This is a genomic window from Arthrobacter sp. M2012083 (assembly GCF_000281065.1).
Classification (GTDB): Bacteria; Actinomycetota; Actinomycetes; order Actinomycetales; family Micrococcaceae; genus Arthrobacter.
In genome coordinates, this window is the sequence record NZ_AKKK01000009.1 from 115,344 (window position 1) to 171,254 (window position 55,911).

Here is a 55,911-nt window from a genome sequence, read left to right on the forward strand (position 1 = left end):
CATGCCCATTCCCCGTGACTGTTGCTCTTCGCGGAGGAGCCTCACGATCCCCGCCTGGGTAGTGACATCCAGGGCGGTGGTGGGCTCGTCGCACAGCAACAGATCCGGTGAGTTCAGGAGTGCAGCTGCGATCATGACACGTTGGAGCATGCCGCCCGAGAGCTGATGCGGGTGCTGGTCCATGAGCTCCTTGGCATGCCGCAGGCCCACCTGATCCAACTGCGTCACGGCCCGTTCTGTTGCCTCGGCCCGGGATAAACCATCAAGCCTCACCAGGGTTTCAGTGAGGAAGTCCCCCACGGTCCGGACGGGGTTGATGCCTGCCCTGGGGTCCTGGAAGATCATGGAAGCGCGCCTCCGCCGCAGCTCCATGAGGCGTTGCTTGCTCGCTGTGAGAGTGTCGAGGCCCTGAACCGATACGATGCCGGAGGACTGCGAGCCGCCAGGAAACAACCCCAGCGCGGCCCGGGTAGTCAGCGACTTGCCTGAGCCGGACTCTCCGACCAAGGCGACCGCTTCGCCGTCGTTAACGTGCAGGGAGACACTGTCCAGCAGCGGCGGCCTGCCCGGAAAACCGAGCGTAAAGTTTTCGATCTGCAAGAGCTGGCTCATGAAAGTTTTCCTCCGATGCGGTCTGAGAGTTCCTCGCCGATGACGTTGACGGCCACCACCACCAGGACCACTACCAAGGCGGGCCAGAAGGCGGGCAGGATGTAGCCGCCCAGCAGCGCGCCACGGGATTCCTCGATCATGGCGCCCCAGTCGCTGGTGGGCGGTTGCACGCCGAGCCCGATGAAGGAGAGCGCCGCGAGGTCGGCCAGCACATAGCCAAAGTTCAGTGTTGACTGCGCGCCAACAGTGGGAATCAGGTTGGGGAGAACCCGTCCCAGCACCACCCAGGGCGTCCGGAATCCAAGCACGCGGTAGGCCTGGACATAGGGCCTGCCCCGCTCAGCAACCACCAGGGACTGCGCGAGCCTGGCAACATACGGAACGTAGGCGATGGTCATGGCCAGGATGGGCGCGAAGAGCCCTTTACCGAACAACGCGATGGCGAGCATGGCCATGAGCAGTGCGGGGAAGGCAAAGAGGAGATCGAAGAGGCGGCCCAAAACCTTGCCCACCCAGCCCTCGGACCAGCCGGCGACAAGGCCAAGCAGCAGACCCAGGACAGTGGAGCCGATCACCACGATGGTGGGCCCCAGCAGGGAGGTCCGCCCGCCGTGCATGAGCCGGCTGAGCAGGTCACGGCCCAGCGCGTCGGTCCCCAGCAGGTGTTGTCCGCTTGGACCGGCAAGGACATTGTTGAGGTCCACATAGTCGGGGTCGTACGGTGCCAGGACCGAGGCGAACAGCGAGAGAAGTACGACGGCGGCGGCCACGGCGAGCGCGCCCCACGCCATGGCTGACAGGAGGCTGCCGTAACGGCGAAGGCCCACCTGCGGCAGTTGGATGGCTAACGTCATCGGGACTCCGTTCCGGCCGCGATACGCGGATCAATGAGGGGTTGGACGAGGTCCACCACGGTGTTGACCAGGACGAAAGCAGCCACCACCACCATGACGATCGCTTGGACGACGCCGAAGTCGAGCCTGTCGATGGACTGCACCAGGAGCTGCCCGATGCCGGAAAGGCCGAACGTCCGTTCGATGATGGCGCTGGAAACCAGAAGTCCGGCAACAAGTACGCCACTCACGGTCAGGATGGGACCCAGGGCGTTGCGCAGCACATGGCGTGCCACCACCGATCCGCGGGCGAGGCCGCGACTGGTGGCGACCTCCACGTGTTCGCGGAGCAGTTGCTCGTTCATGGAGGAACGGGTCACCCTGGCCACCATGGCGATGTAGGTGATGCCCAAGGCGAGCGCCGGGAGGGTGAGATGCCAGATCCGGTCCCATCCGCCGTCGCCGCTTCCAAAGGAGGGAAACCAGCCCAAGCCCACGGAGAACAGCGCCACCAACGCGATGGCGGCTACAAACGGCGGCACCGCTCCAGCGGCGGTGAGGGTGATGAGGATGAAGCGGTCGCCGAAGCCCTTGTTCAGGCTGGCAACAATGCCGGCGAACAACCCCAAGACCGTGATGAAGACCGCGGCGAGCGCCACGAGTTGAAGGGTAGTGGGCAGTCGCCCGAGCAGGACGTCGGATACATCTTGGCGGTAAGTCAGCGAACGGCCCCAATCCCCTCGGAGAATGCCACTGAGCCAGTTCAGGTATTGTTCCCAGGCCGGTTGATCCAGGCCGAACTGTCGGGTGATCTCTTCCAGTGCCTCGGGCTTGGGGCTACGTCCCCTCAGCAGGAAGCGTGCCGGGTCACCGGGGACCAGGAAGCGTGAGAAGAACACGGCCAAGGAGGCAACGAACAACGTCAGCAGCAATGCCAGCAGCTTCTTCACGATGTACACCGCCGGGCGGACTGCCCTGCGTTTTTCCCGCTTGCGGGCGGAAACGCCCGGCGTTGGTGCCTGCGCGTAATCGGTAGCGGTCATGTCAGCGACCTCCTATCTGGGCTGCCCACGGGAAGTACATGTAGTTGATGGAGGGATCCGCGCCTGTAATGCGTTTGCCCAGCCACATGGACGTGACGGTTTCATAGAGCGGCCCCCACACCACTTGGTCGCTGGCCAGCTGGGCGGCTTCGCCCGTGAGTTTGCCCCTGGCGTCGGGGTCCTGCACGCCGTACGCGGAGTTCACCAGGTCATCGAATTCCGGGTTGCTCCAACCGCCGTAGTTGCTGAAGTCTCCGGTGCGCAGCACGCTGTACATTTCCAAGGGCTCGGTGCTGGAGAGGTACCAAGAGGTGACCAGGAGGTCTACGTTCTTGCGCGACTCGGGGTCTGAGAACAGCGTGGTGTATTTGTCGTTGGACATGGTCTGGATTTCGGGCTCCAGGCCAATTTCTTTGGCCGCCGAGGCGATGGCCCGTGCCGTGATGTCGAAAGCTGCGTTCAGCGAGGCAGTGGCGAAGACGAAATTACTGCCCTCGGCGCCTGCTTCCTTCACGAGTTTCTTGGCTTCTTCCAGGTCATAGGGTGTGGACTGCAGACCGTCGAAAGCCTCGTCAGTAGTTTGCGATGCCACGTCCTTCCACACACTCTTGGTGGTCAAGGCGTCCGTCTTCTTCGCGTAGCCCTGTTCGGCCGCCTTGATCAAGGCTTCGCGGTTGATGGCCATCATCAGCGCCTTGCGGACCCGGACATCCTGGAAAGTGCCACCGAGATTGGTGAAGACCAGGCTTTGCACCGACGTGTCCTCGCCGAAGTACAGCGAGCCGGCATCCTTATTGGCTTTCAGGATGTCCATGGCATTGGAAGGGATGGCGAAGCCGCCATCGATTTCGCCCGTCTGGAACGCGTTGATGCGCGACGTGGCATCAGGAAGCATCTTGAAGGTGACCTGTTGGGACTTGGCTTTGAGTTCCGGGTCCCAGTAATCATCGAAGCGCTTGAGGGTGATGCTCTCACCGGCTTCCCATTGCTCGAATTGGAAGGGGCCGGTGCAGTTCACACCTGTGCTTGAGTTCCCGTAGTCCTTGCCGGCAGCTTCCAGCGTTTCCGCGGACTCCACCACGCCCGTTGCTCCTACCAAGGAGCTGTTGAACACGTAGTCCGGCCGGGTGGTGGTCACCGTGACCTCGAAGTCGCCGGTCTTCTCGATGGACTCCACGTTCTGGTAGGCGGAGGCCCAGAAGGATCCCACTTCGGGGTCCACGTGGCGAGTCAAAGAGGCTACGACATCGTCAGCTGTCATCTCACTGCCGTCGTGGAACTTCACGCCCTGCCGGATGGTGTAAATCCACGTCAGCGGATCAGGGTTTTCAACTCCCGTGGCCAAGCCCGGCGCCGTGGACAGGTCAGCGTTCCAGCGGAACAGCGATTCACACACATTGGACAGCACAGTGTTGTCCGGGTAGTCGAACGCGTACGCATAATCCAGGGAGAACGGCTCCGCGTACATGGCCCAGTTGAAGTTATCGATCTCCTGAGCGGGGGCCGGCGTGGAGTCTGACATGGTGAACTTGGCTCCGCTGGCGGTGTCAGTCACGCTGGCGGGCCGGACGCCGCAGCCGCCCAGGACCAACCCGGCCACGACGGCGGCGACGCCAATCGCGGTGATGCGCGACGGCGTCGTCCGCGGTTTCGAGCGCACGGCGCCCTGTGCAGGTTGGGGCGCTGGCTGCGGGCTCATGGCATCACCGGGACAGGTTGGGCTTGACTGTTCCGGGTGAGTGCGCGGTGGTAGACGCACTCGCCCCCAATCCACGTCTGCGTCACCAACGCCCGATGCAGATCCTCCGCAGGGAGGTCGAAAACATTGAGGTCCAAAACTACGAGGTCGGCGAGTTTTCCCGGTTCCAGCGTTCCCGTTTCTGTATCCAGGTGATTGATCCAAGCTGAACCCTGCGTGTAGGCATCCAGGATCTGTTTGAGGCTGAGCTTTTGTGATTCCGGGCCGAGCGGGGGCAGGTCCTCCCCCGGTGCTATGCGGTTCACTGCCACGTGAATGGCCGCCATGGGATCCGCCGTGGAGACAGGCCAGTCGCTCCCGGCCACCAAGCGGGCTCCGGCGGAAGCAAGCTCACCAAAGGGGTAGTGCCTGTCCTCGGCACCCGGCTCCAGGAACGGGAGAGTCAGGGTGTCCATCTGTTCTTCGTGGCAGGCCCAGAGAGCCTGGACGTTGGCCGCCGCATTCAGTCCGGCAAACCGGGGAACATCCTCGCTGCGGACCATCTGAAGGTGCGCCAGATGGTGCCGGTTGTCGTTGGCCCCATTGCTGTTCCGTGCCGTTTCAAGTGCATCCAAAGCGTCAGTCACGGCGCGGTCGCCGAGGGCATGGAAGTGAACCTGCATGCCGGCCGCATCTATCGCGGTGACGAGTTCCTTCAGCTCTTCGGGTTCGAAGAACTCGATGCCGCGGTTGTCCGTGTGGTGGCCATGATGATCCAGGTAGACGTGGTGCATTGCGGCTGTGTAATTCTCGGCCACACCGTCCACCATCACTTTCACTGTGTTGGCGTTGAGCTGATGGTGGTCGAAGGTGTCGGCGACCCTGTCCCGGCGTTCCGCGATTGCTTCCAGCTGGGCCATTCCGGCTGTCCTGTCCCACCATTGGCATGCGGTGACCCGGACTTTCAAGTCTCCCGCCTTCGCCGCGTCCATGTAGACGTCCAGATGGTCGGCATGTTCGCCCTCGGGAATGGGAACCCAGGCGTCCTGCCAGGCGGTGATGCCCTGCGATAGCAACCGTTGCTGGGAAGCGAGAAGGCCTTGGTATGCCAACTCATACGGGACCGCTGGCTTGACCGCATTGAACAGGTCCATGGCCCCCTCATGAACTGTGCCGGCGGGCGTTCCGTCTTCTTCGCGTTCCAGCCGGCCGCCCTCAGGATCAGGTGTTTCCGCGCCGATTCCCGCTGCTTCAAAGGCGGCCGTGTTGGCCCACGCGCCGTGGTGGTCCCTGTTGACGAGGTAGACGGGCCGGTCCGGCACCACGGCGTCCAGAAGTTTCCGTGTTGGAGTGCCGCCCGGGAAGAAATCCATGGACCATCCAGCGCCCAGGATCCAGGGTTCATCCGGGTTGTCGGCTGCGTAACGGGCCACCCTCGCCACGGCTTCCTCTGCGCTGGTGGCCTCCGTCAGGTCGCACTGAAGCAACTCGATTCCGGCGAAAATAGGGTGGATGTGGGCATCCTGAAAACCTGGCAGCACCAGTTGCCCCTGCAGGTCCACCCTGCGGGTGTCCGGCGTGACAGTTCCGTTGACGTCATCAGGCTTTCCGACGGCGATGATGCGGCCTTCGGCTACCGCCAGGTCTGCGCGGAGGGGCCCGGCGTCGTTGCCGGTATACACCCATCCGTTCTCAAACAAAATCTCTGCGAGCATGGTCGAGTCCTTTCGTGGGGAAATTCAACTCTGCGAGACACGCTATGAGCCGCATCACATTAAAGTCAACAGTGTTGACATCAATGCTGACAAAGACCTTGACTGGACCTTGAAAGGAGGGCGCCATGAATCATGTAGGTTGATAACCAACCCGGGAACACATGGAAGGCGGACAACTGATGGTGCAGCCAGCACAGTCGACGGACCGCCGCACGCGCCTTGACCCGGCCACCATCATCGACGCCGTCCTACGGATTTCCAGCCAGGAACTCGGGGAACGGCTGACCGTGCGACGACTGGGTCAGGAACTTGAGGTGGACGCCACCGCCGTCTATCGGCATTTCCGGAACCGGGACGCAATCGTCAGGGCAGCGCTGGACCAGTTGTTCATCATGTCCGTTGAGCGCACACTGGCCACGGCACGCGACAAGGATTGGCGTGCCCGGCTGGAGACCTACCTTGACGAACTCCTCAAAGCCTTCATGCAGCACCCCTCCTTGGGCAGCGAGTCCTTCGCCACGGACACCTACGGCCCCGGCGAACTGAAAGCGATCGAGTTCGTCCTGCAATGCCTCACCGACGCCGGGCTGGAAGATGACCGCGTGGTGCACTACTACGCAGCCTTGGAAAGCTACACCCTTGCGCTCGGCGCCGGCATTGCGGTCGAAATCCAGCGGCTTCCGGACTCCGAGGGCCACGATCCCTGGCTCAACCCCCGGGTTTTTACCCGTATCACCGGTCGCCCGCTCCTTGAAAAACACCACGCTGCACTGCAAAACCTTGATTCCCTCAAGGCGTTCCAAGCCGGCCTCTCGGCCATCCTGGACAGCGCCGAACGCGAAAGCACCCGCCGACCGCAGGCCTGACCACCTGCCTCACAGTCTGCTTAGCCAGCAACGAAACCCACCCTTCCCCGCACGACGCCACCATCCGGCGTCGTCCATTCAGCACTGCCCGGACAGCGACGCCCGGCAGGGAAAGCACGGTACCCTCATGCACCAGTTCATCAACGGAAAGCTGCTGTCAGGAACCTCCGGAAGCAGCCTCGATGTCATCAATCCGGCTACCTCGGAGGTGGTGGAAAGGGTGGGTCTGGCGTCACTTGCGGATCTGGAGTCGGCAGTGGCAGCGGCCCGCAGCGCCTTCCCGTCATGGTCCCGCACCGCGCCGGGTGAACGTGCCGGGATACTCCAAAAATTCGCCCGTATCGTCGAAGACCGTGCAGAGGAATTCGCCCGGGTTGAGAGTTCGCAGACAGGTAAACCGCTGCGGTTGACCCGCGAATTCGATGTCCCCGGCACCATCGACAACATCGACTTCTTCGCAGGCGCCGCACGACACCTCGAGGGCAAGGCCACCGCGGAGTACTCTCCCCAGCACACCTCCTCCATCAGACGGGAGGCGATTGGCGTAGTGGGATCCATCGCGCCATGGAACTACCCCCTGCAAATGGCCGCGTGGAAGATCCTTCCGGCCATCGCCGCAGGCAACACCATTGTTCTCAAGCCTGCCGAGATCACTCCGTTGACGTCACTGATGTTCGCGCAAGCGCTCAGTGACGCCGGCCTGCCCGACGGCGTGGTGAACGTGGTGGTGGGCGACGGTGCCACGGTTGGGGCTGCGCTCATGCGGCACCCGAATGTGGACATGGTCTCTTTCACAGGATCCACCGCAGTTGGCCGCACAGTATTGGAGGCCGCGGCCGTCAACGCGAAGCGCGTGCACCTCGAATTGGGCGGTAAGGCACCTTTTGTTGTGTTCGACGATGCCAATCTGGACGCTGCCGTCCATGGCGCCGTGGCCGGTTCGCTGATCAACACCGGGCAGGACTGCACCGCGGCCACCAGGGCTATCGTGCACCGGAGCGTGTATGAGGAGTTCGTAGCGAAGGTGGCCGCCCGCTTTGATGGGCTCGTCCTGGGCATCCCAGGGGAAACCACCGCAGATCTAGGCCCCCTCGTTTCCTTCAAGCAGCGCGACCACGTAGCCGGAATGGTGGACCGCGCCCGCACCTACAGCAAGGTGATGGCGGGCGGCTACGCCCCTACGGATGAGGGCTTGGAAAATGGCGCCTTTTACCGGCCTACGCTGATTGTTGACGCGGCGCCGGACTCGGAAATCGTGAAGGACGAGGTGTTCGGCCCGGTTCTGGTGGTCCTCCCGTTCGAAACGGACGACGAAGCGATCCATCTGGCCAACGACACCGTCTACGGACTGGCCGCCTCAGCCTGGACGAACAACCTTCAGCGGGCCTTGCGGGCAACACGCGAGATCAAGGCCGGCTGTGTGTGGGTCAACGACCATGTTCCGATCATCTCCGAGATGCCCCACGGGGGCTTCAAACAATCGGGGTTCGGCAAGGACATGTCCGCCTATTCCTTTGACGAATACACCCAGGTGAAGCACGTGATGTTCGAGTTGGACGGCGTTGCCGAGAAGGACTGGCACCGGACCATCTTCAAGCTGCGCTGAGTCTTCGCGTTGCGAGGCCTGCTATGCGCGCTTTATCGCGATTTATAGCCGCAGAGCGGGCCTCACAACGGGCGTTTCCGGACGGACTTTACGTCCGGCGCCGAGCACTGCGATGGCAACTCCGAGGAGCAGAATCAGCCCTCCCAGGATCTCCGTCAGCGTAGGAATCTCGTTGAGGACAAGCCAAGCGGCCGTCATCCCCACCACGGGGACCAAAAGCGTGAAGGGCACGACATCGGAACTCGGGTAAAGCGACAACAAGCGGTTCCAGATGCCGTACCCAATCAGGGACGCGAACACAGCCGTGTAGATCGCGCTCACGATGGTGGCGGGTTGCAGGTCCGTGAGCGTTGCCAGCACGGTGTCCGGCCCATCCACTACCAGCGATAAGCCAGCCAATGGAACCGGGACCACGGCGCCGGACCACACCACCAACCCCAACCCGGAAGCGGCCTTCGTGTGCCTGGCCACCACATTCCCGACCGCCCACGACAACGCCGCGGCCAGAACGATCATGAGCGGCAGAACCGGAGCCACGGCACTTCGCCCCAACGCCACTACGGCTAAGCCTGCGATGCCCAGAGCCACGCCGGTTAGTTGTCGCCGGCTCGGCCTCTCTCCCAGGAATCTCGCCGCAAGCAAGATGGTGAACAACACTTGTGCCTGGAGCACCAGCGATGCCAAGCCTGCCGGCATCCCAAGTGCCATGCCTAGATACAGGAGGCCGAATTGGCCGGCACTCATGAAGAGCCCGACGCCGACAATCGCCTTCCAGCCCACGTCTGGTTTGCGGATGAAGAGGATGAAGGGAAAGACCACCAGCAAGAAGCGCATGGCGACGAAGAGCAGGGGCGGGACTTCCCTGCCGTTCGTGTGCAGACCGAGGTCGATCGCAACGAAGTTGATGCCCCACAGGACAGCAACCACAACGGCAAGGGCAGAGTGGCGAAGGTTCACAACTACACTCTGGCCTTCTTTTGGTTGAAGCACCAGCGTTGAATTCGACATGGAACAGCGTAGATTTGCTTCATGATCGACATCTCAGCGCTTAGGGCCTTGGTCGCCGTGGAGCAGCATGGCTCAGTGGTGGCGGCATCGGACGTTATGGGCTTCAGCCCCTCGGCAATTTCGCAGCAGATCAAGAAACTTGAAAAACAAACCGGCGTCACTGTGCTGGAACGAAGCGGCCGTGGGGTGCTCCTCACCGAGCGTGGCTTGGCCCTTGCAGGTTATGGCCGGCGGATCATGGGTGAGCTTGAGGAACTGCAAGCAACGCTGCTCGCCGACCCCGCAAAGCCTTCGGGTCTCCTAAGGCTCGTGGCTTTTTCTACGGCATGCCGCGGTCTGGTGGGACCTCTGCTCGGGCGGATCGCCGCTACCCACTCTGCCTTGGGCATCACCGTCCTGGCTGAGGATCCGCGGGAAGCGGTGCAAAGAGTCGCCTCAGGCGAGGCCGAACTCGCGGTGGTACACAACTGGAATTCGGTGCCCTTGGTGATCCCGGAGAACCTGGTGCATGAGGACCTCTGCATCGACCAAGCCGACGTCCTCGTCAGCAGCACCCACGCACTGGCGGTGCGCACCGCCGTCGAGCCTGAAGATCTTCTGGACGAGACGTGGATCAGCACCCCGGCAGGAGCCATCTGCAATGAGGCCCTTCTACAGATCTTCGCTGGACTGGGCAAGGTCCCACACATCCGCATCTACGATCCCGACTTCTCCACCCACATCGCCATGGTGGAACAAGGGGTGGCCGTGGCACTCGTACCGAGGCTCGGAAGGCCTCCCCTTCCCTACGGAGTCGTGGCCATCCCGGTGATCCGTCCGGTCCAGCAACGGTCCGTTGGTGTTGTTTACCGCAAAACGATGACAGCCAGTCCCAACATTCGACTCGCCGTGAACATGCTGCGCGAGATAGCGGCGGAGCTACCGCTGCCGCGGAGCTGACGAGGAGCGACCAACCTCACAGGAGGGGAACAGCCGGCGCCAGGGAAGGTTGTTAGCTGCGCAATGACTATTTACGGGGCACTGTGAAATGCGTCAGCCTGGCATCCTGCCCATCGAGCTCAGCCCACGGCTTTTCTGTTTCCATTACCGTCAACGCGCTGGTTGGGTAACGGGTTGCAGCATCCATGTAAGCGTCGTGGTCAGAATCGCGGGAGGCCAGATGCATGGCAAGATCCTGAACTCCGGGCATATGCGAGATAACCATCAACGTGGTCACGGTGTCGGGGACGTGGTTGATCACCGTCAACATGCGGTTGGCTGAGGCTGAGTACAAGCCGTCCTCAAGTTTGGGCGTCGGCGCCTTGTCCCCCAATTCATCGCAGACCCAGGTACAGGTCTGACGAGTCCTCAACGCTGACGAGCACAGGATGAAGTCGGGCACCACGCCGTGCTTGAGCAACCACTTACCAGCCAACGGAGCCTCCCGGTGCCCACGCTCCTCCAAGGGGCGCTCATGATCGGGCACGCCCATAGGCCAATCAGCCTTGGCATGCCGCATGATCACCAGGCGCTTGATGTGATGGTCACTCATAGCCCAACCCTATCCGCCGCGGAGCCCAGCGGCTTCCCGACCCCATTAGTGCCGGTCCCCCGTCACCAACTTTGACGTCGCGGCACCCCCGACACGCGGGTGGAACAGGCGTGTCCAAGGAAATTTGGCAGCCAATGTGGGTGGTGGCCGCACACGGGCCCCTCGAACAAAAGCCGAAAGGCGGCACATCCCCACAACGGCGTTGCTGCTGGGCCAACCCCCAGCGGGGGGAGGAACGAGCGCAGGCGCAGAGGGATGATGCCGCCTTTCGGCGTAGTGCTCCTTAGATCGAGTATTCCGGAGCGGCCCAGACGATAACTTCGGGGTGCTCGTAGAAACGGTAGCCCTGGCCGCGGACCGTTCGGACTGTGTTCGCGAGGCGGCCGAGCTTGGAGCGGAGGCGGCGGATGTGGACGTCGATGGTGCGCTCGTTCGGCACTTCCTCGGCGTTGCGCCACAGGCCTTCGAGCAGTTCGTCGCGGCCCACGGTGCGGGTTCCGTTCTCGACGAGGTAGTTGAGGAGCTCGAATTCCTTGAACGTCAGGTTCAGCGATTCGCCGTCGAGGTGCACTTCGCGGCGGGCGAGGTCGATCAGGACGCCGGACGGACGGGCTTCCTGCTGGGGGGCCGGGCGTGCGGCTTCGGTGCGCTGGCGTGCGGCGACAGTGGGGTCGCCGAAGGTGGAACGCACGACGTCGAGTGCGGAACCGGGTGCGCCGGCGGGGGCAACTGCGACGGCGGCATAGCTCTCGGCGCCGGTCACGAGGGACTGAGCGTAAGCCCGGATTTCCTGGGCGAGCTTGGCAATGGAGGTTCCCGCGGCAGCTGCGGTTTCTTCGTCAATGCCCATGTAGAGGACGAATCCGCGGGCCACGTTGTCGTTGGCAACAGGGCGGAGTTTGTCCGACTGGGCGATCACAGGGGTGGGCGCAGTCATGGGCGCCGGCTCTGCTGTGGGTACTGCGCGCAACTGGCCATAAGAGTTGGGATTGTAGCCCTGCGGCACGTATCCGGGGGCCTGCTGACCGGCGCCTTGCGGAGCCGGAGAGTAGCCGGGACGGTTGCCAAAGCCGGGGCGAAGCCCTGCGTTTGACGCGGCCTTGTTGGCGTTACGGACGGAGATGTGGACGTATCCAGATGCAACTGACATGGAGTGCTTACCTCAAAAGTGAATAGCCGTCATCGCGGCTTCGAATGCTGGTTGTCCCCGCAATGAGTTTGGGGAGGGGCGCCCAACGCTGGGCTAGGGGGCGAATGCCTGAAACTTCTTGGGGTGGAAAGTTAGGCTTGCATTCGACAACAGCGGTCATCATGGCCAGCGGGTGCGCTGGGCCAGGTTGCTGCGGCTGCAGGTGCTGTTGAGTTCTTGTTCACATTGGAAGTGTGCAACGTAACAATGGCAACACGCAAGTAACAAAGCGCCGAACCGTCCACATTTTGAGACACAGAGGTCTATTGTGTCGCAAATCACAATTCAATAGTTGCGGTAAATGAACGCCAGTTCATTCGACCAACTCAGCAAACATTCGCCATTTACTGAATATTATTCGGCATATCGGCGATGATGTGCATGCTCGTTCCCCCTAACGCTCCCCCGACGGAATCTCACGATCTGAAACACTTGTTGTCCAATCACGGCTAGTCTTTCGGACCAATTTTCAGGACAGAATCTGCTACAAGCCGTAGAAACGTGGCTGAACTTGGTCTATGGAAACCTTGGGCACGGAAGCGTGTCCGGCAGGTCCCTCCTCGATAGTCTGATCTCACAGCGTCCACACAGGATGGCCAAAGCGTTGGCAAACCAGCAGAACGGAGAGTTATCCCATGGCCTCCTCGCACTCCATGACCAACAATCTTCCCCAGCTCTCCCATCCGGACGGCTCCCCCATCCGTGCCTTGGTGGTGGATGACGAACCCAGCCTTGCCGAGCTGATGAGCATGGGCCTGCGCATGGCAGGCTGGTCCGTTGCGGTGGCGGGCGACGGTCCTGGGGCAGTGAGGTTGGCCAAGGACTTCCGCCCTGACGTGCTGGTCCTGGATGTCATGCTTCCCGGTTTCGACGGCGTCGAGGTCCTGAACCGCATCCGCACCTTCGCCCCGGAAGTTCCCGCCCTGTTCCTCACGGCCAAGGACGCCGTGCAGGATCGCATTGTCGGACTCGCAGCAGGCGGGGACGACTACGTCACTAAACCGTTCAGCATGGAGGAAGTCCTCCTGCGCCTCCACCGCCTGGTCCAGCGCTCCGGCGTAGCCGCCATGGACACCGCCGAGCTGGTGGTAGGCGACCTCACGCTCAATGTAGATACCCGGGAAGTAACCCGCGCAGGCCAGGACATCCCGCTGACCGCCACCCAGTTCGAGCTGCTGCGCTACCTCATGGAGAACCCCAAACGAGTTGTCAGCAAGGCCCAGATCCTGGACCGCGTGTGGGACTACGACTTCGGCGGCCAGGCCAATATTGTGGAGCTCTACATCTCTTATCTGCGCAAGAAGATCGAAGCCAACCATCCCCCGATGATCCACACAATCCGGGGTGCCGGATACGTCATCAAGCCCGCGGACTAGGCATTGAGCACCCTCTCAGGAGTGCCCGGGAAGTCCGGAGCGGCCGGAGAGCCGGGCGGAGAGTCTCAGCGCAGTTGGCTCAATCCCTCCACTTGGCACTTGCGCACACGCTTGGTCCTGGTGGCCATGGCCCTGCTGGTCACCATTTGCGCTGCGGTGGGAGTTGTCAGCTACGCGTCCATGGACATGGTCTTCAACAGGCAGCTCGACAGGCAGCTGGAGCAGGCGTCCAGCCGCGCGAATGACTTCGGCAGGCCGCCGTCGAACTTTCCGGCATCCCCCGGCAGGCCGGATCCTTTGGAGGCGCGAGGGCAGGCGGCGGGTACGCTCAACGCGAGGATCGACGGCTCCACCGTGCGTAGCTCGGGTTTGATCGACGCCCAAGGTAACCGCGTCTCGCTCTCAGCAGACGACGAGCAGGTCCTGGTGTCGCTCCCCACGGACAACCCACCCGTGGACCGATCACTGTCCAACGGCGATTACCGGCTGGTGGCGGTCAAAACCACTTATGGCGACGTGATCGTGACGGGCCTGCCGCTCGCGGACAAACAGAGCGCCGAAGCCTCGCTGGTGTGGACCATGGTGCTGGTTTCGCTGGGTGGCCTGGTGGTGATCGGCCTCGTGGGAACGGTCATCATCCGCCGAACCATGCGTCCGCTTGAGCAGCTCTCCGAGGTGGCCACGAAGGTTTCGCGCCTGCCTCTCGACGCCGGTGAAGTGGCACTTTCGGTGCGCGTACCGCCGTCGGCATCCCACCTTGGAACGGAAGTGGGCAGCGTCGGCCATGCCTTGAACCAGATGCTGAACAACGTTTCGAGCGCGCTGGAAGCACGTCAGGAAAGCGAAACCAAGGTGCGGCAGTTCGTGGCTGATGCCTCGCATGAGCTGCGTACTCCCCTGACAGCCATCCGGGGCTACGCCGAACTGCTGAGGATGACGGAGAATTTCACCGAGGACGGCCGGAAGTCGCTGGCACGTGTCCAAAGCCAGTCCCTACGCATGACCGCCTTGGTGGAGGACCTACTTCTGTTGGCGCGGTTGGACGAGGGGCAACCCATCAAAGTTGAGGACGTGGACCTGACACAGCTGGTAATCGAAACGGTCAGCGACGAGAAAGTCATGGCACCGGACCACCTCTGGCAGCTCCAGCTCCCTGAAGAGCCCATCACCGTCCGCGGCGATGCCACCCAACTTCACCAGGTGCTGGCCAATTTGTTGTCCAATGCCCGCAAACACACGGAACCCGGTACCACCGTGATCACAGGCGTCATGCTCTCTGCCGATGGCAGCGCCATGGTCACAGTGACGGATAACGGTCCCGGAATTCCAGAAGACTTCCAAGGCCGGATCTTCTCCCGGTTTGCCCGCGCTGACGCCGCTAGATCAGGCGCTGAGGGCACCTCCGGACTCGGCTTGTCCATTGTGGAATCCATCGTTTCCGCGCATGGCGGTAGCGTGGAAGTGACCTCACGGCCGGGACGTACCCAATTCGCCCTCCGACTACCGGCAGTCAGCACCGAAGGCATATAACGAATCGGGCAAGGCGACTCACCGGCGTCGTGATCTCTGTTACCTAAATGTGACTTCTGCGGAATCCTCCTGTACCGTCGAAAGGGTGGGTCGTCCCTAGCAGGCCCACATCCGGGATGCGCCGAGCTCTGCCACTTCCCGGAGTCCGTTCTTTCTCCGAGGCAGAGACGGGGGACCCAGAGTCTCCGGGCAAGGCCTTTTGGCCGGCCCTTGGGGTGAAGCCGCAGCGTGATGCGCGGCCGGATGACCTCATCCGAACCCGACAGCTAACTCCGCAGGCGCTGAGAGGTAATCACATGTCTGAATTTAACGATCAGACGCGCCCTTCCGCGCGTCACCGCGACGAACACAACGCACCGCTCACCAAGTCGCAGTCCGTCCTCAAGAACGCAGCCCGCCAGGGTAAGTCCGGCCACCGCATGTCCGTAGTAGCCGGTGTTGTGGCAGCTGCACTGGGCGTTGCATCGCTCGGAACCGCCGCAAACGCCGCACTGACCCTCCCTGAGGCCAGCCGCGTAGCCGGAACCCAGGCCAGTGCGCAGGTCAACACCAACAAGTCGGCTGAGATCTCTGCTTCCCTGAATGCTGCCGCCGAAAAGGGCGCAGCCGACAGGGCCGCCGCGGATAAGGCAGCTGCTGACAAGGCCGCCGCCGATAAGGCTGCCGCTGACCAGGCCGCCGCCGCGCAGGCCGCCGCCGAAAAGGCTGCCGCTGACCAGGCTGCTGCCCAAGCCGCAGCTGAAAAGGCTGCTGCTGACGCTGCTGCCAAGCAGGCCGCCGACGCCGCTGCTGCCGCTGCCGCCGCGGAAGCCGCAGCAGCTGCTGCCGCCCCCAAGGCTGTGGATGACCCCGCTGCTGCCAAGGCATACGCACTCAGCATCCTTGGCAACTACGGTTGGGGCCCGGGCGAAATGACTGCCCTGAACACGCTGTGGGAGAAGGAATCGAACTGGAAGACCACGGCGATGAACGCTTCCAGCGGCGCCTACGGCATCGTCCAGTCCCTGCCTGCTTCCAAAATGGCTACCGTTGGTCCTGACTGGGAAACCAACTACCAGACCCAGATCAAGTGGGGCCTGAATTACATCAAGGAGCGTTACGGATCCCCGTCCGCCGCTCTGGGCTTCCACTTGGCGAACAACTGGTACTAAACCAGACTGCTTGATTGCCGCGCCCGTTGCCGCCGTTCGCACCAGTACCCACTGGAGCGGATCGCGGGAACGGGCGCGGTTTTGCCGTTTCACGGCTCCCCGCCGAAGAACGTTATGCCTCCGGTTCGGCCTCCACCGCACGCCGCACGGCTGCGATGGAGGCCGCGACATCCCCGGCGTCCGTAGTCCAGTTGCTGACCGAGATCCGTAGAATCTCGCGACCACGCCACGACGAACCGGACATCCAGACCGCGCCTTCCGCCATAAGCCGCTGGGTGATCCGGTGGGTACGGTCATCGCTTCCGAAACTCACCGAGACCTGCGTGAACGCGACGTCGTTGAGTACCTCCACGCCCGGGATCGAGGACAGGCCTTCAGCCAAGGCGCGGGCATTTGCTGCCAATCGGTCCACCATGGAAATCACGCCGTCCCGGCCCAGTTGCCTGAGTGCGGCCCACACCGGTATGCCCCGGGCCCGGCGGGACATCTCCGGAACCTTCTCGAAAGGATCCCCAGGTCCGGCATCCGTGGCAATGAGGTAACTCGTGTGAACGCTGAAGGCACGCCTCAGGGCTTCCGGGCGGGCAACGATTGCCAGGCCACAGTCGTAGGGGACGTTCAGGGTCTTATGAGCGTCGGTTGCCCACGAATCTGCGTCCTCCACACCCGCCAGCCGACCTCGCAGCTTCGGGCTCACGGCGGCCCACAAACCAAAGGCACCATCCACGTGCACCCACGCGCCGCGATCGTGTGCCACGGCTATGGCTTCCTCCATGGGATCAAATGCCCCCGAGTGGAGGTTGCCGGCTTGCAGACAAACCAACGATGGGCCGGGTTGCTGATCCATGGCGTCAGCCAGGGCGTCGGGAAATATCCGGCCTTCGTCGTCGGCGTCTACCGGAATACAGGCGCCCAAACCGAGGTATCGCAACGCCAGATCCACTGCGGCATGCCGTTCCCGGCCGGCAAAGGTTGTGATGCGCGGTGCGCCGCTGAGACCGAGCGCTTCGAGGTCCCATCCGGCCTCGTCCATCAGGTATTGGCGGCCCGCGGCCAACCCCACGAAGTTGGCAGTTGTGGCACCCGTAGTGAATCCGACGTCGGCAGTGGCTGGCAGGTGCAGGAGGTCCAAAAGCCAGGCGGCGGCAGATTCCTCGATGGCAGCGGCGGCGGGGGTGGCGAACCGGAGCCCGGTGTTTTGGTCCCAGGCAGAGACGAGCCAATCGGCGGCCATGGCGGCGGGCAAGGTTCCGCCCATGACCCACCCAAAAAACCTTCCGGACTGGATCGCCATCAAGCCGGGCTCAGCCAGCGCGGCGAGCTCGTCCACTACTTCCGCGGCATCGGTTGCTCCGTCCGGGAGGCGCGGCAGGATGCTCTTGGCTACTTGGTCGGCATCGGATGAAGGGCGGACAGAACGGGTGGGAACCGACGCAAGCCACTCACCGGCGTGGACCATGGCCCGCTCCAATGCAGCACCGTACGCCTCCGGCATCGCAGACATGCGCACAGCCTACGCCCGGTTCACCGCTTGGAACAGCCCTTATCCCGGCGGTACTAGAGGGTGAGCGTCAGGAGGTGACCGCCGTCGTCGTCCTTCACTGCGGTGACGGTGACCGCCGAGTAGTCCGGGATGCGCCACATGCCCGGCTCCAGCCCGCCGCCGGCGTCGCCCACCACAACGGTCCGCATCCCCGCAGCTCGCGCAGCAGCGATTCCGGCAGGCGCATCCTCGAAAACCACGACGTCGGCCGGGTCGGCTCCCAGCAGCGCCGCCGCCTTCAGGTACCCCTCAGGATGCGGTTTACCGCGGGTAACCGACTCAGCAGTGACTGTTGTTGATGGCATGGTTAGCCCGGCCGCCTGCATACGGATACCGGCCAGGATGCGATCCGCGGACGTGACCAACGCGATGGCGTCATCCGGCAGTCCCGCCAGCAGGGCTTCTGCCCCGGGAAGCGCTATGACGCCGTCGGTCCGGGAGCGTTCCATCTCACCCAGCTCGGCGGTCAGGGCTTCAAAGTCAGCGCCGGCGGGCGCATACCGGCGAACGGTATCGCCGGCCTGGACGCCATGTGAGGTGCGCAGGATCTCGTTGTAATCCAAGCCATAGCGCTCGGCGAACTCCAGCCACACTTGCTCCACGATCGCCGTTGAGTCCACCAGTGTGCCGTCCATGTCGAAAAGGACGGCACGGACGGTCAGCACTGATGATGCGGAGAAGGGTGCGGCAGGATGGCTCATGGATCCATCCTGCCGCACACTCATGCGGTGGCGCTGAAATGTGACTTAGCCGTTTGGTCGCTGCGGTAAGTACTGCACGGCCCACTTGTTGCCGTCGGGGTCAGCGAAGTAGACGAAGTGGCCCCAATCCTGAACGTCAATATCGCTGACATCCACGCCGTTGGCCTTGAGTTGCTCATGCGCCTTGTTGATGTCCGCTACCACCACTTGGAGGCTGGGCGCTGTTCCCGGAGGGGCATCGCTGAGGCCCTCCCCGATGGCGATGGAACACGCAGAACCCGGCGGCGTCAGTTGCACGAAGCGGATGCCGTCCATGGGACGCTCATCGAAATCGGCGTTGAAACCAACCTTGTTGACGTAGAAATCCTTCGCCCGGTCGACATCGGACACAGGGACAAACACCAGTTCAAGTTTCCAGTCCATGCGCCACAGGCTAACCGGGCGCATCGGAAAGCGGTAGAGGGCTTTCTTAACCCGCTACGCCGTAGAGGCGGTCACCGGCGTCGCCCAAGCCCGGCACGATGTACGACTTTTCGTTGAGCTTCTCGTCAATCGAGGCCAGGACGATTTTCACGTTGGCATCGGAGAGTTCCTCTTCCAGCTTGGACAATCCCTCCGGAGCGGCCAGCAGGCAGATGCACGTCACATCCGACGCACCACGCTTGAAGAGGAACTTGATGGCCTCGCGAAGGGTGCCGCCAGTGGCAAGCATGGGGTCCAGGACGAAGATCTGGCGGCCGGTGAGGTCTTCTGGAAGGCGCTCGGCGTAGGTGATGATGTCCAAGGTTTCTTCGTCGCGCGCCATGCCCAGGAAGCCCACCTCAGCGGTGGGGACCAGCTTGGTCATGCCCTCGAGCATGCCAAGGCCGGCGCGCAAAATCGGGACCACCAGCGGAGTGGGCTTGGTGAAAGCCGTGCCAATGGTAGTGGTGACGGGGGTTTCAATCTCGACTGGCTGCGTCTTGACCTCACGCGTGGCTTCATAAGCCAGGAGGGTGACGAGTTCTTCAGTGAGCTGCCGGAAGACCGGTGAAGGGGTGTTCTTATCCCGCAGAACGGTGAGCTTGTGAGCGACCAGCGGGTGGTCCACGACGAGTGTGCGCATCCCCCAAAACTATCATTGAGACATGAGCGCCACCGAGCCGTATCACGCAGAACACATGGCCTGGATGGGCCTTGCCCTGGACGAAGCCCGGTTGGCGTTGAAAACTGACGACGTACCGATCGGCGCCGTCGTGTTGGGGCCCGACGGCGGAGTGCTGGGTTCCGGACGCAATGAACGGGAAGCGCACGGAGACCCGACCGCCCACGCGGAGGTGGTGGCCATTCGTCAGGCCGCTGCTTCGCTTCGTCAGCGCGCTCACGATGCAGGCGCCGACGATGATGGCTGGCGTTTGGAAGACTGCACTTTGGTGGTCACCCTCGAACCCTGTGCCATGTGTGCCGGGGCGATTGTCCTGGCCCGTATTCCCCGCGTCGTTTTTGGCGCGTGGGACGAGAAGGCAGGAGCGGTGGGTTCTGTGTTCGATATCCTCCGCGAGCGCCGCCTCAATCACTGGGTGGAGGTGTACGCGGGCGTACGCGAGGACGAATGCGCAGCCTTGCTCAGGGACTTCTTTGCCTCGCACCGCGTGCCCTGATTTCCCGGCTTCCCAGGTTCCCGGCTTCCCCGCGAGATGGCTTTTAATGCCAATTCAGAACCCTGGGATGGCCATTAGGTGTCACCTCGGTGGGCATCCAGGGCCTTCAGAACGATGGCAGCGGTAGAGCCCCAGCCTTTGAGATGCCCCCTGGCTGTCATTGCTGCGTTCCGCCAGGTTTGTTGCTGGGCGTGATCGGTGAGCCAGCTCCGGAGGGTGCTGGCGAGTTTGCCAGGGTCACTGAGATCCAGGGCCGTGCCAGCCCTCGTGTCGCCCAATGCTTCCACTGCTCCTGTCCCCCGCCGAACGAGCACGGGGACGCCGTGGGCCAACGACTCCGTGACGGACATCCCGAAGCTTTCGGAACGCGAAATCAGAACACTCAGGTCTGCGGTGTGCCATTGCTCTTCGAGGGCATCGCCGGTCAGCTCGCCAGTGATGCTGATTCGGCTTTCGAGACCGTAATGCTCGACGGCGGCCCTCACCCTGGCTGCGTAGCCCGGGTCAGCGTCTTGGGAGCCTATGAGGGCCGCGGTCCACGCGAGATCTTGAACCCGGCTGAGCGCCTGTACCAAGAGTGTTTGGCACTTGTTGGGCAGCAACGCGGCAACGGCCACGATGTGCTTGGGCTCTGAGCCTGCGGATGCGTCTGCATTGTCCGTGCCAGGCTTGGCGATGACGATGTTTTGTGTCCCGTGCTTTGCCTCCAACTCTGCCGCTGCGTGAGAGCTCGGACAAATGATCCCGGTCGCTGCAGCCAGCGCCTTGGCTTCAAGGTCGCTGTGGCCAGCCAACGCCATGTGGGAGAGTATCCAGACCTTGGTCCCGGCGCTGACCGCGCCAGCGATCTCCTCCGGCGCCCCGCTGGCCACCAAGCCGTCGGCAATCACTGTTGTACCGCCGTCGAGCATGTCAGCGAACCGCTGCCGGTCCGCCGGGCTCCCAACGGGCCAATCGCCGTCGACCGTTAGTGTGTCAACGGTGGCGCCGAGGGTAGTCAGGTGCTCGGCGAGCTTGGCGTTGTACTTGTTGCCGCCGGAGCCGTGCCGGACGTTCCCAGGGACCAGGAAGCGGATGTGCACTTACTTGCCCGGGAGCTCCAGCGAGTAGCCCGCCCAGGCATCAGGGTTCTCGCGGAGGACGACGTCAATGCCAGTGAGTGCCGGACCGTCCGCCGTGTCCTGGATTTGGGCGGCAATGGCATCGGCGATGTGCTTCGCGAGGGCCTCCGTTGTGGAGAGCTTGCCCTTGAATGCGGGGTGTTCGTCGAGGTTCTTGTAGTTCAGGTCGGCGAGCACTTCTTCAAGGATGCCGCCGGCGGCACCTATGTCCAGGACGATTGCGTCGTCGTTGAGGTTGGGCCGGCGGAAGGTGACTTCAGCTACGAACGTGGCACCGTGGAGGCCCTGGGCTGGGCCGAACGCTTCCCGGGGAAGGCTGTGGGCGACCATGAAGTGGCGTCGGACGGTCAGGCTGAACATGTATTAATCCTCCGGGTTGGGGTAGGCGACCACATGGCAGAAACCGCCTGGCCGTTCGAACAATTTTGTGAGTGTGGTGGGTAGGTTCCGGAACAGGCATTCGCTGGTCAGGAACGTGTCGAACAGCGGTTCCCTTAATTCGAGTGCCGCCTGTTCCAAGCGCTGGGCGTTGGTTCGCCGGTGCCGTCTGGGCAGGGCGACAGCACCCACTTGGCTGGAACGAATGTTCAGCCTGCGGGCGTGGAAGTCCTCGCCGAGTGGCAGGGTGACTTCCTTGTCGGCAAACCAGGAAAGTTCAATGACATCGGAGTCGTCGCCGGCCAGCTGGAGGCTCAACTTGAGGCCCTCATTGGAGGCGGAGCAGTGGAAGACGATGTCGTTGTCGTCCTTCGCTTCCTCGGGAAGTGCGAAGTCCACGTTGATGGTTTCCGCCAGCTTTCGCTTCTCGGGATCGGCGTCCACCAGTTGCAGGCGGCCCAGCGGATACTTCCGCAGGAGAGTCGCCAAGACGCCACCCACCAAACCACCACCGACGACGGCGACGCGGTCGCCCAGCCTTGGCCCGGCTTCCCAAAGGGCATTGATGGCCACCTCAACGATGCCGGTGAGCACAGCCCGACGTGCTGGCACGTCCTCCGGGATTGCGGTGAGTTGGCTGGTGGGGATCACATAAAAATCCTGGTGCGGGTGCAGGCTGAAGACCGTTTTTCCCCGCCACTCGTCCGGGCCTTCTTCAACAATGCCGACGTTCAGGTAGCCGTATTTGACGGGCCCCGGGAAGTCGCCCTCTTGGTGCGGGGCCTGCATCAGGCCAGCCACTCGCTCTGGTACGCGGCCCTCGTGGACAACGCGCTCAGTGCCGCGGCTGACCCCCGAATACAGGGTCCTGACCAGAGCCTCTGATTCTTGCCTTGCTGGCAGGACCTCCGGGCGCAGCTCGCCATCGCCCGTCTCCGTGACCCAATAGGCCTGGGCTTCGTGTTCTTGTTCATGCGAGATAGTCATGGTGCTTACGAATCTATCGGTGGGGGGCTGCTGACGGAAGTTGGCTGTGTCTTGCTTGTTCCTCGCGCGGCTCCACGCGGCCTCGTTTTGGGGAACAGGGCTCAACTCCGGTACCCTATTTCAGTTGGTGACGTGTCCGAGCGGCCGAAGGTGCAACACTCGAAATGTTGTTTGGTGTAAAAGCCAACGTGGGTTCAAATCCCACCGTCACCGCCACGTGAGAAGGCCCCGGTTCCCTTTATATACAAGGGAACCGGGGCCTTTCCTTATGTGCGGGCCAGGTTCAGCGGTAAAGCCGGAATCGCCACCGTCTACCCATGGACAAGCCGCGCGCCGAAGCAGATCTCAGTGGCTCGTGACCGTAGCCCCGCATCCAAGCCTCGCTGCCACTCCCTAAGGGGCGCTTTACTCGCTCCCACCCTGCCCGATGGGTGATCAGCGAGCCGAACTGTACATGACTTTACAGAAATGAAAGTGTCATATCGAAAGTTAGTCAATTCCATTGACTAAACAAATAATGCTCTCCTAGCCTTCGTGAGAAAGGTTTCAGGCTTCCACACCCAATAGGAGCGGACATGGCAGGAGTAGAGCACTACACCGTCGGTGGGCGCCAGATAGGTGCAGCAGACGCCATACCCGTCTATGTGGTTATTCATGCTGGGGCCGCGCAGTGCATGGGGACTCACTGATGATTCCTGAATCCGCGGTCCAGAGCGCATATGAGAACCGCTACGGTGATCAAGTCGAGGTACCCGTTGAGGTGCAGCACACCGTAAGCCAATTGCTCAATGATGCCTGTGATGACATCACGCCCTTTGACTTGGGGCCCAAAGCTGACAACCCGCCATTGGCGCGACGTCGACGATGGGGTGTGCACCTGCAGTTGGCTCCCCTCGTTGACGATTCCACGTGGGGAATCGGCGACTACGGATCTCTCGTTCGTCTGGGACAGGAGGTGGTCACGCATGGCGCCGACTTCGTGGCCATCGGCCCTACCAACTGGGAGTCGATACTTCCTGATGGTGGACTTGATTCTTCTCCCTACTCACCGGTCAGTCGCCTGCTGCATAGCCTGCTGCATGTTGAAGTGACTACCGTGGCCGGATGGTCCTCAATCCCGCCAGCTGACCGCAAGGAACTATGCCGCCGCGGTGCCCAACTAAATGCAGCCTCCGCGGCAAGGCGCGATGACTTGGATGTATTGAAACTCAAAGCCGAGGCATTGCGATCCATCTTTGCGCATAACGAGCCCCAGGTATCCGGGATTGATCCACGCTCATCGGAGGGCTTGCTGGCGTCCGCACTCGTTCAGTACCTACAGGAGAGACGGGTCGCTGCGCACTACTTCGGCACGCTTGACGAAAAGCAACACGTCGAATTCCTGGTTTGGCTACAGCACGTTGTCAAAGGTCAACTCGCTGTTGCTCACGAGGAGCTCCGCGCGGCCGGCATGGATATCGGAATTGTTGCAGATCTTCAAGTTGGCGCCTCTCAAGACGGGATCGACCAAGAAGTCTTCTCTGGGTGCTATTCCCGTACATTGAGCATCGGTACCCCACCGGACGACTACGTTCCAGATGGTCAGAATTGGCGACTCGCCTTCCCCGTGCCGCATCGTGATCAACACCGTCCCTGCGCTCAGAGGTTGGCACTAGCCACCGTCGTCGTACCGGTCGGGGGCGTCCGCATAGACCACGTGTTGGGAATACAACGACTATGGGCGCGCCTCCCGGATGGGGCCGGGACCTACGTCCACTTCGATGTTGAGGCCCAAATGGAATCCATCCGCGAGCTTGTTGACCGGGGAAAGTTGGTGGTCGGGGAGGATCTCGGCAATGTTCCAGACGGTTTGCGCGAAGTGCTTGCTGAGAGTGGCGTGTACGGCACCGATGTAGTTTGGTGGACCCGCGGCACTGATGGATCGCTACGGACGGGTCTCACCACCGAAGGCCGTGAGCAATCGATGTTGCTGATTGCCTTCCACGACACGAGTTCCACGGCCTGTTTCATCACCGGCGAGGATTTACGCCTCCTGGACAGCATGGGTCGGTTGGGAAGGGACCTCACGCAGGCGGAGAAGCAGCGATTCAGCGACCTCGCCGAGTTTGGGGTTGGACCAAACAGTGATGCCGAGGACGCGCTGCTCTCGATCTATACTTTTGCGTTCTCCTCACGACCAGAGCTCGTCAGCATCTACTACCCAGACCTTCTTGGTCTTGAGTGCACTGAGAACGTACCTGGTACCGGTCCCGAGGACCATCCAAACTGGGTGCTTACCTACGGCGATCCAGATCTGAGCATTGAAGAGCAACTAGGCGGAAAGTTGGCCCGTCAGCTGCTCGCCCTCAAACGATGAAGATTCGCGACCGCGGCTTTGTGCCCTTGGTGATCACGCAGGCTGCATCGAACGTCTGCACCAGCACGAACACGTTTATTGCCATCTGGCTCTTAAGCACGCCCTCGCTACCCACTCTCCTCCTCGGAGTGAATCAAGGCGTATTCCTGGCCACACTCATGCTCGGCACCCGTCTCAATCCGTTGGTCGTCAACTGGCTCGGACTGCGGCGCAGCACTCTCTTGCTGCTCCTGCTCGAGGGGCTCGGATTGGCTGGCCTTGGAGTTTGGATCGCCGGGCAGGCAACGCCCGAACCCAACTTTCATGATGCTGTCGGCATTGTGGTGCTCGCTGGGATCACCACGTTTGCGGGCGGCCTGAACGGGCCATCTTGGGTCACAGTTGTGGCCCGGTGGGGAGGCGACCCGGCAGGACGATCACGCCGTCTGATGGCCGACAGCGCGGCTTTTCAGTTCGCGGCGGCCGTCGGCCCTCTGGTCGGCTCGATCTTCGTCAGCAGCGGTTCACTCCTCTGGTTGCTGCCATCGCTGAACATGGCAACGAATGCGGCGGCGGCCGCCGTCGTCGGGTGGGGTACACGACGGTACCCCCTTGGCTCGGCCAAGCTGCCCGAGGAATCAGAGTGCACCGAGGCCAGCCCCATGCGAGCCAACGCAGACGACACGCGGAAACCGAACCAAGGAGGTTTGCTGATAAGCGTTCGGTCGCTGCCGCTGCTCACTTTGCTCGTACTTGCCGCATTTGCCGATCCACTACGAACCGTCTTACCTCTCATAGTGCGGGAGGCGGGGGGCGCGGCGGGGACACTGGCTTCGACGTCGGCTGCGCTGGCGGTGGCCGCCGCTCTGGCAACGGCGCTGGCCTCTGATAGCGCCTGGGCAATCCGGATCAGCGATTGGATGCGGGCTGGCGGAACCTTCTTAGTACTCAGTCTCGGTGCGTTGGCATGGCTGCTCGGGGGCAGCACCGTCGCTTTCGTCGCGGGAGCCCTTCTGCTTGGGCTAGGGTCTGCCACGCTCTACGGTCAGCTTATGGCCGCCGCTTCCGAGGCCGATCAAGCCGAGGGCCGGGAGACGCGCTATGTTGCCGACGCCATCTTGCTCCGAGCCCTGATCTCATCTCTTTTCACATTCATACTTACCAGCGGTTGGGGGGACACGGCACGCGTGGCCACCATCGTGGGAGCCTCAGCGCTGTCTGTTATGGGCGTCTACGCCGTTGGTCGGAGCATTCAACGGAGGCCCACCTCATGATTCTCACCGCCAACGAGATCCGCGCCCAAGTAGAGGGAGGCAATATCACTATCTCCCCTTTCGAATCTACGATGCTCAACCCGAACAGCTACAACTACCATCTGGGCCCGACATTGCGGGTCTACCCGCCGGGTATTCACGACTCCTTGCGTCCGCCGTCGCCCGAGGAAGTCGTCATACCTGCAGAGGGTCTGGTTCTACAGCCGCGGCAGCTTTACATTGGCAACACCGTAGAACGCATCGGGAGTTCTTGTTACGTCCCTTCACTGATCGGTCGATCCAGCCTTGGCCGACTTGGGATGTATCTGCAACTGTCTGCAGACCTGGGCAACCTGGGCGCGTCACACCAGTGGACTCTCGAGATCACCGTCGTTCAACCTCTGCGTGTGTATCCAGGGATGGCGTGTGGGCAGGTCTCGTTCTGGGTTCCCCTCGGAGAAGTGTCCCTGTACGAGGGACTTCTAGGGACGTTGTCCCCGCCCACTGTGCCCTCGGCCACCACGATGAGGAAGGCGTTCGACCGATGATTCTCACAGGACCTGCGATCGAGCAGGAAGTACGCGACGGGACGATTCGAATTGCGCCCTTTGCGGCGAACCAAGTCAATCCCAACAGCTACGACTTGCGATTGGCACCTCAGCTCCTCGTGTATCGCGACCGACTGCTCGATGTGGCGCAGGATAACCCGGTGGACAAGATCACAATCGGCCCTGACGGGGTGGTCCTGCAGCCGGACCGCATCTACTTGGGTGGCAGCGTCGAGCACGTCGGTAGCGACCATTACGTGCCGATAGTACGGGCAAAATCAAGCATCGCTCGCCTTGGCCTGTTCGTCCACGTGACAGCTGATCTGATCGACCTGGGATCGCACGGTCCTACCACCTTCCAGCTGCACTCGGTTCTGCCGCTGCGCGTCTACCCGCACATGCGGATTGCACAAGTCACTTATTGGGTCCCGCGAGGAAGGATCGAACTTTACGACGGCAAATACAGCCTTGCCAAGGCGCCAATGGCCTCACAGGCCTACCGCGATTTCACCACAACAGGAACCGAGGAGAACACCGTTGATGACAAATCAAACCGTTGACAATGAGGAACGTGCCCGTTATTGGATGTCTGTGCTGGGAGATGACTACCTCCGCAGCCATTTCAGCACCGATCAACCACTGGCGATCCAGCAGTTGACGCATAATCGCTACCGAACCAACCCCCGTACCCTGGTGGACCATACCTTGGCCTGTCTTGATCTCGACGGTACTGAGGCGGTCCTCGACGTCGGGTGCGGCAACGGATTTGTCTTGCGGGATGTCGCGTCGCGAATGCGCTATCCCGGGAGCATCACAGCAATAGACCAGTCGGCGGAGATCCTCAACGTCGCGAAGGAGAATGTGAACTTCACTTGGGTTCCGGTGGATTACATCAACGGCGACGCCCGGCAATTGGACACCCTGATCGAGACGCAGTTCGACTGCGTCATGGCCAATTTCCTCTTTCACTACATCGATAACCCGGGTCAGATGGTGAGCCAGTTGCGAAGGGCCACCGCCGAAGACGGGCTGGCCGTAGTGACTGTTGAGGGTCTGGACTCGATGCCCGAAATGTACCAGCTGCATGAAGAGGCGATGCACGCAGTCGGCATTCCCGCAGACGTTATCGAGCGTGCACCGAAAGGCCGACGCGGCACTCTCTCACCGCATAACGGCCGGGCCATACTGGAGCAGGAGTTTCCCCACGTTACTGAGCACCCCTATGAGGACTGGTTACGTTTCGACGAAGCACGGCCCTTCATGGAGTTCTATGCCTCGGGTCACCGGTACGCAGGGTTGGAGAAGGTCGCGGGTGATAACGTCAGCGAGGAGCAGTTCACAGCACTCTTCCTCGACGTGCAACGGCGGGTTGAGGAGATTATCGACCAGCAGGGATTCTTCCGGTTGTCCAAGGTGAACGTCGTATTCGTGGCCCGGGCCTCATGACCGCAAGAGTTGCTCTGGTAGGGCGGCCGGGAGCAGGAAAAACCTCTTTAGCCGCCGCTTTGAAGGCGAGGGATGGTCACTGGTTGCAGCTCACTATGGCGAGACCGCTCTATGCCGCACAGGCTGCGCTTTTCGATCGGATGGGTGTACCTCATCACGAGCTTGGACAGGACGGTGAGTTGCTGTCCTTCCTGGGCGGGCACATCCGACAGCGCGACCCACAGGCGCTGACGCGGCGGGTGATTGAACGAGCGGACTGGTTACAGGCACTCTCGAGCGAGCGATCGATTGTCATAAGCGATGCTCGACCTGTGGACTTGGATGAGTTGCGTTACGCCGGCTTCACCGTAGTGCTGGTGCGGGCACCGGAAGAACTGAGGCTGGCCCGCTTGCAGGCCCGTGATGATCTAACGGAGAATCCGGACTCGGCGGGCGTCGAGCTCAAAGCTCAGGAACCTACCGCCGATATCTATGTGGACACTGCCGGATCGCTCGCAGATCTCGAGGCCAGCGCCGAGGCTCTGCTGAGAGACTTGCCCGCTGCTCCGTATCCGACTCAGGCCGGGGCGGTAGCGCTGAAAGAGCTCGGACGAACTCTCTACAGGGAGGCGAGCGCGGCAATCACGGGTGTTTACCGGCCATCGCGGCATCAACTCGGATGCGCGATGCTCGGCGATGACGGAGAGTTGGCCACCGGCGTTCACGTAGAGGCTGAGGTGGGTCGTGCATCGACTTGTGCCGAGAACGGTGCACTGGCACAAACCATTGCCCGTGGGGCCAAACCCGTCGCCATGATGACGGTACGTCATCCTCGTCCGGAGGAGATCCGCGATGTGGAGATCATGCCGCCCTGCGGCCTGTGTCGCGAGCTGCTTTGTGGTTATGGGCCTGACGCCATGGTCTGGTTGCCCTCTGGACAGGTCCGTCTGAAAGATCTACTTCTGCACAGGTACATCGGAACGAAATGGAGAAATCATGGTTGAGCAGCTAGTACTCACCAACGTCTATGCGCTGGTTCGCGACCGCCACAACCCAAGTCGCATCCTGTTGCAGCAACGGTGGAAGCCCGAATCAGATCCGGTAAACAGCGGACGTTGGGAGTTGCCGGGCGGTAAATGGCGCGCCTTTGAGCCTTTGGCCGCATGCGCCGAGCGTGAGGTGGAGGAAGAAACCGGCCTCAGCGAAGTGGAGGTGCAGGTCAGCCAGACCGACCACGAGCTGCTGGGGGACAGAGTACAGGTCAGCGAAGCGATTCAGCTGGTACAGATGCTCCAGGGGCCGTATCCCTCACTTCTGGCGATTGTGGACGTCCTTGCCTCCGGGTTGCCCCACTCCACTGGAGACGGATCTCGTGAAGTGCAATGGATCGATCAGGAAGTGCTGATGGAGATGATGCAGAATGAGCCACACACGTTTACAGCGCTCAGCTTCGCAGCACTTCGGCACCGGCTCTTGGCGCAATGACGGTTGGCTCTGCCTGGGTGGGGCGTGTTTCTGCAGCAGACGTGGCCGACTTGGCGTATGTGCAGGCTTGGTCACCCAAGCAGCGAGGTGTCACCGCAGAGATTGCCGGGGAGCTTGCGTTCTTCGGTCGACAGGCACCTCAGCGTCGTAGTGTTTTGGGGTGGACCAGCACGCGGGACACTGCCCTGGTTGAAATCGACCATTCGACTTGGATTGCTCCCCAGGTCCGTCTGCGACAACAACTGCTTTCGGCTGCCGCCGGAGGTGATCTCCTGGAGGAAAGCGGGGTACCAACAAGCAACATTCCCAGTATTGCTGCTACGACTTCAGAGCTGGTCGCCCAGCGCCGCTGGGCGCTTGTACCATCGGGGCGCCATGATTTTCGGAGTCCGGACAGGAGGGATCCGGAGGTCTCCTGCGCGGTGCCTGTCAGTAGTCGGCTGGGGCGGATTTCGGAGTTCGGCGCCAGCTACAGCCTGTGCTTCAACAGCGGCTACTACATCTGGCTGGAGGAAGAGTTCGCCGACGGATTTGCCAGTAGCGGCGACCCGATCGGACTAGAGGTGGTTGACGGCGTGATTACGTCGCCGCCCACGGCCTCACGCTCGGCGCTGCTGAGGGTGCTGGATGCCTCCGGCAAGGACAAAATGATCATAAGGCAGGTGGATGTGTGTGACCTCACCATCACCCTCCCCGGGGGACTCGTCATCCATGGCGAAAGGGCTGTCTGCCGGTGTTCTCGTTCAGTTGACTGTTTCGCCGCCGCAGGCGAGGTTCACATACTCACACGGGCCCGGGGTGCAGACGCCGCGGTCCCAGTGCCCCAGGGTTTCATCGGGCTGACGCTGTACGGCCGCCAAGTGGTCCAGATTGGTCGCCAGAGCACATCCTGCCCGGCCAACGGGCTCGTCCTCCTCATTCCAATATCATCTGCCAAGCGTCTGTTGGAGGAGGTTGGAAACAGTGCTTGGGTGATTTATGACCTCGAACTGGCTGGTTCCCGCGCCTTGTCAGGTACTCAAGTGGGGCCTACCGTGCTTCGCAGATCTGAACCCATCGACGTCGCCAATGAGGTTGCCGAAGGGCACGAGGTGTATCGCCCGACAGAGGAGTTCGGCCAAGAGGCTGTACCGCCAGTGTCGCTGACAGTTGAGAAGATCGTGGACGAGCCGCGAGGCAGGGCCGCCGTCGGAATTACTCCTGCAGGAGACGTCTGCGTGCTCGTCGCCGAGGGTTGTGAGCCTCGATCCATCGAGCTGGGTTATGACAGCTTGGGCGTGACCTCGGCGGAAATGACGTCCGCGCTCCTTGAGGCAGGGTGTCGCGACGCTGTGTTGCTCGATAGCGGCGGAGCGGCCAATATTTCACAGTTCGGACGCCTTGCCCTCCCGCCAGCTGACCGTAACGATGTGGTCGGAGTGCCCTTCGAGCGCTACGTCCCCGGGGCATGGCGACTTGCGACGTCGTCCGAATCCGGCTTGTCGCGTGCTTGGTAGTTGGCTGCCTTTGGATGCTGGGGCGTAGCGGCATCTGCCGTCTACCGCATGGTCCGCTGGTGGAACATATCAGAGCGGGCTTAATCTGATTTGTTCCACCAGCGGACCTGTTCCGGTGTATCTCTTACAACGCTACCGAGCGGTCCCTTCCGACTTCCACGGCGGCGTCCGCCCCTCAGGGCACGAGATTAGAACTTGTATTCAAAACCACCCTCGAGGCCGGACTCGAAGACCAGAATCCCGGTGGCCGCCGGCACGTCAAGCACAACCTTTCCAGTGACTTTCTCGCCTGGCCCCATGCCCGCGCTGGGGAACTGCTCAGCGTCAGGAATGCATGAATACGTCGCGATACTGGCGAGGGAGCCGTTGAAGGTGGTGCCGTTGGCTGCAATGTACTTAAAGTCGAAACCGCTCAAGGTGAACTTTGGGTACGCAGACTCTGCCAACTCGGGCGTGGTCTCAACCGTGATATCAACTGCCACCACGTTGCCATTCTCGGAGGGACGGGCATACGGTTCGGTGCACGTGACCGGCGCGATGCTGTTGACGGTGAACTTGGTGTGGACGTCGCCGCTCCTGCCGTCACTAATGGTGCCTATGTCGCCAAAGGCCATCACGAGGTTTCCGCGACTGTTGGTTTCCACATCGTCCGCAGGTGCGGGCGTCGGGGTTGACTTGGTGACAGGCTCAACAGACGGAGCTGTTACCGGGGCGGACAGGGCTGCGGTAGTGGCTATGCCCTGGCTTACGTTGAACGCGATGCTGGCAAGGATCACTACAGCGGAGACGATCAGGGCGACCAACTTGTGGCGGTCGTAGCCCTCAAGCGGGCGACGATACTTATCCGTCTGCTTGTTGGCCAGAACCAGGATGAGGTCCACCAACGCCCAAATTCCGAGGCCGCCAAAGGTAAGAAGCTTGGCAATACCGGTGCCGATCTTGCCAAGGTAGAAGCGGTCAACGCCGAGTACTCCCACCAGCAGCGCCAGAAGCCACGTCACAAGGAAGGACTTGGGCGGCGTGGATGGCGCTTCGAATTGCTGAGGGAATCCCTGCGGCGGCTGGAAAGGCTGGCCGTACGGCTGCTGGAAACCCTCCTGCGGCTGCTGTCCGAACGCCGGCGGCGCCTGGTAACCCTGGGGTGCAGGCGGCTGGTAGCCCTGGGGCACGGGCGGTGGTGTGTAGCCAGGCTGATCTTGACTCATGAGGGTCCTTTCAAACGCCGCGTTTTTAGGCGCGGCTAAACACAAGTGGGTTCGATGCGAGTGGATTGCCTTTGTGCTCTGGCAATGAGTGCGTGCTAAAACAGCGGCGCTAGCCTGTCTAATGCCCCCAAAGTTGCTTCCCCAAAGCACCGGCATATGCACGGTAATTCGGATTTTACAGGGTGGGGGAAGATTAGTTTGAACACGACCGGGCTCATGAAACCCGGCTGACAAGGGGGACTTATGCGTTGCCGCATCACAAGGATTGCCATCGCTGCCGTTTCAGTCGGACTGACCGTGGGCTGCTCCGCCCCCAACCCGCTTGAAGTGGACCCGGCGAGAACGTCAGTCGAATACACGTTTCGAGACAGTTCCGTCCCGCCCGAATACCACCGCAGCTACGTGATCAAGGCCTCCAGCACAGAGGCCACCATCACCGTGGATTCTTACGGCGATGTCCTTCGTCAGGAAACTTCCGCAGTACCGGCGGAGACGTGGACCAAGGTAACGGATCTGGTTCGCAGCCTGCCGGAACGGACCAAAAACATCAAAACCCAGAAACCTGGCTGCGCAGGTGGAACTGCCTCGAAAATTGTGGTGCGGGAAGGCGATGTGGATCGCTACTCCCAGCACATCGAAGACTGCGGTGGTGGCCCTGTTGCACCCCTAACGGATACAGCCGCCCCGTTGGAAGCACTCTTCGACATGAAAGACCTCCTGAAAACCAATGGCTGAAGTTTTGAGGAACCGGATCTCAGCGCCTTGGAAGATCCAAACCCGCGAGACCTAACCCTTAGGCGAAGGCAGGCGTAGATTGAGGCCGGATGCCGAAAGACACCCTCGGAACCCAGACGGGCCGCGGAGGCAGCAATGGCCAAGCGCACACAGAAAAGCACCGACTACGCGTTCGTCACAGTGTGGCAGGTGGCGGGTACACGCGAGGAAGTAGTGGACGTCCTGGGTGACGCCGCGGCTCTCAAAAAGTGGTGGCCCTCCGTCTACCTCACGGTCACGCCCGTAGCCCAAGGCGAACCGGATGGAGTGGGTGCATGCTTTGACCTTCATACCAAGGGCTGGCTCCCCTACACCCTGCGTTGGCGACTCACTATCACCGAACCGGTGACACTCGAAGGCTTCGCGCTCACAGCCGAAGGTGACCTCAACGGCACGGGCCGATGGACATTCGAGACCGACGGTCCGGAGGTGGTCGTCACCTACGACTGGCGGGTCAGTGCCGCCAAGCCATTGCTTCGCCGTCTGAGTTGGCTCTTCAAACCGGCTTTCTCTGCCAATCATCACTGGGCCATGGCCCGCGGTGAGGAAAGCCTGAAACTTGAGCTTCGCCGTCGACGGTCCCGATCGGCAGCGAATGTTCCGGAGCCGCCGAAACCGACTTTCGTCCGTTCTCCGAGGGGTTAAGCCGAGCTATCCACAGAGGCACCCATCCGAGTCCTGCCCGGCGCCGAACTCCCGATAGAATCAAGACGCCGACAATCAAGCAGCAACAGATGAGGGAGGGCCCGTGCGCACATCGCAGTCCCGGGCGCCCTTTCATGCGTTGCGGTCGGGAGCCATCTCGATTGTGGTGGTTCTCCTCGCTGCAGGGGCCCACGTCATGGGTGGCGGAGAACTTCCCACAGCGCCGGTCCTGCTTGCGCTCGTCGCCCTGACGGCTCTGGCTGCCACACTCGCCACCCGGTCCAGGCTGAACTTGTTCACCCTGGCGGGACTCTTGGGCGCAGGGCAGTTTGCACTTCACGAAGCTTTCACAGCCTTGAGCCCGATAACGGCCAGCGCGCCGGGAACGAATCACCACCTCGGCGGCGAAGCCTTGAGCCCCGGGCTGGATATCGCGGCGACGCACACCCATGAGCTCGGCACATCCTTTGGCACCATGATGTTTGTGGGCCACGTCCTGGCCACCATTGCTTCTGCCGTCGTCCTGGCAAAGGGCGAAGCTGCACTGTGGCAGCTCGCCGCCTGGCTGCGGCCGCTGCTCGCCCTGCCCACGTTGGTGTTCAGGCCCGACGCCGGTGCCTCGACTGCCGCTGTAGGCGCACCCGACATCTTCATCCCCCGCCCGTGGCGGAACCTGAGGCAAGACAGCCGCCGCGGCCCGCCCGCCGACGTCGTACTTACCTAGTTCCACCCGGCACCTGCGCGCCACAATCTGCGCGCCGCAACAGCAAACCCTTTGCAAGGTGACGGGTCCCAAACCCGTACCCCGCGCCGCATAATCCGGCGCCCCCGAAAGGCACTTCCCATGAAATCCTCGATTCGCCGCACCCTGTCCGCTACCGCCGTCGCTGGTGGAACCGCCGTCCTGATGATGGCCGGCATGGCCGGAGCATCCGCGCACGTTTCTGCAGATCCAAACAAAACCGCGGCCAATTCTTACGCGCTGGTGACCTTCGGAATCCCCCACGGTTGCGACACCTTCGGCACCACTAAAGTTGCCATTTCGCTCCCCGAGGAACTGAACGACGCCCAGCCGACGGTCAACCCCAATTGGACCGTGGAGAAGGTCACGGAGACCCTCGCGGAGCCCAAGAAGCTGGATGACGGCACCTCCATCACCAAGCGCACAAGCCAGATTGTGTACACGGCCAAAGCGCCTCTGGATCCGCACCTGCGTGACGCCCTGGTTTTGTCGGTCAAGCTGCCCGACGCGGCAGGCAAGACCATCTACTTCCCCACGCTGCAGACTTGCGAACAGGGTCAGACCGACTGGTCCGAAATCGCCAAGGAAGGCCAGGACCCGCATGATCTGAAGGCTCCCGCACCGTCGGTCACCATTACCCCTGCCGATGCAGCAGGCGACCACCACGCTGCAACGACGGAATCCACCGAGCCGGCCTCCGCGGTAACTGACGACGGTTCGCAGGCCCGCAGCTGGGCCGGCCTGATCGCCGGCATTGCGGGCTTGGGCTTGGGCGGTGCTGCCTTCTTCCGTAGCCGCGCTGCCAAGCCGGCAGTGGCCAAAGCCGACACGAAGTAGTTGACGTCGGGTTGGTGCCCGGAAGATCACAATCCGGGCGCCAATCCGCACTTCCAGCCGTGGCTGAATTGACTCGATCCATGGCCGGAACCAAGCTGGTGCCCATGTGGACTCAGCGCATCAAAACCGGTCTTGTGACGACGACGGCAGCCGCTGCGCTGTTGCTTCTTGCTGCTTGCGGGCCAAGCCCCAGCCCGTCGGGGACCAGCAGTGCCCCGCCACCTTCCTCGACGCCGTCGGCCTCGGCGCCGGCGACGTCAAGCCCTCCTTCTGCCACGGCCACGGCCACGCCATCACCCTCAGCTACATCCGCGGCACCCGCAGCACCCGCGCTGTGCAAGGCGGCGTCCCTCAGCGCCGCAACAGACGCGACAGGCGGCGGTGCGGCCGGCAGCATCTACGAGAAGCTGATACTGACAAACACCGGCACGGCTCCCTGCATCCTGGAAGGCTTCGCCGGCGTCTCCCTGACTGCCGACGCAAACGGTGAACCGATCGGCGAGCCCGCAACCCGCGAAACCACAACTCCGGTGACCCGGATTGAACTGGCTCCGGGAAAGTCGGCGTGGGCCGAAATCCGCTACACCCAAGCCGGCAACTACGGCGACTGCACCAAGGTGCCCGCCGCCGGTGTCCGGATCTACCCGCCGAACGACACCGCGTCACTTTTCGTCCCTGAGCCCCACGATGCGTGCAGCAACGCCGGGATAAAGCTCCTGACCATCACGGCATTCCAGGCAGTCTGACCGTCTTCCCACGGCTCCGGCTTATTCTGTCGGAGCCGTGGGGCATGATGGAGGAATGCAGGAGCCGCAGGCGCCGGATGGCGCCATCAGCCGATTCAGCCAGGCAACCAGGGAATGGTTCCTAGGCGCTTTTTCCGAGCCCACACCCGCGCAGGATGGGGCGTGGAACGCGATTTCCTCCGGCTCTCATGCCTTGGTCGTGGCTCCTACTGGCTCCGGCAAGACACTTGCAGCTTTTCTCTGGGCCCTCGATCGCCTGCATTCCAAGCCCAGTGACACGCTGCCGGGACTGGAGACCGTCCCGGCCAACGGCAAGGGGCGGGCGAAGCGCCCCAAGACCAAGACGCGCGTCCTCTATATCTCGCCGTTGAAGGCACTGGGTGTGGATGTGGAGCGAAACCTCCGCGCACCCCTGATCGGAATCACCCAAACCGCCAAACGTTTAGGGCTTCCGGCACCGCTGGTCACAGTCGGCGTGCGTTCAGGAGATACGACGGCGGCCGATCGCCGCACGCTGTTGACCAACCCGCCGGACATCCTCATCACCACCCCGGAATCCCTGTTCCTCATGCTGACGTCCCGTGCACGGGAAACGCTCAGCGAAGTGGACACCATCATCATCGATGAAGTGCATGCCGTAGCCGGAACCAAGCGCGGCGCGCACTTGGCCGTTTCCCTGGAGCGACTGGACGCCCTGCTCCCGAAGCCTGCCCAGCGTATCGGGCTCTCCGCCACAGTCCAGCCTCGCGAGTTGGTGGCCCAGTTCCTGGCGGGGCAAGCTCCGGTGGAAATTGTCGCTCCGCCATCCAAGAAGAACTGGAACCTCACGGTCACGGTTCCTGTGGAGGACATGTCGGATCTGCAGGGCGCTGCGGGAGCATTCGACTCCGGGCCAGCATCGGGCCTGCAACCCCAGGCTTCCATCTGGCCGCATGTGGAGGAGCAGATCGTGGATCTGGTCCTGTCCAAGCAGTCCACCATTGTCTTCGCCAATTCCCGTCGGCTGGCGGAACGTCTCACGGCCCGGCTCAACGAGATCTACGCTGAACGCCAGTTGATGGCGGTGGGCGGTAGCGAGTGGGCGGCTCCTGGGGCGGCCGACGCCAACCCCGGAATCCCGGCTTCCACGGCCACTCCTGCGCACATGATGGCGCAGGCTGGAAGCACCACCGGCGCCGATCCTGTACTGGCCCGCGCGCACCATGGTTCGGTTTCCAAGGACCAGCGGGCCATGATCGAGGACGACCTCAAGTCCGGCAGGCTCCGCTGCGTTGTGGCAACCTCGTCGCTGGAGCTCGGCATCGATATGGGTGCCGTGGACCTGGTGGTCCAAGTGGAGTCACCCCCGTCGGTGGCCAGTGGGTTGCAGCGCGTCGGGCGTGCCGGGCACCAGGTCGGCGAGATCTCCGAAGGCGTGCTCTTCCCCAAGCACCGCGCGGATCTCCTGCACACCAGCGTCACCGTTGAACGCATGCTGAGTGGGCAGATTGAACGCCTGAGTATTCCCGCCAACCCGCTCGATATCCTGGCCCAGCAAACAGTGGCGGCTACCGCCTTGGGCAGCATCGACGTCGAGGAGTGGTTCAGCACTGTCCGTCGCTCGGCGCCGTTCGCGAGCCTGCCACGCTCGGCTTTCGAAGCCACCCTGGACCTCCTGGCCGGAAGGTATCCTTCGGACGAATTTGCAGAACTACGGCCCCGCATCGTCTGGGACCGGCATGCCGGGACCATTGAGGGCAGGCCCGGTGCCCAGCGCTTGGCAGTGACTTCCGGTGGCACGATCCCGGACCGAGGACTGTTCGGCGTGTACATCATCGGCACGGAAGTCGAGGGCTCAGCTTCTCCAAGCAGCGCTGACGGAAATGAACCGACTGCCTCGGCCCGTGCTGCCAAGGGAGGACGCCGCGTTGGTGAGCTCGATGAAGAAATGGTCTACGAATCCCGGGTGGGAGACGTCTTCGCCCTCGGTGCCACCAGTTGGAAGATCGAGGACATCACCCACGATCGCGTGCTGGTGTCCCCCGCTTTTGGCCAACCCGGCAAACTTCCCTTCTGGAAGGGTGATTCCCTCGGCAGGCCCGTAGATCTGGGCCGCGCGCTGGGTGCCTTCATCCGGGAGCTGTCGGCCGCAGACGAAGCCCCGGCCATGGAACGTTGCCAGGCCAGCGGATTGGATGCCTTCGCCGCAAGCAACCTGATCCAGTACCTCAGGGAGCAAAAGGAAGCCACGGAGATTGTGCCCAGCGACCGAACCCTGGTGGTGGAACGCTTCCACGATGAACTCGGCGATTGGCGGGTAGTGCTCCATAGCCCGTTCGGCATGCCCGTTCACGCCCCGTGGGCACTCGCTGTAGGGCAACGACTTCAGCAGCGATATGGCTTGGATGGGTCGGCGATGGCGGCCGATGACGGCATCGTGCTGCGGGTACCCATGATGGAAGACGAACCACCCGGTGCTGAGCTTTTTCTCTTCGACCCGGAGGAACTCGAACAAATCGTCACCGCCGAAGTAGGGGGCAGCGCCCTGTTCGCATCCCGGTTCCGCGAATGTGCCGCCCGTGCCCTGCTTCTCCCCCGCCAGAATCCGGCCAAGCGCCAGCCCCTGTGGCAACAACGCCAGCGCTCTGCCCAGTTGCTGGATGTCGCCCGGAAATATCCTTCATTCCCCATCGTTCTCGAGACAGTGCGGGAGTGCTTGCAGGATGTTTATGATCTGCCAGCCCTGAAAGACATTGCGGCATCCGTGGAGCGCAGGGAACTGAGGATCGTGGAAACCACCACGCAGCAGCCCTCCCCTTTCGCGAAGTCCCTGCTGTTCGGTTACGTGGCCCAGTTCCTCTACGAGGGCGACTCCCCCTTGGCGGAACGGCGGGCTGCCGCCCTCGCCCTCGACTCCACACTCCTCAACGAACTCCTTGGCCGCGTGGAACTGCGCGAACTCCTGGACGCCGCCGTCATCGATTCAACGGAGTTGGAACTGCAGCGCCTTGCCCCGGACCGACGGGTTCGTGGCATGGAAGGCGTCGCGGACCTACTGCGGCTGCTCGGTCCGCTCAGCGTTGAAGAAGTAGCTGAGCGGCTCCAAGGGCTGGAGCAAACTGAGCTCCAGGGGGTAGATGGCCTCGGGGAAACCCCGGCGGCGGCGCCACATGGCAGCGTCGTGGACGCCGGATCCCACCTTGCGGCATTGCAAAAAACCAACCGCGCGCTCAAGGTAACCATCGGCGGCGTCGAGCGTTTTGCGGCAATTGAGGACGCTGCGCGACTCCGTGACGCCATTGGTGTTCCGCTGCCTATGGGCGTGCCGCTAGCGTTCATCGAGCCGGTCAGCGATCCCCTGGGGGACCTCGTTTCGCGCTACGCCCGCACCCACGGACCGTTCACCGCGGCGGAGGCTGCAGCAAGGCTGGGACTGGGCGTGGCGGTGGTCAATACTGCCCTTAAGCGCCTGGCTGGTGACGGCCGGGTGGTGGAAGGCGAATTCCGCCCACACGCCGTCGCGGAGCAGCCCTCCGAGGCAGCCGACTCAGAGCTCATGAGCGTGGACGCCCCGCCGTCCAGCGAATGGTGCGATGCCGAGGTCCTGCGAAGACTGCGGCGTCGCTCGCTCGCCGCGCTGCGGGCCGAAGTGGAACCCGTGGACACCGCCGCCTACGGCCGGTTCCTGCCGGCATGGCAGAACGTGACCTCGCCAGGTAAGTCCCGAAGCCAGGCACTTAGGGGGTTGGACGGCATCATCACTGCAGTGGACCAACTGTCCGGAGTGCCCATACCGGCATCCGCTTGGGAACCCTTGGTACTTGCGAGCAGGGTAGCGGACTACAAACCGGCAATGCTGGACGAACTCATGGCCGCCGGCGAACTCCTATGGTCCGGCGCAGGATCCCTCCCCGGTAACGACGGCTGGATCAGCCTCCACATAGCCGATTCCGCTGAGTTGACGCTCAACCCAGACCCCGAATTCGAACCCGGCGATGCCCAGCAGCGGCTCTTGGAGCATTTCAGCGCAGGCGGCGGCTACTTCTTCCGGCAACTCACGGATGTAGCCGGTGGCATGGACGCAGTGTTGAGCGACGACGCCGTGGTGTCTGCCCTCTGGGACCTCGTCTGGGCCGGCCGCGTCACAGGCGATACCTTCGCTCCCGTGAGGGCCATGATCGCCGGAGGGAAAACCGCGCACCGGCAAGTCGCCAAAGCGCCGAGGGCCCGCGCCCCGCGCATGAGCAGGCTTGGCCGTTCCCATGGGACGGGCCTGCTGGGCTCTCCCGGGCTAACGGGTGGTCGCTACGGCTCGGCCACAGGCGGTGTTGCGCCTGCACCGCCGTCGGCAGTGGGTCGCTGGTCAGCGCTTCCCGCGCCGGAGCTGGACCCCACTATCCACGCCCGCGGCACGGCTGAGCTTCTGTTGGACCGCTACGGCGTGGTGACGCGTGGGTCGGTCATGGCGGAGAACATCATCGGCGGATTCGGGCTCATGTATAAAGTGCTGGCCCGTTTGGAGGAAGCCGGGCGTTGCCGCCGCGGCTACTTCATCGAGCATCTGGGGGCCGCCCAGTTTGCCGTCCCTGCCACAGTTGACCGATTAAGGTCGTTCACGGAGGACGCCCGTATCTCCAAAGCCGAGCCATCCGCGCTTGCACTTGCCGCTACTGACCCCGCCAATCCTTACGGTGCTGCCCTTCCTTGGCCGGCGCTCTCCGTTGACGCCGGTTCCGGGCACCGGCCGGGGCGCAAGGCCGGAGCGCTGGTGGTGATGGTCGACGGCGCGTTGGTCCTTTACGTCGAACGTGGCGGCAAGACGCTGCTCACCTTCAGCCAGGACGACGCCGTGCTGACGGTTGCCGCACAGGCGCTGGTTGATGTGGTGCGACGCGGGGCCGTGGACAAACTCTTCATGGAGAAAGTCAACGGCCACGATCTCCTGGAAACACCGATCGCCGTTGCCCTGGCGGCCGCGGGCGCCTACTCCACTCCGAAGGGACTCCGTATCCGTGCCTGAAGGCGATTCCATTTGGCGTGCCGCGTCACGGCTGAACGAGGCGTTGGCCGGGAAGACCATCAACGCCTCCGATTTCCGCGTGCCACGATTTGCCACCCTGAACCTGGCGGGCTGGACCATGGCCGAGGTTGTTCCCAGGGGAAAGCACCTGCTCATGCGCTTGACGGGCCCTGCTGACGAGGAACCCGGTGCCAGCAGGAAACCCCGTGCCCTGACCATCCATTCCCATCTCAAAATGGAGGGAAACTGGATGATCTATCCACCGGGTGGTCGCTGGACCAAACCCGGCCACACGGCCCGGTGCGTGCTCCGCACGGACTCCGTAGACGCCGTCGGATTCTCGCTGGGCATCCTGGAAGTGGTGCCCACAGCTGAGGAAGACAAGATCGTCGGACACCTGGGGCCGGACCTGCTCGGCCCCGACTGGGACGAGGAAGAAGCGCTGCGCAGGCTTCGCGCCGAACCGGACGTCACTGTGGGATTCGCGTTGCTGGACCAGCGGAAGCTTGCGGGCATTGGCAATATCTATCGATGCGAGGCGTGCTTCTTGTCCGGCATTCACCCTGCCCTGCCCGTACGAGACGTCCCTGACCTTGCCAAGACAGTCAACGACGCCAAACGGCTCCTCGGCGAAAACCTGGGTCCCGGGCGGAGGACCACCCTGGGGCCGCGCGCCATGCGTCCCGGGTATTGGGTGTACGGCCGGGAACGCCAACCGTGCAGGCGCTGCGGCACTGCTGTACGTCGCGGCCTCCTTTCCGGACCGGACGGAACGGAAGAACGGGACATCTACTTCTGTCCGCGCTGCCAGCCGGCTCCATAGACCAGCACAAAGCTCAACAAGGTGCCGGACCACAACAAGAGGCCGGGCCTGGCCACTTAAAGCCGGCCAGGCCCGGCCAACAACCGCCGCGACGGCCGCGCGCACCTGCCAGCCCGGCCCGCTACTCCAGGAAGCTCCCCAGCCGCCCCAGCAATAGCCGCCGGACACCGCAAGCTGCGCGCCGCCGTCGGACGTTTTCTACGCCATCCGCCACCACTTTTGGTTGGTGGAACCGGCGCAATCCCACAGCTGCAACCTTGCACCGTTGGATGAATTCCAGTCAGTCGCGTCCACGCACTTGTCCGCCTGCGGGTTCACCAGATCCCCAGCGTTGTTCAGGACGAATTGCTGTGCCGGACTGCCATTGCAACTGGTGAGTTGGACCCGTGCACCGTTGGCCGTTGATCCCCACGCCACGTCCATGCACATTCCCAGTGACCGAATAGTGCCGTTGTCAGCGAAAGTCCACTGCTCCGACGCTGCCGTATCGCAGTCCCATAGTTGCAAGGGGACCCCATCAGTAGCCTGCCGACCGGCCACATCAATGCACTTGCCGGCATAGCCCTGGATGCGCGTGCCGGCCGCAGAGGAAGGCGCCGCCGGAACGGAAGCAAGCTCATACACGCGGACGTAATCAATCAGCAGCGACTGCGGAAACGCCGTATCCGAGGCTGGTGCGCCGGGCCAGTAGCCGCCCACGGCGAGGTTCAGGAGGAGGAAGAAGTTGTGGTCAAACACCCACGGTCCGGGAGTTGCTGCCTTGGTCTTTCGTGAGAAGGCCGTTCCGTCGATGTACCAGGTGATGGACTCAGGCCCCCAGTCCACCGTGAACGTGTGGAAAGCATCGCCCAAGGCTTTACCATCGGGCAGGGTGTAGCTGGCGTTGGAGGCGTTGGCCCCGGAGTAGCCCGGGCCGTGGATGCTTCCCCAGACCGTTCCGGGTTCCTTGCCAACGTTCTCCACGATGTCGAGCTCGCCGCTGGTGGGCCAACCGTCGGAGAAGACGTTGTCGCCGAGCATCCAGAAGGCGGGCCACATGCCGTGCCCCTTGGGCAGTTTGAGTCGGGCTTCAAACCGACCTTGTGTTCGGCTGAACTTGCCGGCGGTCAGGAGCCGCGAGGACGTGTACTGGCACGTCCCGTAGTGGCACTCATATCCGGCAGGATTCTCCCTCCGGGCAGTGATGGCCATGTTTCCCTGCCCATCCGCTGCAGCATTATTCGTGCTGTTGGTGTAGTACTGCAGTTCGCCGTTGCCCCAGCCGGATCCTCCGGTGTCGTGAGTCCATTTTCCGGGGTCCGGGGCCGTGCCGGCGGGGCCATTGAATTCGTCGCTCCACACCAGTGATCCAGGTGCGGGCATACCAGCGGCTGCCAGCGCGGACGGTTCCGGGGCTATGAGGGTAGCTGCGATGGTCAGGCCGGCGACGAGCATCGTCAGGGGCATGAGTCTTCGCTTCATGGTGCCACTCTGAGGGCGCCTCCCCATGGCACGCAAGCCTTTTCGAGGCGACACGCAAAACGTCACGGCGTGGAAATAATCAACGCAGGTTTACTTTTCAATGCCGTAACGAGGATGAAATATCGGCGGGAGATGGTGGAACCAGGAACCAATTGGCTTGATGGGAATTTCATCGGGTTTATTGGAAAAAGGACATTCCGTTCGCAGCCGAATTCCTTCCCTTGAGCATCGATGATGCAGCTCCAGGCGCGTCAGCCGTGTCCTCCCAAACTTCGCTCTGAGGAGCGTTTGGACATACTGGCGCGCCTTGGCCTTTTCCCCAGCAGTTACCGGAGGCTAAAGATGGGCATTTACAGACAAATACTGGTAAGGATCCTTGCAGTTCTTGTGGTTTCCTTTGGATTGATTTACATCAGCTGGCGCTGGTCGAGCACTGTCGCGTGGGATGCCTGGTGGATCTCGCTGCCCCTCGTGGCCGCTGAAACTTACAGTCTCGGCGAATCGGCACTTTACGCGGTGGCCATGTGGAACGCACGACGACGTCCACCTCCCCCACCTGCCCTGCCGGGCAGATCGGTGGACGTTTTCATTGCCACCTACAACGAGCCGCTGGACTTGGTGCTCAAAACGGCCATCGCGGCCAGAGACATGGAGTACCCGCACGAGACCTGGATCCTTGACGACGGCGACCGGGCGGAATTTGCCACCGCAGCCCGCCGGATCGGCGTCGGGTATATCACCCGAGGTCCTGAGTGGGATGGCCGGCAGCGCTTCGCGAAGGCAGGGAACGTCAACAACGCCCTGTCCATGACGACGGGCGAGTTCGTAGCCATCTTTGACGCAGACCAAGTCCCTGAACCGCGTTTCCTGGACCGCGTCCTGGGCTATTTCGATGCCGAGGAAGTGGCTTTCGTCCAGACCCCGCAGCACTTTTGGAATGTTCCGGAACGGGACCCGCTGGGAAGCCAGGCGGAACTCTTCTACGGCCCCATCCAACAAGGCAAGGACGGCTGGGACGCAGCGTTCTTCTGCGGTTCCAATGCTGTCCTACGCCGTGAAGCCCTCATGGCCCTGGGCTTGACGCGATACACGCGGACAGCCACTGAGCAGACCTGGCGCGCTCTGCGTCGGGGCCGATCACGTTTGCAGGACCTTCACGGCGAGCTGGGCAGGCGTCATCCCGCGGCCATGATCGTGGCAGAGCAGGCGTTGGAGGCAGTGGCACGCGCGGAACACCAAGTGCGCAGGGGCGATGTCCTCGCCGAGATCACTTTCGAACTCCGCATCGCCTTCCATACGGCAGCTCTGGCAGTTCCTGACGCCATGGAGGACGTGGTACCGGAACTTGACGCTGTCTTGGAGGCAGTGGATGTGGCTCACACGGACCAAGCACTGGCCATTCACCCCATGGACACCACCACCATCACCGAGGACATGGCAACGGCCATGCACCTTCACGCGATGGGGTGGGGCAGCGTCTACCACCACGAGGTCCTGGTCCACGGGTTGGCCCCTGAAGACGTGTCCACCATGCTCTCGCAGCGGCATCGATGGGCCGCTGGCACCATGCAGGTGTTCTTCAGTGACAATCCGTTGTTTCTTCGGGGCCTCACCGTGGCTCAGCGCCTTATGTATCTGGGCACCATGACGAGCTACCTGAACGGCTTCGCCGCCCTGAGCTATATCGCGGCACCTGTGGTGTTCCTGGTGGCCGGTACTTACCCGCTGACTGCCAGCCCCGTGGTGTTCTTCTGCCTCTTCCTGCCTTTCTTCATTTCGTGCCAGCTGCTCTTCCAAGTAGCGGGCAACGGGTCGAAAGGATTGTGGCGCGGCCAGCAGTGGTCCTTTGCCCTGTTTCCCACCTGGATCGCGGCCACGTGTTCAGGTGCGGCAGCGGTCTTCCTTGGCAAGCATCTCGCATTCTCGGTGACGGCCAAGAGCAAGCAGGACACGGGCCGTGGATTCCACCATGTCAGGCTACAAGTAGCTGCCATGGCGTTGCTCGTTGTGTCCTCGTTCATCGGCATTGCCCGAGTCTCATCCGGGGAAGCGCCGCTCTATCCCACCCTCATCACGTTGGCCTGGGTTGTCTTGGACCTGGCGCTTTTGAGCGTGGTGATCGGTGCCGCAAGGTATCGGGGGCCCGGCGATAACCTCGTTGAACCGATGCCCACTCCTCAGGAGCTCACCAGCGTCCTTGGTGCCCCCATCAAACCCACACCCTGACCGCACCCATCAATTAACGCCGTTCCAACCCCCAGCAAGGAGCGACCCCATGTCCATGCTCTCCCATGCCCCGAACACCACCTCCGCCGCCTTGAAATCGGTGGATTTGACCATCACCGGCGCCTTGGACGCCGCTACAGTTCCCGCCATTCGCCAAGCAACCGCCAAGGCCGCCGCGGACGGCCCCGTCCTGGTCCTGCTGGATGTCGCGGCGGTGACATCGGTGGGAGCATCAGGCGTAGTAGGAGTGTTTGAGGTGCTGCACCTGCTCCGATCGCGCGGTGGCGATCTCCGCCTTTTCGGCGATTCCAGCGAGCTCCAGGAAACCCGCCTCCAAGCCCATCTGGGTCACGTCGCGCGTATCTACGCAACGCGCCAAGATGCCGTCGACGGCGGTGCAGCACTCGTGCGGCCACGCGGGCTTGCGCCCCGCTTCAGTTGGCGGACTCTCTTCAGGCGTCGTCATCGTTCCATCGGATGGGGCTGACAGTGGAACAGACTCCTCCCACTTTCACGGGACACCCGAACAGAAAACGCCGGCGGGCCAGCCTTCTCATCCCCTTGGTGGTGACGGCCCTCGCTGCCACGGGATTGGGTTTTGCTTCCAAGGAGGTGGTGCCGGTAGTCCAGGCCCTGTCACTCTGCCGGGCCGGCGATGCTTCCACTATGATCCCCAAGGACGGTGTGCTTCTGGGCGTGAACCTCGATTGGGACTCGGAGACATTGGCCGAGCACCGGGAAAACCTCGGCCATGATCCGGCGGTGGTAGTGCAGTTTTCGGATATCCCCTACGACGACGAAACGTGGGCTCACACCACCAACGCCGTCACCCAGGTCCGCCCAACAGGGGGCGTGTTGCTCCTGACCTTGGAACCGCACGGCGGCCTGGAGACCATGAGCGACGAAGTGATCGCCAAACTGGCTACCGACTTACGGGCCATCAACGATCAGGGGACGCCCGTCGTCGTACGTTTTGCGCATGAAATGAACGGGTCCTGGTATTCCTGGGGCCAGCAACCGCTGCGTTATGTGGAAGTATTCCGCAAAGTGGCCGCTGCAATTCATGCCGGGGCGCCGGGCTCGTCCATGATGTGGGCCCCGAACTATGGTGGCGGCTACCCGTTTACAGGGGGCCAATTCGCGGCCCGTCCGGGAACTGCCGATTTCGCCGCGCTCGACACGGACCGTGACGGCGCGCTGACCATGTCTGACGACACCTATGCGCCCTACTACCCCGGGGACGACGCCGTGGATTGGGTGGGAGTTTCGCTGTATCACTGGGGCAACCAGCGGCCGTGGGGAAACAACGACATTTCGGAGCCAGGCAAGTTCCTCGCCATGCTGACCGGCACCTATAGCGGCACCGCCGGCGACGACAGTTCCGTCCCGGATTTCTACCAGGTGTACGGGGTGGACCATAACAAGCCGGTAGCCATTCCGGAGACCGCGGCTATCTTCACCCCGGCTCGCGGCGGGGCGTCCGAGCTGGACGTCAAGCAGGCATGGTGGCGTCAGGTCTTCTCCGCTGGTACCCACCAGAAGTACCCGCAGTTGAAGATGATCAACTGGTTTGAGTGGAAGAAGTACGAGATCGAGATTAACGACGACGTCGACTGGCGGAGCGCTGGATCGCCCGCCATCCGAGATGCCTTCAGTGAGGACCTGCCGGACTGGTTGCAGTATGGCGAGGACCTGGAGGCATGCCGCTAGGCGTCAGGTGCGGCTTGTCAGGCAGCCGGCGCGGCCTCCACGGCTTCCGTGGGGGCCGTTGCCTTTACCCGTTCCGGGACCATGAACTTGGGCAGCAACACCTGCACGATCGGGCCGATCGCCAGAGCATAGACCACCGTACCAACACCAACGGAACCGCCCAGCAGGAAGCCAACAGCCAGGACAACCACCTCGATTCCGGTGCGGACCAAGCGCACGGACCAACCAGTTCGGCGGACAAGCCCAGTCATCAGGCCATCACGGGCACCGGGTCCAAGGCGGGCACCGATGTAGCAAGCGGACGCGATGCCGTTGAGGATCACGGCACCGGCGAGCATGGCGATCTGTCCGCCCAGGTGTGAGAACTCCGGGATGAGCCACAGTCCCAGATCGGCGAAGAGACCCACAAGAATTGCGTTGGCGATGGTTCCGATCCCTGGCATCTGCCGGAGCGGGATCCACAGGAGGAGAACCAGAAAGCTGACCGCGATCACCACAACACCCATGCTGAAGCCGGTCTTTTCGGATACGCCTTGGTGAAACACATCCCAAGGGTCCAAGCCCAGGCCGGCGCGGATAAAGATGGCCAAGGAGATGCCGTACATCGCGAGGCCGATCAGGAGTTGAGTGATTCTTCGGGTCATCATGAAGTACATCATCCAAGAGAACTGGCCTTGTAATCCATAGCCAGTTTGGAATACTGGTCTTATGTCCACCTCCCTGAATCCCACCGCGCTTGTTCGCCTCCTCGGCTCTTGGAACTCCGGCGCCCTGCCCGCCTACCGCGAGTTGGCCGACGTCGTGCGTTTGCTGGTGATGGACGGGCGCATCCCGTTGGATGTCGCACTGCCCAGCGAGCGGGCACTCGCCCAGACACTCGGACTCAGCCGGACCACGGTCACTGCCGCATATGCGAGCCTGCGCGAACAGGGGTTCCTCACTGCAGGCCAGGGCAGCCGTGGGCGGACGCGCATCCCCCACCGCACCGCACCAGTAAGCGCTCCCGGACTCGCGGTTCCCGAGGGGCTTCTGGATCTCGCATACGCGTCACTACCTGCGGCCGGCGAAGTAGTGCACCGGGCATTCGCCGATGCGCTGACCGAACTGCCGGCCCGCTTGCCGGGGTTCGGGTACGACGCCGTGGGAGAGCCGGCCCTCCGCGAAGCCATCGCAGAGAAGTACACGGCGGAAGGGGTGCCAACGTCGCCGGGCCAGATACTCGTCACGTCCGGCGCACAGCACGCCCTCAACATTGTGCTGCGCGCCCTGGCCGGAAAGCAGGACCGGGTCATGGTGGAACACCCCACATACCCCAACGCCCTGGACGCCATCCGCGCCGCCGGCTGCAAGCCGCTGCCAGTGGCGCTGCCCTCGGGCACCTCGCCAGCCTGGGACATCGATGCGATGGTGGCCACCATGAACCAGCAGCGCCCCGCCATGGCCTACTTGGTACCGGACTTCCACAATCCGACCGGGCGCATCATGTCCGATCTGCAACGCCGACGCCTCACGCGGGCGGCCGCTGCTTCCGGAACCGTGTTGGTGGTGGATGAAACCCTGCGTGAGTTGAATCTCGACGGCGTCCGCACCGCGCCGATGTCGTCGTTCAGTCCTGCAGTGGTTTCCATCGGGTCGCTGAGCAAATCGCATTGGGCGGGCCTAAGGACCGGGTGGATCCGGGCAGACGAGTCCCTGATTGTCCGCTTTGTCGCCGCGAGGACAGTCATGGATCTGGGCGGGCCAGTGGTTGAACAACTGGCGGCGGCGCGCCTTGTCCGGTCGTTCGCGGAACCGCTTGATGCCCGCCTCGAAGAGCTCAGGCACAACCGGGAATCACTGCTGGGGTTGATCGCTGAGCGTTTACCGTCGTGGGAGGTGGAGCGACCGCGGGGTGGACTCACTGTGTGGTGCCGCCTGCCGCTTGCATCCAGCACGGCCCTGACCGTGCTCGCGCCCGACTTTGGCGTTCGTTTGGCGGCCGGACCCCGTTTCGGTGTGGGTGGCGCGTTCGAGCACTACCTGCGCGTCCCCTACACCTTGCCCGCCGCGCAGTTGGAGTTCGCCGTCGGTGCGCTTCGCGCCGCCCAGGACAAGCTCGACGCCTCGCCCCACCTCCGCCGGACGCTCAAGACAGAGCGGCCACCCGCCGTCGCGGTCGCCTAGGCCGCCGCCCGCTTGGTCCCGCCCATCCGCTGTTTCGCCGTATTACTGCCTGGCCCTACCGGTGTATGCGATGTTGCCTTTGCCAAGCCGAACAGAGGCATGCCGTTGTACACAACTTCGATACCAGACGCCGGGACTTGGTACGTCTCGTGCCACACGCCTACGTCGCCGCTGCCCGCGAACTCCTTCATGAATTTCCGCCACGGTCCCAGATGCGGCGAATCCCTGTCGGCGGCAAAGCGCCTCAGATGCTCTGGACTTTCCCAGTAGCTGAGCAGGATAGTGGTCCGCCCGAACCATTGTTCGCTGCCCAGGAGACCGGCGTCCGGGTTGCTCGCGAGGTGCTGCATCATGGTTGGCATGGCCGACGCCACTTTGGCGACACGGCCGAGCTTCCACCACCGGTTTGCCCGCATTCCGATGAGGAAGACGGTCACTGTATCGCGCCCGATGTCCGCTGTGAAGCGGCCGGGGAAGATCTCCTGTGCCATGTGAATCCTTCAATTGGGAAACCCCGGATTTTCCGAAGCCGGGTTTCATAACGCTGTTATGAAACAATGTTATGAAACACTTGATGGCATGGCAAGACCTGTAGTGCATGATCAACACGTCCAGGATCGGCTGCTGGCGGTTACCGCCGAACTGGTGGACCGCGAGGGTCCGGCCCGCGTCACCCTTCGCGACGTAGCAGCAGCGGCAGAAACGTCCACCACGGCGATCTACTCCCTCTTCGGCGGGAAGGCGCAACTGCTGACCGCCGCCGTCGACGAAGGTTTCCGCTCCTTTGGCGAGTCCCAACGCGGTGCGGCCAAGGACGGACTGCTTGGACTGGGCCGGGCCTACCGAGTCTGGGCGCTGGAGCACCCCGCCCTTTACCGCCTGATGTTCGGCGGTGCGCTGGCCGCCTATGTTGATTGCAGCCCGACGCCGGAAGTCGCCTCCGAATCAATGCTCCCCCTCGTGGAGGCGGTAGTCGCCGCCCAGTCAGTGGGCGCTCTGCGCAAGGACGACCCCGCACTCATGGCAATGGCCATCTGGGGACAGGTCCATGGGCTCGTCAGCCTGGAGCTTGCGCAGATGAATGATCCCGCCACCGATTGGGCCTCGATCTACGAGGCCGCCCTGGAATCCGTGGCGCGGGCTTGGGCGGAGTAACCGGAACTACTACGCGTACACCTTCTCCAGGAACGCACCCCAGGCCTTGGCCGTAAGTTCTGCATCGCCGGAGCCGCTGAACTCGTGTACCGTCATCCCGACCGGGGCGCCGAATGCGTTCCGACCGAAGAAGCGGTACATCGTGTCCGCTGTCCGGAGGCCCAGAAAGTTCTCGTTGGAGAAGTCCACTACCCCGGCCAGCCGCCCAACGCCGTCGACGTCCACATCCACTGCGGTACCGGCGGCCACACCGTCCACGCCCAAAGCCTTCTTCAGCTGCACAAAACCATCCACTGCCTGCGAAGAAGCAGGCGCCTGAATGTCCGTGAAAACCGCGGGCTTGCCGTCGAAATACTGCAGGTACTGGCCCAACGTGTGCAGGTAGAACTCGGTGTGCTTACTGGCGCCGTCGTATTGCTCGTCCCAGTTCTCGGCAAAGATCCCGCTGTGAACGTAGTGCAGCTTGGCGCGGCCACCCTCCACCGGCTCCAGGACATGTTCCAGTTGGTTGAACCAGCCGTCAGGGCCGTCCATCCGCGACACCAGATGCGTGGGGTATTCCTGGACGGTTTTCACATCCGGCCACTGATCCGTGGGGAACATCCAGGCCGGCGTGCCCTTGGTGACCGCCTCCCACACGCGCTCCGGGGTTCCGGGCAGTTCAGTGTCCGCCACGATTTCGAATTTCCGATTGTCAGTCATTGCTTTGGTCCTTTTCTGCTGTTTGTTCCGTTGAAGAACGTTGTGCCGTTGAAGAAAGTTGTGCCGTTGAAGGCGTCTTGAGTGCGGGGTGAAGTACGACCACGAGCCGGTGCTTGCGTGCGCCACTCGCCACTGCGGTAGCACCGCCGTCGTGGTACTTATCGACGAGCCGCGTCACCGCCACGCCAAGCTCTTCCGCGAAAGCCGCGCGTTCGGCAGCCGAGCGGAAGGTGATCTCGCCGTCGATCGCGAAGCTTGCCAGCTTCTTCTTTGCCACGGCAGCGCCGGCGATGAGCTTGCCCATCTCCTGCACGGTGCGGGAGGCCAGTGAAAGCAACCAGAAAGCGGAGAACCGGTCAGAGAAGCGCCGCGGATCCGGCGCCACAGACGCCAGGGCGATAGGCGAGATCAGATACGAGGCCGCCGTTGCACGCAGGACGCGCTCAGTGACGTTGCCCTTCCGGCGCTCTTCCACCAGCTCTACCAAACCGTGCCGTTCGAGGGCTTTGAGGTGGTAGTTCACCTTTTGCCTGGGCAACCCGACCTTCGCGGCCAGCTGCGTGGCGGACGCCGGTTCGACGAGCTCCTGCAGGATTCGGGTGCGGATCGGATCCAGCGACGCTTCCGCTGCGGCCGGGTCCTCGATCACTTCGATGTCCAACATAGTTCAAGTATGCTCACCGACAACTTTTATTGTCAAGAACTTTTTTATCGTCGGAGGATCCTCCCGTTGCGCGGCCCGCTCTGCAGGCTCTGAGCGCGATTTGGGGTGCAGAGCGGGCCTCGCAACGCGACGCCGGTAGAATTGTTCGGTGATGCAATCCCCTCTCCCCGTGCGCGACGGCGTTAACGCGACCCGCCTTCGCCTGCCGGACGAGGGACCGTGGACCACCGCGATGGACTACATGATGCACCGCTGGGGCCACATCGATCCGCAAGGCATCGAGGACCGTTTCGATGCCGGCGAGATCGTGGGCGAAGGTGGCGTCCCGCTGAACCGCAGCACCAAGCTGGAGGACCACACCTTCATCTGGTACTACCGGACACTCCCGCCCGAAACCCGCCTGCCCGTGGAAATCAACATCCTCCACCAAGACGAACACATCCTGGTGGTGGACAAGCCGCATTTCCTCCCCACGACCCCCGGCGGCACCTACATCCAGGAATCCGCGCTGGTCCGGCTCCGGAACCTGCTCAACCTCCCGGACCTCATCCCCATGCACCGCTTGGACCGCATGACGGCCGGCCTTCTGCTGCTCTCCACCAACCCGGAGACACGCGGCAAGTATCAGGTCCTCTTCGAGAAGCGCCAGGTCCAGAAGGAATACGAGTGCGTGTCCGCCGCGACACCGGCCGCAGGCTATCCCGCCGTCGAATTCCCGGTGGTTGTCCGCAACCGCATGACAAAGTCCCGCAACTACCTGCTTGCCGAAGTCATTGACGGAGAACCGAACGCGGAGACCCGCATTGAACAAACAAAAACGTTCGACGCCGGAACTCACCAGCGCGCGTTATACCGGTTGGAACCGCACACCGGAAAGACGCACCAACTGCGCGTGCACATGGCCTCGCTTGGGTTGGGAATCGTCAACGACGCCTTCTACCCTGACCTGCTGGACAAAGCCCCGGACGACTACTCGAAACCCCTTCAGTTGCTGGCCCGCGGCATCACTTTCGTGGACCCCATCAGCAAGCAACGCGTGGAATATCGCAGCAAACTGGAGCTCAGCGAAGCCCACGGCTAGGCGCCTCCCACACCCGTTCCACGTGGCTCTGAGCAGGACTACCATGAGGCTTCCAAGGTAGTTTCCAGGAGCGGGAGATGAACAGTTCAGTTGAGCTTGCAGGCGATAGGACCGCATCAGTCTTCGCCTTCTCTGCTGCTGCGGCGGGTGCCATTGGCGTCGCAACCCTCGCCGCAATGTATGCCGTGGAAGTGCCCAAGGGTGGTCCGTTCGTTTTCGGTGCCATCAACGATGCCACCGGGGCCGTCTTCAATGTTCTCGCCATCCCGGTAATCCTCCAGGTTCACCAGCGTCTCCCGAAGGCACCGTGGACCAAACCGCTGAAGTGGGTCACTGTGGCAGCCTGCGCAGCCGGGGCCACGAGTTCGGCGTTGCTGGTATTCAAGGTCCTGGACTTTGGACCATCGACAGCAGTTTCCGTGGTAGCGATCGTCATCCAAGGAGCTTGGTTCCTCGCGGCAAACAACAAGCTTCTCCACGTCGAGGACTACCCGCAAGGGCTCGCAAAGCTTGGCCGGTTCATCGGCGGAGCCCTCCTGATCGGCCTTCCCGTGGCTGGCCTCGGCTTCCTTATACCCGGGCCCGAGTGGCTCCGTTATGGGATCATGGGCGCGGGCGTCATCGCCGGGGCATCGTCCTGGACCGTCTGGCCCTACTGGTACTTCAAGGCCGGCAGGTTCCTCGGCCACAAACACGCAGTGGACGTGCCCGGTGGAGCACCCTCAGCGGCATGAGGTCAGCCAACCCGTGCGAGTCGCTAGAACCCGACTAGGAGTCAACCCCCGGGGAGGAATCAAACACAGCCTGGAAGACCGCCGTCGTCTCCTCCGAAAACAGCACGAACTCCACCAGCTCAAGCGGGCTGTCCTCAGCTCCGGAAGCTGAAGACGACGACGAAAACCACCTTGCGGCGTCGAGTGCTACCTTCGCGACCTGACCGGCGTCCCAGCCATAAATTCCGGCGCTGATCGCAGGGAAAGCGATGGATCGTGCACCAAGCCCGGCCGCCACCTTAAGGCTCTCGCGGAAGCACGACGCGAGCAGCGCCGGATCGGTTTGACCCGCGTGCCGGTTGGGTCCCACTGTGTGGACGACCCAGCGTGCGGGGAGCCGGAAGGCGGGTGTAGCGACGGCGGCACCCACCGGAAGTCCGTCCTGGAACTGCGTCCGGCGCAGCCCGCGGCATGCCTCGAGAAGTTCCGTGCCCGCTGCCCTGTGGATGGCGCCGTCCACTCCCCCTCCGCCCAGCAGTGACGAATTGGCGGCGTTGACGATCGCGTCCACCGAACGCGTGGTGATGTCACCTCGCAGAATCTCGATTCGCATGGCCCAGTCTCACCCGCGAGCGGGGGACCCGGCAAGTGCGGTACCTTTTGCCCATGGACATCATCGCTCCAGAGACATGGGGATCCGCGATTTACCTGTGGATTGTTCCCATTGTGTTGGGCGACGCCATCTTCCCGCCCATCCCCTCCGAGATGGTGGTGATCACTGGCGGGGCACTGGCAGCCGACGGCCACGCAAACTTCTGGCTCATCCTGTTCCTGGCTGCCTTCGCTTCCTGGCTGGGCGACATGGCCGTGTTCATGCTGTTCAAGCGGCGTATCAGCCACGTTCTGGACCGGTGGTCGTGGGGCCGCCGCGTCCACCGCGGAATCCACGAGGCCATCGCTAAAGCCGGCCGCTCGTCAACCTACGGCGCCATCATCGGCGCTCGATTTATCCCCGGCGGCAGGCTCGCCACTTCATCCGCGGCAGGCATCGCCAACGTTTCGGTCCGGGGGTTCAGCCTGTGCGCCGGGCTGGGAGCGGTGCTGTGGGCCGTGTGGCAGGTCGGCTTGGGATACTTCACGGGATCCACCACCAAACTTCCCTTTTGGGCCAGCTCACTCATTGGGGTGGGGCTGGGATTGGTCATCGGCGTGGTGGTCGGTTTGATCGTCACCCGTCGCCGCGGCAGCCGATCCCCAGTAGACGAACCGTTCGACGCCGACAAACCCGGCGACGTGCCGCAGCCCGAGTAGGGCTGGCTAACTGTTCTAAACCGGCGACCAACGGCCGCGGCTGCGGCGCAACACGTAAAGGCTTCCGGTGACCGCTACGCGTTCGACGGCGTCACGCATCATGGCTGCCGACGTCCGTGCTTCGTCGTTCTCGCCGGAGTAATCCCGGTCGCCCACTGCGAAGCGCAGGCTGATCTGGGGTACGCCTCCCACGATGTCGAGCTGGTTCGATTCGACATGGTGGCGCGTTTCCAGCGCTTCCACTGCTGCGGCCATCACCGATTCGGGTGCGTTGCCCGGCTTAAGGCCAGTGATCTTCAACTTGGTCTGGAACGACGGCATCCCACCACCCTAACGCTCTCGCACCTCCCACGTCCTTGGACGGATGCCTCTCTCACATGGTGAGAGAGGCATCCGGAAAATCCCGAGGGATGTGAGAGAAGGTTTGCTAGCCGGTGTTGCGCAGGCCTGCAGCTACACCGTTGACGGTGATAAGCATGGCCCTCTGGAGCCGCTCGTCGATCTCGCCTCCAGAGAGCTGCTCCTCACGCACACGGCGGAGCAGCTCCACCTGCAGGTAGCTGATCGGATCCAGGTACTGATCGCGGATTTCGAGTGAACGCTTCAGTGTCGGTTGGGCATCCAGGAGTTCGATCTCTCCGGTAAGCCGTTCGATTTCGGCCACAGTGAGCTCGTACTCGTCGCGGATCATGTGAAACAGCCGGTGCAGTTCCTCCGGGACCAGCGACGAAACGTAGTGTCCCGCAATTTCCATGTCCGTCTTGGCCAAGGTCATTTCCACATTGGAGATCACAGAGCGGAAGAAGTGCCAGCGGTCCATCATTTCCAGCAGCTGATCGGTGTCGCCAGCTTCGCGTGCGGCTTTCAGGCCTGAACCCACGCCGAACCAGCCCGGAACGATCTG

54 protein-coding genes, 1 tRNA gene and 1 riboswitch (2 of these 56 running past the window's edge) are annotated in these 55,911 nt (G+C 62.6%); of the genes, 31 read left to right on the top strand and 24 right to left on the bottom strand.

From position 1 onward, the window contains the following. The 5 genes in view from A477_RS0106110 to A477_RS0106130 are tightly spaced (at most 1 nt apart) and all read right to left on the bottom strand, a layout consistent with a single transcriptional unit that may run on beyond the window. On the bottom strand, positions 1-612 hold the beginning of the coding sequence (locus tag A477_RS0106110; RefSeq protein ID WP_017198134.1) for a dipeptide ABC transporter ATP-binding protein. 993 nt of this gene lie to the left of the window's left edge; the window shows 612 of its 1,605 coding nt (coding positions 1-612); its start codon is at positions 610-612; its stop codon lies off the left edge, out of view. After that, positions 609-1,466 (bottom strand): ABC transporter permease, encoded by an 858-nt coding sequence (locus A477_RS0106115; protein ID WP_017198135.1) that lies wholly within the window; start codon positions 1,464-1,466, stop codon positions 609-611. The genes A477_RS0106110 and A477_RS0106115 overlap by 4 nt, the downstream gene beginning before the upstream one ends. Continuing rightward, on the bottom strand, positions 1,463-2,488 hold the full coding sequence (locus tag A477_RS0106120) for an ABC transporter permease (RefSeq protein WP_017198136.1): 1,026 nt from the start codon (positions 2,486-2,488) through the stop codon (positions 1,463-1,465). Before A477_RS0106120 ends, A477_RS0106115 begins: the two co-directional genes overlap by 4 nt. Position 2,489: 1 nt before the next feature. Then, entirely contained in the window at positions 2,490-4,187 is a 1,698-nt protein-coding gene (locus A477_RS0106125) for an ABC transporter substrate-binding protein (RefSeq protein ID WP_017198137.1), read from the bottom strand. After that, complete coding sequence (locus A477_RS0106130; protein ID WP_017198138.1) at positions 4,184-5,881, bottom strand: amidohydrolase; 1,698 nt, start codon at positions 5,879-5,881, stop codon at positions 4,184-4,186. Before A477_RS0106130 ends, A477_RS0106125 begins: the two co-directional genes overlap by 4 nt. Positions 5,882-6,060: 179 nt before the next feature. On the opposite strand from A477_RS0106130, the gene A477_RS0106135 reads away from it, so the two are divergent. Beyond that, positions 6,061-6,747, top strand: coding sequence for a TetR/AcrR family transcriptional regulator (locus A477_RS0106135; protein WP_237715737.1), 687 nt, complete (start codon positions 6,061-6,063; stop codon positions 6,745-6,747). A 127-nt stretch (positions 6,748-6,874) separates the two neighbouring features. Then, entirely contained in the window at positions 6,875-8,353 is a 1,479-nt protein-coding gene (locus tag A477_RS0106140) for a gamma-aminobutyraldehyde dehydrogenase (protein ID WP_017198140.1), read from the top strand. Positions 8,354-8,395: 42 nt separating this feature from the next. Here A477_RS0106140 and A477_RS0106145 read toward each other — a convergent pair whose 3' ends face one another. Beyond that, positions 8,396-9,310, bottom strand: coding sequence for an EamA family transporter (locus tag A477_RS0106145; RefSeq protein WP_502685499.1), 915 nt, complete (start codon positions 9,308-9,310; stop codon positions 8,396-8,398). A 72-nt stretch (positions 9,311-9,382) separates the two neighbouring features. Between A477_RS0106145 and A477_RS0106150 the strand changes: the two genes are divergently transcribed. Then, positions 9,383-10,300 (top strand): LysR family transcriptional regulator, encoded by a 918-nt coding sequence (locus tag A477_RS0106150; RefSeq protein ID WP_017198142.1) that lies wholly within the window; start codon positions 9,383-9,385, stop codon positions 10,298-10,300. 67 nt (positions 10,301-10,367) lie between these two features. Here the strand turns inward: A477_RS0106150 and A477_RS0106155 are convergent, their stop codons facing one another. Continuing rightward, positions 10,368-10,892 (bottom strand): SixA phosphatase family protein, encoded by a 525-nt coding sequence (locus tag A477_RS0106155; protein WP_017198143.1) that lies wholly within the window; start codon positions 10,890-10,892, stop codon positions 10,368-10,370. A 283-nt stretch (positions 10,893-11,175) separates the two neighbouring features. Continuing rightward, positions 11,176-12,042 (bottom strand): winged helix-turn-helix domain-containing protein, encoded by an 867-nt coding sequence (locus tag A477_RS0106160; protein WP_017198144.1) that lies wholly within the window; start codon positions 12,040-12,042, stop codon positions 11,176-11,178. Positions 12,043-12,716: 674 nt separating this feature from the next. Here A477_RS0106160 and A477_RS0106165 point away from each other — a divergent pair. The 3 genes from A477_RS0106165 (at position 12,717) to A477_RS0106175 (ending at position 16,138) form a co-directional block, all read left to right on the top strand. Beyond that, complete coding sequence (locus A477_RS0106165) at positions 12,717-13,457, top strand: response regulator transcription factor (protein WP_017198145.1); 741 nt, start codon at positions 12,717-12,719, stop codon at positions 13,455-13,457. Positions 13,458-13,478: 21 nt separating this feature from the next. After that, positions 13,479-14,987 carry a sensor histidine kinase gene (locus A477_RS0106170; RefSeq protein WP_017198146.1) on the top strand — a complete coding sequence of 503 codons (1,509 nt, stop codon included), beginning with the start codon at positions 13,479-13,481 and terminating at the stop codon, positions 14,985-14,987. A gap of 133 nt (positions 14,988-15,120) precedes the next feature. Beyond that, a riboswitch (cyclic di-AMP (ydaO/yuaA leader) is annotated at positions 15,121-15,280 on the top strand. A gap of 3 nt (positions 15,281-15,283) precedes the next feature. Then, entirely contained in the window at positions 15,284-16,138 is an 855-nt protein-coding gene (locus A477_RS0106175; protein ID WP_017198147.1) for an aggregation-promoting factor C-terminal-like domain-containing protein, read from the top strand. A 112-nt stretch (positions 16,139-16,250) separates the two neighbouring features. On the opposite strand, the gene A477_RS0106180 is transcribed toward A477_RS0106175, so the two are convergent. Genes A477_RS0106180 through upp form a run of 4 tightly spaced genes read right to left on the bottom strand, consistent with a single transcriptional unit; the run spans position 16,251 to position 19,487 of the window. Next, entirely contained in the window at positions 16,251-17,642 is a 1,392-nt protein-coding gene (locus A477_RS0106180) for a pyridoxal phosphate-dependent decarboxylase family protein (protein ID WP_017198148.1), read from the bottom strand. A 53-nt stretch (positions 17,643-17,695) separates the two neighbouring features. Beyond that, entirely contained in the window at positions 17,696-18,382 is a 687-nt protein-coding gene (locus A477_RS0106185) for an HAD-IA family hydrolase (protein ID WP_026005391.1), read from the bottom strand. A gap of 45 nt (positions 18,383-18,427) precedes the next feature. Next, positions 18,428-18,805: a VOC family protein gene (locus tag A477_RS0106190; RefSeq protein ID WP_026005392.1), complete on the bottom strand. Its 378-nt coding sequence runs from the start codon at positions 18,803-18,805 to the stop codon at positions 18,428-18,430. Between the two features lie 46 nt (positions 18,806-18,851). Continuing rightward, positions 18,852-19,487 carry a uracil phosphoribosyltransferase gene (gene upp, locus A477_RS0106195; RefSeq protein ID WP_017198151.1) on the bottom strand — a complete coding sequence of 212 codons (636 nt, stop codon included), beginning with the start codon at positions 19,485-19,487 and terminating at the stop codon, positions 18,852-18,854. Between the two features lie 22 nt (positions 19,488-19,509). Here upp and A477_RS0106200 point away from each other — a divergent pair, with 22 nt between their 5' ends. Then, positions 19,510-20,022: a nucleoside deaminase gene (locus A477_RS0106200; RefSeq protein WP_017198152.1), complete on the top strand. Its 513-nt coding sequence runs from the start codon at positions 19,510-19,512 to the stop codon at positions 20,020-20,022. A gap of 74 nt (positions 20,023-20,096) precedes the next feature. On the opposite strand, the gene A477_RS0106205 is transcribed toward A477_RS0106200, so the two are convergent. From A477_RS0106205 to A477_RS0106215, 3 genes are read right to left on the bottom strand one after another with little or no spacing between them, the layout of a single operon-like run. Continuing rightward, a complete protein-coding gene (locus A477_RS0106205) occupies positions 20,097-21,104 on the bottom strand; it encodes a glycosyltransferase (protein WP_017198153.1) in 1,008 nt (335 codons plus the stop codon). Continuing rightward, positions 21,105-21,503: a 6-pyruvoyl trahydropterin synthase family protein gene (locus tag A477_RS0106210; protein WP_017198154.1), complete on the bottom strand. Its 399-nt coding sequence runs from the start codon at positions 21,501-21,503 to the stop codon at positions 21,105-21,107. A 3-nt stretch (positions 21,504-21,506) separates the two neighbouring features. Further along, positions 21,507-22,508, bottom strand: coding sequence for a zinc-dependent alcohol dehydrogenase (locus A477_RS0106215; protein WP_017198155.1), 1,002 nt, complete (start codon positions 22,506-22,508; stop codon positions 21,507-21,509). A 126-nt stretch (positions 22,509-22,634) separates the two neighbouring features. Between A477_RS0106215 and A477_RS0106220 the strand changes: the two genes are divergently transcribed. From A477_RS0106220 to A477_RS22075, 9 genes are all read left to right on the top strand, one after another. Further along, positions 22,635-22,724 (top strand) — tRNA-Ser (locus A477_RS0106220). 472 nt (positions 22,725-23,196) lie between these two features. Next, a complete protein-coding gene (locus A477_RS0106225; RefSeq protein WP_017198157.1) occupies positions 23,197-24,864 on the top strand; it encodes a 4-alpha-glucanotransferase in 1,668 nt (555 codons plus the stop codon). Further along, on the top strand, positions 24,861-26,117 hold the full coding sequence (locus A477_RS0106230) for a hypothetical protein (protein ID WP_017198158.1): 1,257 nt from the start codon (positions 24,861-24,863) through the stop codon (positions 26,115-26,117). Before A477_RS0106225 ends, A477_RS0106230 begins: the two co-directional genes overlap by 4 nt. Further along, complete coding sequence (locus A477_RS0106235; RefSeq protein ID WP_017198159.1) at positions 26,114-26,644, top strand: dCTP deaminase; 531 nt, start codon at positions 26,114-26,116, stop codon at positions 26,642-26,644. The genes A477_RS0106230 and A477_RS0106235 overlap by 4 nt, the downstream gene beginning before the upstream one ends. After that, positions 26,641-27,204 (top strand): dCTP deaminase, encoded by a 564-nt coding sequence (locus A477_RS0106240; RefSeq protein WP_017198160.1) that lies wholly within the window; start codon positions 26,641-26,643, stop codon positions 27,202-27,204. The genes A477_RS0106235 and A477_RS0106240 overlap by 4 nt, the downstream gene beginning before the upstream one ends. Further along, entirely contained in the window at positions 27,185-28,090 is a 906-nt protein-coding gene (locus tag A477_RS0106245) for a class I SAM-dependent methyltransferase (protein ID WP_083848019.1), read from the top strand. The genes A477_RS0106240 and A477_RS0106245 overlap by 20 nt, the downstream gene beginning before the upstream one ends. Further along, positions 28,087-29,073: a hypothetical protein gene (locus tag A477_RS22725; protein WP_083848020.1), complete on the top strand. Its 987-nt coding sequence runs from the start codon at positions 28,087-28,089 to the stop codon at positions 29,071-29,073. Before A477_RS0106245 ends, A477_RS22725 begins: the two co-directional genes overlap by 4 nt. Continuing rightward, a complete protein-coding gene (locus A477_RS22730) occupies positions 29,066-29,554 on the top strand; it encodes an NUDIX hydrolase (RefSeq protein ID WP_017198163.1) in 489 nt (162 codons plus the stop codon). Before A477_RS22725 ends, A477_RS22730 begins: the two co-directional genes overlap by 8 nt. Further along, positions 29,551-31,050: a phosphodiester glycosidase family protein gene (locus A477_RS22075; protein WP_017198164.1), complete on the top strand. Its 1,500-nt coding sequence runs from the start codon at positions 29,551-29,553 to the stop codon at positions 31,048-31,050. The genes A477_RS22730 and A477_RS22075 overlap by 4 nt, the downstream gene beginning before the upstream one ends. 188 nt (positions 31,051-31,238) lie before the next feature. Here A477_RS22075 and A477_RS22915 read toward each other — a convergent pair whose 3' ends face one another. Further along, positions 31,239-32,255 carry a TM2 domain-containing protein gene (locus A477_RS22915; RefSeq protein WP_017198165.1) on the bottom strand — a complete coding sequence of 339 codons (1,017 nt, stop codon included), beginning with the start codon at positions 32,253-32,255 and terminating at the stop codon, positions 31,239-31,241. Positions 32,256-32,498: 243 nt separating this feature from the next. On the opposite strand from A477_RS22915, the gene A477_RS0106270 reads away from it, so the two are divergent. The 7 genes from A477_RS0106270 to A477_RS0106300 all read left to right on the top strand — a co-directional run bounded on the left by A477_RS0106270 (position 32,499) and on the right by A477_RS0106300 (position 41,821). Beyond that, on the top strand, positions 32,499-32,990 hold the full coding sequence (locus A477_RS0106270) for a hypothetical protein (RefSeq protein WP_017198166.1): 492 nt from the start codon (positions 32,499-32,501) through the stop codon (positions 32,988-32,990). Between the two features lie 135 nt (positions 32,991-33,125). Beyond that, positions 33,126-33,674 (top strand): SRPBCC family protein, encoded by a 549-nt coding sequence (locus A477_RS0106275; RefSeq protein ID WP_017198167.1) that lies wholly within the window; start codon positions 33,126-33,128, stop codon positions 33,672-33,674. Between the two features lie 103 nt (positions 33,675-33,777). Next, positions 33,778-34,398 carry a hypothetical protein gene (locus tag A477_RS0106280; RefSeq protein WP_017198168.1) on the top strand — a complete coding sequence of 207 codons (621 nt, stop codon included), beginning with the start codon at positions 33,778-33,780 and terminating at the stop codon, positions 34,396-34,398. 120 nt (positions 34,399-34,518) lie between these two features. Further along, on the top strand, positions 34,519-35,253 hold the full coding sequence (locus A477_RS0106285) for a YcnI family copper-binding membrane protein (protein ID WP_017198169.1): 735 nt from the start codon (positions 34,519-34,521) through the stop codon (positions 35,251-35,253). Positions 35,254-35,333: 80 nt separating this feature from the next. Next, complete coding sequence (locus tag A477_RS23470) at positions 35,334-35,999, top strand: DUF4232 domain-containing protein (protein ID WP_017198170.1); 666 nt, start codon at positions 35,334-35,336, stop codon at positions 35,997-35,999. Between the two features lie 55 nt (positions 36,000-36,054). Then, a complete protein-coding gene (locus tag A477_RS0106295; protein ID WP_017198171.1) occupies positions 36,055-40,998 on the top strand; it encodes an ATP-dependent helicase in 4,944 nt (1,647 codons plus the stop codon). After that, positions 40,991-41,821 carry a DNA-formamidopyrimidine glycosylase family protein gene (locus A477_RS0106300; RefSeq protein ID WP_017198172.1) on the top strand — a complete coding sequence of 277 codons (831 nt, stop codon included), beginning with the start codon at positions 40,991-40,993 and terminating at the stop codon, positions 41,819-41,821. The genes A477_RS0106295 and A477_RS0106300 overlap by 8 nt, the downstream gene beginning before the upstream one ends. 198 nt (positions 41,822-42,019) lie before the next feature. On the opposite strand, the gene A477_RS0106305 is transcribed toward A477_RS0106300, so the two are convergent. Beyond that, positions 42,020-43,282, bottom strand: coding sequence for a ricin-type beta-trefoil lectin domain protein (locus tag A477_RS0106305; protein WP_026005395.1), 1,263 nt, complete (start codon positions 43,280-43,282; stop codon positions 42,020-42,022). 342 nt (positions 43,283-43,624) lie between these two features. On the opposite strand from A477_RS0106305, the gene A477_RS0106310 reads away from it, so the two are divergent. The 3 genes from A477_RS0106310 to A477_RS0106320 are packed head-to-tail and all read left to right on the top strand — an operon-like array spanning position 43,625 to position 47,218. Continuing rightward, positions 43,625-45,508, top strand: a complete 1,884-nt coding sequence (locus A477_RS0106310; protein ID WP_017198174.1) for a glycosyltransferase — start codon at positions 43,625-43,627, stop codon at positions 45,506-45,508. A gap of 49 nt (positions 45,509-45,557) precedes the next feature. Further along, a complete protein-coding gene (locus A477_RS0106315; protein WP_017198175.1) occupies positions 45,558-45,995 on the top strand; it encodes an STAS domain-containing protein in 438 nt (145 codons plus the stop codon). After that, positions 45,986-47,218 carry a glycoside hydrolase family 26 protein gene (locus A477_RS0106320; protein WP_017198176.1) on the top strand — a complete coding sequence of 411 codons (1,233 nt, stop codon included), beginning with the start codon at positions 45,986-45,988 and terminating at the stop codon, positions 47,216-47,218. The genes A477_RS0106315 and A477_RS0106320 overlap by 10 nt, the downstream gene beginning before the upstream one ends. A 17-nt stretch (positions 47,219-47,235) precedes the next feature. Here A477_RS0106320 and yczE read toward each other — a convergent pair whose 3' ends face one another. Then, positions 47,236-47,865: a membrane protein YczE gene (gene yczE / locus A477_RS0106325; RefSeq protein WP_026005397.1), complete on the bottom strand. Its 630-nt coding sequence runs from the start codon at positions 47,863-47,865 to the stop codon at positions 47,236-47,238. Between the two features lie 61 nt (positions 47,866-47,926). Between yczE and yczR the strand changes: the two genes are divergently transcribed. Beyond that, the gene (yczR, locus tag A477_RS0106330) at positions 47,927-49,381 is read left to right on the top strand and encodes a MocR-like transcription factor YczR (protein ID WP_017198178.1); all 1,455 of its coding nucleotides are present in this window, start codon (positions 47,927-47,929) and stop codon (positions 49,379-49,381) included. Here yczR and A477_RS0106335 read toward each other — a convergent pair. Then, positions 49,378-49,872 (bottom strand): DUF4188 domain-containing protein, encoded by a 495-nt coding sequence (locus A477_RS0106335; RefSeq protein ID WP_017198179.1) that lies wholly within the window; start codon positions 49,870-49,872, stop codon positions 49,378-49,380. The two genes, yczR and A477_RS0106335, sit on opposite strands and share 4 nt — an antisense overlap. 88 nt (positions 49,873-49,960) lie before the next feature. Here A477_RS0106335 and A477_RS0106340 point away from each other — a divergent pair, with 88 nt between their 5' ends. Beyond that, entirely contained in the window at positions 49,961-50,536 is a 576-nt protein-coding gene (locus A477_RS0106340) for a TetR-like C-terminal domain-containing protein (protein WP_026005398.1), read from the top strand. 9 nt (positions 50,537-50,545) lie between these two features. On the opposite strand, the gene A477_RS0106345 is transcribed toward A477_RS0106340, so the two are convergent. Both A477_RS0106345 and A477_RS0106350 read right to left on the bottom strand, forming a co-directional pair. Then, positions 50,546-51,238: an SRPBCC family protein gene (locus A477_RS0106345; protein ID WP_017198181.1), complete on the bottom strand. Its 693-nt coding sequence runs from the start codon at positions 51,236-51,238 to the stop codon at positions 50,546-50,548. Next, positions 51,231-51,902, bottom strand: a complete 672-nt coding sequence (locus A477_RS0106350) for an ArsR/SmtB family transcription factor (RefSeq protein ID WP_017198182.1) — start codon at positions 51,900-51,902, stop codon at positions 51,231-51,233. Before A477_RS0106350 ends, A477_RS0106345 begins: the two co-directional genes overlap by 8 nt. Positions 51,903-52,053: 151 nt before the next feature. On the opposite strand from A477_RS0106350, the gene A477_RS0106355 reads away from it, so the two are divergent. Together A477_RS0106355 and A477_RS0106360 are read left to right on the top strand one after the other, a co-directional pair. Further along, positions 52,054-52,983: a pseudouridine synthase gene (locus A477_RS0106355; RefSeq protein ID WP_017198183.1), complete on the top strand. Its 930-nt coding sequence runs from the start codon at positions 52,054-52,056 to the stop codon at positions 52,981-52,983. 77 nt (positions 52,984-53,060) lie between these two features. Beyond that, positions 53,061-53,717 carry a PH domain-containing protein gene (locus A477_RS0106360; RefSeq protein ID WP_017198184.1) on the top strand — a complete coding sequence of 219 codons (657 nt, stop codon included), beginning with the start codon at positions 53,061-53,063 and terminating at the stop codon, positions 53,715-53,717. A 34-nt stretch (positions 53,718-53,751) separates the two neighbouring features. On the opposite strand, the gene A477_RS0106365 is transcribed toward A477_RS0106360, so the two are convergent. Then, complete coding sequence (locus A477_RS0106365; RefSeq protein ID WP_017198185.1) at positions 53,752-54,309, bottom strand: O-acetyl-ADP-ribose deacetylase; 558 nt, start codon at positions 54,307-54,309, stop codon at positions 53,752-53,754. 53 nt (positions 54,310-54,362) lie between these two features. On the opposite strand from A477_RS0106365, the gene A477_RS0106370 reads away from it, so the two are divergent. Further along, positions 54,363-55,007 (top strand): DedA family protein, encoded by a 645-nt coding sequence (locus A477_RS0106370; protein WP_044568415.1) that lies wholly within the window; start codon positions 54,363-54,365, stop codon positions 55,005-55,007. A gap of 15 nt (positions 55,008-55,022) precedes the next feature. Here A477_RS0106370 and A477_RS0106375 read toward each other — a convergent pair whose 3' ends face one another. Both A477_RS0106375 and ppc read right to left on the bottom strand, forming a co-directional pair. Further along, positions 55,023-55,328, bottom strand: a complete 306-nt coding sequence (locus A477_RS0106375) for a hypothetical protein (protein WP_017198187.1) — start codon at positions 55,326-55,328, stop codon at positions 55,023-55,025. Between the two features lie 106 nt (positions 55,329-55,434). After that, a protein-coding gene (ppc, locus tag A477_RS0106380; RefSeq protein WP_017198188.1) for a phosphoenolpyruvate carboxylase crosses the window boundary here: on the bottom strand, positions 55,435-55,911 show its 3' end. Its footprint extends 2,322 nt past the window's final position; only the last 477 of its 2,799 coding nucleotides appear in the window; its start codon lies off the right edge, out of view; it ends in the stop codon at positions 55,435-55,437.

Coding starts and splice junctions, on each gene's coding strand:
- A477_RS0106115 (WP_017198135.1), bottom strand. CDS start 1,466: ATGACGTTAGCCATCCAACTGCCGCAGGTGGGCCTTCGCCGTTACGGC.
- A477_RS0106120 (WP_017198136.1), bottom strand. CDS start 2,488: ATGACCGCTACCGATTACGCGCAGGCACCAACGCCGGGCGTTTCCGCC.
- A477_RS0106125 (WP_017198137.1), bottom strand. CDS start 4,187: ATGAGCCCGCAGCCAGCGCCCCAACCTGCACAGGGCGCCGTGCGCTCG.
- A477_RS0106130 (WP_017198138.1), bottom strand. CDS start 5,881: ATGCTCGCAGAGATTTTGTTTGAGAACGGATGGGTGTATACCGGCAAC.
- A477_RS0106135 (WP_237715737.1), top strand. CDS start 6,061: ATGGTGCAGCCAGCACAGTCGACGGACCGCCGCACGCGCCTTGACCCG.
- A477_RS0106140 (WP_017198140.1), top strand. CDS start 6,875: ATGCACCAGTTCATCAACGGAAAGCTGCTGTCAGGAACCTCCGGAAGC.
- A477_RS0106150 (WP_017198142.1), top strand. CDS start 9,383: ATGATCGACATCTCAGCGCTTAGGGCCTTGGTCGCCGTGGAGCAGCAT.
- A477_RS0106155 (WP_017198143.1), bottom strand. CDS start 10,892: ATGAGTGACCATCACATCAAGCGCCTGGTGATCATGCGGCATGCCAAG.
- A477_RS0106160 (WP_017198144.1), bottom strand. CDS start 12,042: ATGTCAGTTGCATCTGGATACGTCCACATCTCCGTCCGTAACGCCAAC.
- A477_RS0106165 (WP_017198145.1), top strand. CDS start 12,717: ATGGCCTCCTCGCACTCCATGACCAACAATCTTCCCCAGCTCTCCCAT.
- A477_RS0106175 (WP_017198147.1), top strand. CDS start 15,284: ATGTCTGAATTTAACGATCAGACGCGCCCTTCCGCGCGTCACCGCGAC.
- A477_RS0106180 (WP_017198148.1), bottom strand. CDS start 17,642: ATGTCTGCGATGCCGGAGGCGTACGGTGCTGCATTGGAGCGGGCCATG.
- A477_RS0106185 (WP_026005391.1), bottom strand. CDS start 18,382: ATGAGCCATCCTGCCGCACCCTTCTCCGCATCATCAGTGCTGACCGTC.
- A477_RS0106190 (WP_026005392.1), bottom strand. CDS start 18,805: ATGGACTGGAAACTTGAACTGGTGTTTGTCCCTGTGTCCGATGTCGAC.
- upp (WP_017198151.1), bottom strand. CDS start 19,487: ATGCGCACACTCGTCGTGGACCACCCGCTGGTCGCTCACAAGCTCACC.
- A477_RS0106200 (WP_017198152.1), top strand. CDS start 19,510: ATGAGCGCCACCGAGCCGTATCACGCAGAACACATGGCCTGGATGGGC.
- A477_RS0106210 (WP_017198154.1), bottom strand. CDS start 21,503: ATGTTCAGCCTGACCGTCCGACGCCACTTCATGGTCGCCCACAGCCTT.
- A477_RS0106215 (WP_017198155.1), bottom strand. CDS start 22,508: ATGACTATCTCGCATGAACAAGAACACGAAGCCCAGGCCTATTGGGTC.
- A477_RS0106225 (WP_017198157.1), top strand. CDS start 23,197: ATGATTCCTGAATCCGCGGTCCAGAGCGCATATGAGAACCGCTACGGT.
- A477_RS0106230 (WP_017198158.1), top strand. CDS start 24,861: ATGAAGATTCGCGACCGCGGCTTTGTGCCCTTGGTGATCACGCAGGCT.
- A477_RS0106235 (WP_017198159.1), top strand. CDS start 26,114: ATGATTCTCACCGCCAACGAGATCCGCGCCCAAGTAGAGGGAGGCAAT.
- A477_RS0106240 (WP_017198160.1), top strand. CDS start 26,641: ATGATTCTCACAGGACCTGCGATCGAGCAGGAAGTACGCGACGGGACG.
- A477_RS0106245 (WP_083848019.1), top strand. CDS start 27,185: ATGACAAATCAAACCGTTGACAATGAGGAACGTGCCCGTTATTGGATG.
- A477_RS22725 (WP_083848020.1), top strand. CDS start 28,087: ATGACCGCAAGAGTTGCTCTGGTAGGGCGGCCGGGAGCAGGAAAAACC.
- A477_RS22730 (WP_017198163.1), top strand. CDS start 29,066: ATGGTTGAGCAGCTAGTACTCACCAACGTCTATGCGCTGGTTCGCGAC.
- A477_RS22075 (WP_017198164.1), top strand. CDS start 29,551: ATGACGGTTGGCTCTGCCTGGGTGGGGCGTGTTTCTGCAGCAGACGTG.
- A477_RS22915 (WP_017198165.1), bottom strand. CDS start 32,255: ATGAGTCAAGATCAGCCTGGCTACACACCACCGCCCGTGCCCCAGGGC.
- A477_RS0106270 (WP_017198166.1), top strand. CDS start 32,499: ATGCGTTGCCGCATCACAAGGATTGCCATCGCTGCCGTTTCAGTCGGA.
- A477_RS0106275 (WP_017198167.1), top strand. CDS start 33,126: ATGGCCAAGCGCACACAGAAAAGCACCGACTACGCGTTCGTCACAGTG.
- A477_RS0106285 (WP_017198169.1), top strand. CDS start 34,519: ATGAAATCCTCGATTCGCCGCACCCTGTCCGCTACCGCCGTCGCTGGT.
- A477_RS23470 (WP_017198170.1), top strand. CDS start 35,334: ATGGCCGGAACCAAGCTGGTGCCCATGTGGACTCAGCGCATCAAAACC.
- A477_RS0106295 (WP_017198171.1), top strand. CDS start 36,055: ATGCAGGAGCCGCAGGCGCCGGATGGCGCCATCAGCCGATTCAGCCAG.
- A477_RS0106305 (WP_026005395.1), bottom strand. CDS start 43,282: ATGAAGCGAAGACTCATGCCCCTGACGATGCTCGTCGCCGGCCTGACC.
- A477_RS0106310 (WP_017198174.1), top strand. CDS start 43,625: ATGGGCATTTACAGACAAATACTGGTAAGGATCCTTGCAGTTCTTGTG.
- A477_RS0106315 (WP_017198175.1), top strand. CDS start 45,558: ATGTCCATGCTCTCCCATGCCCCGAACACCACCTCCGCCGCCTTGAAA.
- A477_RS0106320 (WP_017198176.1), top strand. CDS start 45,986: ATGGGGCTGACAGTGGAACAGACTCCTCCCACTTTCACGGGACACCCG.
- yczE (WP_026005397.1), bottom strand. CDS start 47,865: ATGATGACCCGAAGAATCACTCAACTCCTGATCGGCCTCGCGATGTAC.
- yczR (WP_017198178.1), top strand. CDS start 47,927: ATGTCCACCTCCCTGAATCCCACCGCGCTTGTTCGCCTCCTCGGCTCT.
- A477_RS0106335 (WP_017198179.1), bottom strand. CDS start 49,872: ATGGCACAGGAGATCTTCCCCGGCCGCTTCACAGCGGACATCGGGCGC.
- A477_RS0106340 (WP_026005398.1), top strand. CDS start 49,961: ATGGCAAGACCTGTAGTGCATGATCAACACGTCCAGGATCGGCTGCTG.
- A477_RS0106345 (WP_017198181.1), bottom strand. CDS start 51,238: ATGACTGACAATCGGAAATTCGAAATCGTGGCGGACACTGAACTGCCC.
- A477_RS0106350 (WP_017198182.1), bottom strand. CDS start 51,902: ATGTTGGACATCGAAGTGATCGAGGACCCGGCCGCAGCGGAAGCGTCG.
- A477_RS0106355 (WP_017198183.1), top strand. CDS start 52,054: ATGCAATCCCCTCTCCCCGTGCGCGACGGCGTTAACGCGACCCGCCTT.
- A477_RS0106360 (WP_017198184.1), top strand. CDS start 53,061: ATGAACAGTTCAGTTGAGCTTGCAGGCGATAGGACCGCATCAGTCTTC.
- A477_RS0106365 (WP_017198185.1), bottom strand. CDS start 54,309: ATGCGAATCGAGATTCTGCGAGGTGACATCACCACGCGTTCGGTGGAC.
- A477_RS0106370 (WP_044568415.1), top strand. CDS start 54,363: ATGGACATCATCGCTCCAGAGACATGGGGATCCGCGATTTACCTGTGG.
- A477_RS0106375 (WP_017198187.1), bottom strand. CDS start 55,328: ATGCCGTCGTTCCAGACCAAGTTGAAGATCACTGGCCTTAAGCCGGGC.